At 66.1% G+C, this 57671-nt stretch carries 50 protein-coding genes (1 of these 50 running past the window's edge); 9 read left to right on the forward strand and 41 right to left on the reverse strand.

The features are described from left to right. Positions 1-267: 267 nt before the first annotated feature. Positions 268-1485: a tyrosine-type recombinase/integrase gene (locus tag ACULPM_RS06305; RefSeq protein WP_445331321.1), complete on the reverse strand. Its 1218-nt coding sequence runs from the start codon at positions 1483-1485 to the stop codon at positions 268-270. Between the two features lie 66 nt (positions 1486-1551). Next, positions 1552-2793 carry a hypothetical protein gene (locus ACULPM_RS06310; protein WP_445331322.1) on the reverse strand — a complete coding sequence of 414 codons (1242 nt, stop codon included), beginning with the start codon at positions 2791-2793 and terminating at the stop codon, positions 1552-1554. A 109-nt stretch (positions 2794-2902) separates the two neighbouring features. On the opposite strand from ACULPM_RS06310, the gene ACULPM_RS06315 reads away from it, so the two are divergent. From ACULPM_RS06315 to ACULPM_RS06325, 3 genes are read left to right on the forward strand one after another with little or no spacing between them, the layout of a single operon-like run. Beyond that, on the forward strand, positions 2903-3103 hold the full coding sequence (locus tag ACULPM_RS06315; protein ID WP_445331323.1) for a helix-turn-helix domain-containing protein: 201 nt from the start codon (positions 2903-2905) through the stop codon (positions 3101-3103). Positions 3104-3107: 4 nt separating this feature from the next. Beyond that, the gene (locus tag ACULPM_RS06320) at positions 3108-3695 is read left to right on the forward strand and encodes a hypothetical protein (protein ID WP_445331324.1); all 588 of its coding nucleotides are present in this window, start codon (positions 3108-3110) and stop codon (positions 3693-3695) included. Next, positions 3692-4363 carry a hypothetical protein gene (locus tag ACULPM_RS06325; RefSeq protein WP_445331325.1) on the forward strand — a complete coding sequence of 224 codons (672 nt, stop codon included), beginning with the start codon at positions 3692-3694 and terminating at the stop codon, positions 4361-4363. Before ACULPM_RS06320 ends, ACULPM_RS06325 begins: the two co-directional genes overlap by 4 nt. Positions 4364-4483: 120 nt before the next feature. Here ACULPM_RS06325 and ACULPM_RS06330 read toward each other — a convergent pair whose 3' ends face one another. The 4 genes from ACULPM_RS06330 to ACULPM_RS06345 form a co-directional block, all read right to left on the reverse strand. Further along, positions 4484-7369: a DEAD/DEAH box helicase gene (locus tag ACULPM_RS06330; protein WP_445331326.1), complete on the reverse strand. Its 2886-nt coding sequence runs from the start codon at positions 7367-7369 to the stop codon at positions 4484-4486. Further along, positions 7369-8394 (reverse strand): DNA methyltransferase, encoded by a 1026-nt coding sequence (locus ACULPM_RS06335; RefSeq protein ID WP_445331407.1) that lies wholly within the window; start codon positions 8392-8394, stop codon positions 7369-7371. Before ACULPM_RS06335 ends, ACULPM_RS06330 begins: the two co-directional genes overlap by 1 nt. Before the next feature lie 121 nt (positions 8395-8515). After that, positions 8516-9484: a DNA methyltransferase gene (locus tag ACULPM_RS06340; protein WP_445331327.1), complete on the reverse strand. Its 969-nt coding sequence runs from the start codon at positions 9482-9484 to the stop codon at positions 8516-8518. 320 nt (positions 9485-9804) lie between these two features. Further along, entirely contained in the window at positions 9805-11454 is a 1650-nt protein-coding gene (locus tag ACULPM_RS06345) for a hypothetical protein (protein ID WP_445331328.1), read from the reverse strand. 412 nt (positions 11455-11866) lie between these two features. Here ACULPM_RS06345 and ACULPM_RS06350 point away from each other — a divergent pair, with 412 nt between their 5' ends. Continuing rightward, positions 11867-12157: a Sec23/Sec24 zinc finger-containing protein gene (locus ACULPM_RS06350; protein WP_445331329.1), complete on the forward strand. Its 291-nt coding sequence runs from the start codon at positions 11867-11869 to the stop codon at positions 12155-12157. 59 nt (positions 12158-12216) lie between these two features. Here the strand turns inward: ACULPM_RS06350 and ACULPM_RS06355 are convergent, their stop codons facing one another. The 5 genes from ACULPM_RS06355 to ACULPM_RS06375 all read right to left on the reverse strand — a co-directional run bounded on the left by ACULPM_RS06355 (position 12217) and on the right by ACULPM_RS06375 (position 15337). Next, positions 12217-12831, reverse strand: a complete 615-nt coding sequence (locus tag ACULPM_RS06355; protein WP_445331330.1) for an SOS response-associated peptidase family protein — start codon at positions 12829-12831, stop codon at positions 12217-12219. A 20-nt stretch (positions 12832-12851) separates the two neighbouring features. After that, entirely contained in the window at positions 12852-13121 is a 270-nt protein-coding gene (locus ACULPM_RS06360) for a hypothetical protein (protein ID WP_445331331.1), read from the reverse strand. Positions 13122-13339: 218 nt separating this feature from the next. After that, positions 13340-13576 (reverse strand): hypothetical protein, encoded by a 237-nt coding sequence (locus ACULPM_RS06365; RefSeq protein WP_445331332.1) that lies wholly within the window; start codon positions 13574-13576, stop codon positions 13340-13342. A gap of 2 nt (positions 13577-13578) precedes the next feature. Beyond that, positions 13579-14658 carry a zinc ribbon domain-containing protein gene (locus ACULPM_RS06370; protein WP_445331333.1) on the reverse strand — a complete coding sequence of 360 codons (1080 nt, stop codon included), beginning with the start codon at positions 14656-14658 and terminating at the stop codon, positions 13579-13581. Between the two features lie 220 nt (positions 14659-14878). Then, positions 14879-15337, reverse strand: a complete 459-nt coding sequence (locus ACULPM_RS06375; protein ID WP_445331334.1) for a hypothetical protein — start codon at positions 15335-15337, stop codon at positions 14879-14881. Between the two features lie 370 nt (positions 15338-15707). Between ACULPM_RS06375 and ACULPM_RS06380 the strand changes: the two genes are divergently transcribed. Together ACULPM_RS06380 and ACULPM_RS06385 are read left to right on the forward strand one after the other, a co-directional pair. Next, positions 15708-16022, forward strand: coding sequence for a DUF2958 domain-containing protein (locus tag ACULPM_RS06380; protein ID WP_445331335.1), 315 nt, complete (start codon positions 15708-15710; stop codon positions 16020-16022). Positions 16023-16277: 255 nt separating this feature from the next. After that, entirely contained in the window at positions 16278-16640 is a 363-nt protein-coding gene (locus ACULPM_RS06385; RefSeq protein ID WP_445331336.1) for a hypothetical protein, read from the forward strand. Positions 16641-17185: 545 nt separating this feature from the next. Here ACULPM_RS06385 and ACULPM_RS06390 read toward each other — a convergent pair. The 12 genes from ACULPM_RS06390 to ACULPM_RS06445 all read right to left on the reverse strand — a co-directional run bounded on the left by ACULPM_RS06390 (position 17186) and on the right by ACULPM_RS06445 (position 34360). After that, the gene (locus ACULPM_RS06390; RefSeq protein WP_445331337.1) at positions 17186-17734 is read right to left on the reverse strand and encodes a hypothetical protein; all 549 of its coding nucleotides are present in this window, start codon (positions 17732-17734) and stop codon (positions 17186-17188) included. Positions 17735-17759: 25 nt separating this feature from the next. After that, positions 17760-19691 carry an AAA family ATPase gene (locus ACULPM_RS06395; protein ID WP_445331338.1) on the reverse strand — a complete coding sequence of 644 codons (1932 nt, stop codon included), beginning with the start codon at positions 19689-19691 and terminating at the stop codon, positions 17760-17762. 700 nt (positions 19692-20391) lie between these two features. Beyond that, entirely contained in the window at positions 20392-21603 is a 1212-nt protein-coding gene (locus tag ACULPM_RS06400; RefSeq protein WP_445331339.1) for a hypothetical protein, read from the reverse strand. Further along, positions 21600-23180, reverse strand: a complete 1581-nt coding sequence (locus ACULPM_RS06405) for a protein kinase domain-containing protein (protein WP_445331340.1) — start codon at positions 23178-23180, stop codon at positions 21600-21602. Before ACULPM_RS06405 ends, ACULPM_RS06400 begins: the two co-directional genes overlap by 4 nt. Then, on the reverse strand, positions 23177-23710 hold the full coding sequence (locus ACULPM_RS06410) for a 4Fe-4S single cluster domain-containing protein (RefSeq protein ID WP_445331341.1): 534 nt from the start codon (positions 23708-23710) through the stop codon (positions 23177-23179). The genes ACULPM_RS06405 and ACULPM_RS06410 overlap by 4 nt, the downstream gene beginning before the upstream one ends. After that, positions 23707-24675 (reverse strand): hypothetical protein, encoded by a 969-nt coding sequence (locus ACULPM_RS06415; protein WP_445331342.1) that lies wholly within the window; start codon positions 24673-24675, stop codon positions 23707-23709. The genes ACULPM_RS06410 and ACULPM_RS06415 overlap by 4 nt, the downstream gene beginning before the upstream one ends. Beyond that, the gene (locus ACULPM_RS06420; protein WP_445331343.1) at positions 24676-25161 is read right to left on the reverse strand and encodes a hypothetical protein; all 486 of its coding nucleotides are present in this window, start codon (positions 25159-25161) and stop codon (positions 24676-24678) included. After that, positions 25155-28598: an FtsK/SpoIIIE domain-containing protein gene (locus ACULPM_RS06425; RefSeq protein WP_445331344.1), complete on the reverse strand. Its 3444-nt coding sequence runs from the start codon at positions 28596-28598 to the stop codon at positions 25155-25157. The genes ACULPM_RS06420 and ACULPM_RS06425 overlap by 7 nt, the downstream gene beginning before the upstream one ends. Position 28599: 1 nt before the next feature. After that, complete coding sequence (locus ACULPM_RS06430; protein ID WP_445331345.1) at positions 28600-29013, reverse strand: hypothetical protein; 414 nt, start codon at positions 29011-29013, stop codon at positions 28600-28602. 3 nt (positions 29014-29016) lie between these two features. Beyond that, positions 29017-31056 carry a hypothetical protein gene (locus ACULPM_RS06435; RefSeq protein ID WP_445331346.1) on the reverse strand — a complete coding sequence of 680 codons (2040 nt, stop codon included), beginning with the start codon at positions 31054-31056 and terminating at the stop codon, positions 29017-29019. 15 nt (positions 31057-31071) lie between these two features. After that, entirely contained in the window at positions 31072-31542 is a 471-nt protein-coding gene (locus ACULPM_RS06440; protein ID WP_445331347.1) for a hypothetical protein, read from the reverse strand. Position 31543: 1 nt separating this feature from the next. Further along, positions 31544-34360, reverse strand: coding sequence for an ATP-binding protein (locus ACULPM_RS06445; RefSeq protein ID WP_445331348.1), 2817 nt, complete (start codon positions 34358-34360; stop codon positions 31544-31546). A gap of 567 nt (positions 34361-34927) precedes the next feature. Between ACULPM_RS06445 and ACULPM_RS06450 the strand changes: the two genes are divergently transcribed. The 3 genes from ACULPM_RS06450 to ACULPM_RS06460 all read left to right on the forward strand — a co-directional run bounded on the left by ACULPM_RS06450 (position 34928) and on the right by ACULPM_RS06460 (position 41575). Further along, a complete protein-coding gene (locus tag ACULPM_RS06450; RefSeq protein ID WP_445331349.1) occupies positions 34928-36769 on the forward strand; it encodes a hypothetical protein in 1842 nt (613 codons plus the stop codon). Between the two features lie 172 nt (positions 36770-36941). Next, a complete protein-coding gene (locus ACULPM_RS06455; RefSeq protein WP_445331408.1) occupies positions 36942-39980 on the forward strand; it encodes a DUF4062 domain-containing protein in 3039 nt (1012 codons plus the stop codon). 356 nt (positions 39981-40336) lie between these two features. After that, complete coding sequence (locus ACULPM_RS06460; RefSeq protein ID WP_445331350.1) at positions 40337-41575, forward strand: hypothetical protein; 1239 nt, start codon at positions 40337-40339, stop codon at positions 41573-41575. 216 nt (positions 41576-41791) lie between these two features. Here ACULPM_RS06460 and ACULPM_RS06465 read toward each other — a convergent pair whose 3' ends face one another. From ACULPM_RS06465 to ACULPM_RS06550, 18 genes are all read right to left on the reverse strand, one after another. Further along, on the reverse strand, positions 41792-42751 hold the full coding sequence (locus tag ACULPM_RS06465) for a relaxase/mobilization nuclease domain-containing protein (RefSeq protein WP_445331351.1): 960 nt from the start codon (positions 42749-42751) through the stop codon (positions 41792-41794). Between the two features lie 22 nt (positions 42752-42773). Continuing rightward, on the reverse strand, positions 42774-43730 hold the full coding sequence (locus tag ACULPM_RS06470; RefSeq protein ID WP_445331352.1) for a type IV secretory system conjugative DNA transfer family protein: 957 nt from the start codon (positions 43728-43730) through the stop codon (positions 42774-42776). A gap of 5 nt (positions 43731-43735) precedes the next feature. After that, a complete protein-coding gene (locus tag ACULPM_RS06475) occupies positions 43736-44356 on the reverse strand; it encodes a type IV secretory system conjugative DNA transfer family protein (RefSeq protein WP_445331353.1) in 621 nt (206 codons plus the stop codon). Positions 44357-44434: 78 nt separating this feature from the next. Next, positions 44435-44653, reverse strand: coding sequence for a hypothetical protein (locus tag ACULPM_RS06480; protein WP_445331354.1), 219 nt, complete (start codon positions 44651-44653; stop codon positions 44435-44437). Between the two features lie 11 nt (positions 44654-44664). After that, positions 44665-45042 (reverse strand): plasmid mobilization protein, encoded by a 378-nt coding sequence (locus ACULPM_RS06485; protein ID WP_445331355.1) that lies wholly within the window; start codon positions 45040-45042, stop codon positions 44665-44667. A gap of 1625 nt (positions 45043-46667) precedes the next feature. Beyond that, entirely contained in the window at positions 46668-47480 is an 813-nt protein-coding gene (locus ACULPM_RS06490; protein ID WP_445331356.1) for a nucleotidyl transferase AbiEii/AbiGii toxin family protein, read from the reverse strand. Continuing rightward, positions 47480-48022 (reverse strand): type IV toxin-antitoxin system AbiEi family antitoxin domain-containing protein, encoded by a 543-nt coding sequence (locus ACULPM_RS06495; RefSeq protein ID WP_445331357.1) that lies wholly within the window; start codon positions 48020-48022, stop codon positions 47480-47482. The genes ACULPM_RS06490 and ACULPM_RS06495 overlap by 1 nt, the downstream gene beginning before the upstream one ends. Before the next feature lie 615 nt (positions 48023-48637). Next, entirely contained in the window at positions 48638-49336 is a 699-nt protein-coding gene (locus ACULPM_RS06500) for a TIGR00266 family protein (RefSeq protein WP_445331358.1), read from the reverse strand. Positions 49337-49681: 345 nt separating this feature from the next. Next, positions 49682-50395, reverse strand: coding sequence for an SIS domain-containing protein (locus ACULPM_RS06505; RefSeq protein ID WP_445331359.1), 714 nt, complete (start codon positions 50393-50395; stop codon positions 49682-49684). Positions 50396-50526: 131 nt separating this feature from the next. Then, positions 50527-51693 carry an N-acetylglucosamine-6-phosphate deacetylase gene (gene nagA / locus ACULPM_RS06510; protein WP_445331360.1) on the reverse strand — a complete coding sequence of 389 codons (1167 nt, stop codon included), beginning with the start codon at positions 51691-51693 and terminating at the stop codon, positions 50527-50529. 133 nt (positions 51694-51826) lie between these two features. Beyond that, positions 51827-52993, reverse strand: coding sequence for an SIS domain-containing protein (agaS, locus tag ACULPM_RS06515; protein ID WP_445331361.1), 1167 nt, complete (start codon positions 52991-52993; stop codon positions 51827-51829). Positions 52994-53090: 97 nt separating this feature from the next. Then, positions 53091-53822, reverse strand: coding sequence for a GntR family transcriptional regulator (locus ACULPM_RS06520; protein ID WP_167929903.1), 732 nt, complete (start codon positions 53820-53822; stop codon positions 53091-53093). A 64-nt stretch (positions 53823-53886) separates the two neighbouring features. Continuing rightward, entirely contained in the window at positions 53887-54306 is a 420-nt protein-coding gene (locus ACULPM_RS06525; RefSeq protein WP_445331362.1) for a PTS sugar transporter subunit IIA, read from the reverse strand. 99 nt (positions 54307-54405) lie between these two features. Next, a complete protein-coding gene (locus tag ACULPM_RS06530; RefSeq protein WP_167929901.1) occupies positions 54406-55023 on the reverse strand; it encodes a hypothetical protein in 618 nt (205 codons plus the stop codon). A gap of 156 nt (positions 55024-55179) precedes the next feature. Further along, on the reverse strand, positions 55180-56019 hold the full coding sequence (locus ACULPM_RS06535) for a PTS system mannose/fructose/sorbose family transporter subunit IID (protein WP_167929900.1): 840 nt from the start codon (positions 56017-56019) through the stop codon (positions 55180-55182). Then, positions 56000-56908 (reverse strand): PTS mannose/fructose/sorbose/N-acetylgalactosamine transporter subunit IIC, encoded by a 909-nt coding sequence (locus ACULPM_RS06540; protein WP_167929899.1) that lies wholly within the window; start codon positions 56906-56908, stop codon positions 56000-56002. The genes ACULPM_RS06535 and ACULPM_RS06540 overlap by 20 nt, the downstream gene beginning before the upstream one ends. Positions 56909-57001: 93 nt before the next feature. Next, positions 57002-57466 (reverse strand): PTS sugar transporter subunit IIB, encoded by a 465-nt coding sequence (locus ACULPM_RS06545; RefSeq protein WP_167929898.1) that lies wholly within the window; start codon positions 57464-57466, stop codon positions 57002-57004. Between the two features lies 1 nt (position 57467). Beyond that, positions 57468-57671, reverse strand: the 3' portion of a protein-coding gene (locus ACULPM_RS06550) for a glycoside hydrolase family 35 protein (protein ID WP_445331363.1). 1602 nt of this gene lie beyond the right edge of the window; the window shows 204 of its 1806 coding nt (coding positions 1603-1806); the start codon falls outside the window, past its right edge — the gene reads right to left on this strand; it ends in the stop codon at positions 57468-57470.

Here is a 57671-nt window from a genome sequence, read left to right on the forward strand (position 1 = left end):
GAGGCCCGCGCGCGACGCCCTCTCGTCCATGCCGACCGACGACGACATCGACCTGCTCTACAGGACCTACTCGGCGGGCCCCAAGCGCGACGACGGGGGCCCGGAGTGGGGCGACCGGGTCGTGTGGGAGGAGCTCCACCACAAGGACCCGTACCCCTTCTGGCTGGACTAGGACAGGCGTTCTGCCGAGACACACATTTTGTCCTATAACCCCCCGATTTGGCCTTGGGGACAGTTCTGGGACAGTTCATCGCGCGGAATTAGAGGTCAGGCGGCGGGAGGCAGACCCGCATAGGCCTCCCCCTCGACGCAGACAGCCTCGCCCCACGTCTCCGCGGAGCCCCCGTCGTCGCCGGGAAGGAAGTGGGCGTAGAACCTGTACGTGATGGCGATGTTCTCGTGGCCGAGACGCTGCGACACGTACTGGATCGGCACCCCGTGCTTGAGCAGCAGACTCGCGTGCGTATGCCTGAGACCGTGCACCGTCACGTCGAAGCCGTGGCTCCGGCAGAAGGCGATGAAGTCGCTCGTGAGCTTCGAAGGCCGGTAGTCCTCCCCGAGGCTCCCGCAGAGCACGGGGGTGTCCTGCCGCTGTGACTCGCCGTAGTACATGAGCCGGTAGTACTGCTCCTCGGCGTGCGCCCTCAGCATCGCCACGGTCGCGTCGCTGAGGGACACCCAGCGGTCCGACGTGAAGCTCTTAGGCTCCTTGTCCTGGAGCGTCTCCCCGTTGTAGGTGTCCTCGCGGGACGCCTCCGCCAGGGCGCGGCACACGTGTATGCGCCCGCCGTCCAGGTCGACGTCTCGCCAAAGGAGCCCGCAGAGCTCGCCGCGCCTCATGCCCGTGTCGAGCGCGAGGTTCACCGCCATGGCGAAGCGGTAGTCCGGGTGCCCCCTCAGCAGCGTCTTCATGCGCACGACCTCCTCCTCGTCCAAGACCTTGATAGCCGCCCTGCTCTTGGAGGGGCCGTCGAGCATGTCGCACGGGTTGGACTCGATGTAGCCGAGCCTCACCGCGCGCTTCAGCGCCGTCTTGAGGAAGCTGAACGCCTTCTGGCAGGTCGACCCGGAGACCGGGCGGCCGTTGCGCCCGCCCTCGGCCCTCATCCAGCGGAGCTGCTCCTCCACCGTGTAGGGCCTCACGTCCGCGAGCGGCATCAGGCCGATGTTCGGCGTCCAGCGGTTGGACACGATGTCCCGGTACCCCCTGAACGTGTTGGGGGAGACCCCCTTCACGTCGTGCAGGTACGTGATGTACTGCCAGAGGTAGTCCCTGAGGACCAAGTTACCGGTTGCCGCGACCTCCCCCTTGGAGAGGAGCTCGAGCCTCCACCTGTCCAGCTCGGAGCGCACCTCGGTCTTGGTTCGGCACTCGACGTTCTTCGAGATGCGGTCGGAGGTGCCGTCGTCGCGGGTGACACACACCTTGAGGCGCCACTTCCCCTTGCCTCGCGACTCCACGCTTCCCTTGCTGACTGACCTCATGTTTCTCACCTCCCTTCCTTCGATTGATGCCCGCATGACTATCTCAAGCCCTGATGGGCGTGAGAGCTACTTGCTGCGCTGCTTCTGGTTGAACGAGACGTTGCAGCTGCGGCGGCAGAACCGCGTCTCCCGGATGTTCTTAGCGAACCCCTCCTCGCGGTATTTCTTGAAGATCCGCTGGCAGTTCTCGCAACGCCGCCATGGAGTGGGGTCAGCGTAGATGCGAAGGAACTGGTAGATGAGCGCTTCCCCAATCGATCCGGTCAACGAGAAGTCAGGGAGCCTACCTCCACCCGAGCTTCCGGAGAGGAGCCTTGCGAAGCGTCCCAGTATTCCTGCCGGCGCCTGCGGGGGCGGACTCCCCCACTCGTACTCGAAGTCGCACCTGCGGTAGGAGCTGTCCGACTCCATGAGGAAGCGAAGGGAATTGTTGGTCGCCCTCCAGAGACCGTCGGCGACAGCGTCGTCATAGGCAGCGCGGACGTTGAAGCCCATCCTCTCAGCCGAGCGCACCTCGTCGGGGAGGCCGGGGTTGCTCCTCATGACGTTCTCGAAGGTGTCGAGCCTCGAGCCCCTCACGATATCGTCGTCGACGTGGAGGAAGTAATCGGGCCCCGCTTGCGAGAGATAGCGCTTCTCCGAGAGATAGCCGAGCAGGTCGTCGGCCGTTCCCCCGTTCCTCGAGAAGTACCCGTACGCCATCGGCAGCACGGTTGCAATCTGGAGAGCCCTGATCGTCTGGGCGACCTCAGCCTCGGAGACGGCGCCGACGGCATCCCGGTCGTCGAGAACCAACTCCCTGGCTCGCTCGGAGAGCAGGCCCGGCCGACACCCGAGCTGGTCCCACGGGAGCTCCCGGTCGAGCGACTCGGGTGAGCAGAGCATCTCCACGTGGTGGGCGCGCGGGTCGAGGGCCCTCGTAGCCCGCTCCTCGTCGGAGGTGTCGATGGGCACGAACGTCCTGACGCCCGGATCGAAACGGCGGCGAAACCACTCGAGGCGGGCGGCTCCAGGATAGACGGGGGACACTGGAATTCCGTATTGTTCGCAGAACGCGAGCAGACTCGCGGTACTGGTCACATCGACTTTCTGAAGCTCGGCGTTGAACATCTCCGCTTCCGGAAGGGTCTCGACGGAGAGGTACGCGGCCCCCCCTCGCTCGACAAAGAAGAGGAACGGGGTTCCGTTGTACTCGCCACCTTCGGCAGAGATCTGATATACGGGCCACAGTCGCGGAACGGCAGGTACCCCAGCGGCAATGATGCCACTCGGCAGGAGCGTTCCGGGTGTCCAGTCAGGCATTGCCATCGTATCAATCTACCTCCTTTATTGCACTATTCTACCATAGTTGTTGCAATTCCAAAGCTCAATCGTATAATTTGCATTAAGGTGACGATTTCAGTGCAAGAGGTGTGACATGAGCCACGACGAAAACGTCCATTACGACGAGCTCCCGGACGTCCTCACTGTAGAGGAATGCAGCAGCTATCTGCACCTTCATGTCAAGACGATTCGCGCGTACATTCATGACGGAAAGTTGCGTGCCGCTCGATGCGGCAAGTATTACCGCATCAAAAAGCAGTGGATTACCGACTTTCTGAACCGCGAAAGCAGGTAAAGAAATGGCGTCGCGTTCCAGGGGAGAAGCGCCCCGGCCGTTTGGGCCGCTCATCCCAATCGACGTGTGCGTCGCACTCGCGCTCGGCCTGCAGGAGGCTATCGTCGTGCAGCAGCTCCGGTTTCTCATCCGACTCGTGGATGCTGACCCTCGTCACAAGTTCGACGGGAAAACATGGATCTGGAACACCTACGAGCAGTGGGCCGAGGACCAGATACCCTTCCTGAGTGAGAGGACTATCCGGAGGACGCTCAGGGGCCTCGAGGATAAGGGCATTGTACTTTCCAGACAGCTTCACTCTTACAATCGGACGAAGTGGTATTCGCTTGACGAGAGTGCGCTTGCAAAATACGTCGCTTCCTCTGAAGTGGCACAGCGCTTCCTGCAGAGGCGCGAGAGCGACGCAACGTTGCGCTATTCTGGCCGGATCGAAGCGTCCAATCTGACCGCATCGAGCCGCTCTGCGAAACATGTCGATACGGACACGATGGCCGCTTCAATTCATAAAGAGACAGATACATCTACTGACATCACAGCATCAAATATGGGTGGGGCACATCGAGTCTATGTAACTGCGGAGGGAGACAGATGACATCGTTCAAAGACGAACATCGATCTCGGATCACACCGCAGGAGTTGGACGAGTACTACACCCAGTATCTGAGCGACGCTCCAAGGGCTTGGCGAATCGACCACGGTTTCGAGAGCGCGCCTCAAACGGCCGCGCCCATCTTAGGCATTCCGCCCGCCTATCGTCAGGCATATCACCCTGACGAGGCCTCAGTGATCGATCTGCAGCTGGTCGATGGGATTCTCTCGGAAACCGGACCCATCGGGCTACTTATCACAGGCGGGACCGACGTCAGGAGAGGAAGGGCAGCGGCACTTCTTCTCACCCGCACTTGTGGAAGCGGCAGAACCGGGCTCTTCATAGATTATCCCGAGCTCGTTGATAGGTGCCGTTCAGCCCCACTTTACGGGCCAGATTCGCGCGCCGCGATCCTTTCCGAGCCCAAGCACGCAGGTGTCCTAGTGATTCATGCCGTCGACTCAGCCATTGCTCGGCGCCAGACCGACGAGCCCCTCTGGCAGCTCTTGCGCTTGCGGACCGCCTCGCGACTCACGTCCATTCTTACCACCCGCATGGGCTGGCGCGACATTCACGCCCATCAGAAGGATGCGCCAGAGGTGAGTGAGTATCTGGAGGCGTGCCTGATCATCCCAGGCAAGGATTCGCTGAACATCATCAGCCTCTCGTAGCCTCAAGACATGAAGAGCAGCAGAAAGGGCTCCCCCGACCGTCAGAGGAGCCCCTCGCCATTAAGCCATCCACGCTTGAGTTGACCAATCGGCTTGCCCATGCGCGCTTCGAAGCCGTCGCTACCGCATCTCTCCATACTTGAACGAGAGGTCTTCGTTTAGGAACAGTGCCTCCGCGGCAACGTCATCGAAGTTCATGATGGCATCCTGTACGTCTATCCTGAGCAGGCTCAGGGCGCGGTACTCCCCAAGCTTCGGAAAGTCGCTCACCGCCAGCACCTGCTTGAAGACGCCCGGGAACTCGCGAAGATACTCGACATAGCCCCTCAGCTTAGGGATGGTGTCGCTCAAGTGCGCGCCGTGAGGGTCGACGATGGTGGGCCATAGTCTCCCGCCCACATCGTCGCGCACGAAGAAGATGAAGTCGGGACGGAGGGACACGCGGCCGGACGGCATAGTGTAGGGGATGGAGAACACTGCCTGCGAGTTGTTCGACGGGTTGCGATAGAACGCCACCGTGTATGGCCGTCCGAGCTCCTTCCTCACGACGTACCGCTCGATGTCGTTGAGCCTGAGCGGGCACATGCCACTTTCGTCTTGCAGGATGTGCCGCGGGTAGCTAGGATAGTCGCCGTCGAGCGTGAGCTCGTTGGGCCACTCCATCCTCTTGACCCTGTTGCCTATCGTGACCTGCTCGATCTCGTCGAAGCGTTGCCGGATGCGCTCGGGTGCCACGTCGCGTCTTGGGGCCCATTTGTCGATGTACTCCTGCTGGAAGCCGGCCGCCCATGCCTCGAGGCTGCTCATGATACTGGGCACTCGGATGGCAGAGGCGAGCATGAGGTTCACCTCGCGCTCGGGTACGCCCTGCCTGAACATGCGCTTTCGGAACGCGTTCGTGAGCTCCTTGCCGCCGAAGCGAGGGTCGGCCTCGCGCGCCGCAGAAGCGATGCCCTCGTCGTCGGTGAGCACCTCCTCCGTGCTCTCCGTCACCTCGTTGTCGTGCAGCATGTCGAGCACGACGGTGTGCGTGTTCGTCATCTCGACGTCGTGCTTGACCGGCAGGTACTCGCTCGACTTGTCGTCGATCTCGAAGGCGAGCCGCTTCGAGAAGCGCTCGTTCACCTCGTCGGGCGCCTCGCGGTCCCACTTGGCGTCGACGAGCAGCGTGGCCGTGTCGAGCAGGCTCTTGAACTGGTTGCGCGCCTTCTTCGGGATGCGCCTGACCGGTATGGAGAGGAACGCGTGCTCGATCTCGGCGAACTCCTCCTTGGTGAACGACCGGTCGCGGGCGGTGAGCTCCGCCGGCGGGCGCATGGGGATAGGTTTGACCGCGGACTCGCCAGAGGGCGTCGGGGCAACCGGCTTATCGGCTGAGGGGCTCGCGGGCATGGCGTCGGCGCTTGCGGAGAGACCAGGCGCCGGGACGACGGTATCGGGCGTGTCGTGCGCCGCACCCTCATCGACGACTTCGTCGAAGATCCTCGCCTGGCCGGACTCATCGAACGGCGGCTGGTGACCCGACTCGCGCTTCTTCCACTCGGCGACCGCCCTTCGGTTCGCCTCGTAGGCGGCGAGCTCACCGTCGTAGTCCTCCTGTGTGCGGGGCCTCGCCGAGACGACGCGGACGGGCTTCACGATGACGTCCTTTACGGCGGAGCCGCCGATGTCGTCCTTCTTGCCCGTGAGGTAGTCGACCACGTCGTGCGTGGCGGCGGGGTTGAAGCGCGGCAGGTAGCATGCGACGGAGTTCAGGAAGTCGTCCGCCTCGACGCGGCGCGCGAGCGGCGTGCGCACCATGCGCCCGATGAGCTGGGCGATGTAGGTAGGCTCGGAGCGACGGCGCTCGGAGAAGATGACCTCGGCGCGCGGGCAGTCCCAGCCGTTCGAGACAGCCTCCTTGGCGAAGAGCACCCGCACGGGGGTCTCGCGCTGCACCTGCTCGGGCTGGACGTAGCGCACGATGTACCTGCCGCAGGCGAACGACTGGTGCTCACCGAAGACGTTGGCGAACGAGACGGCCGGGTTGAGGCCGGGGACGTGACCCATGATCTGGTCGCAGAGCTCCCTTATGCCGTCCTTGTCTATCTTATCGCGCACCTGGACGATGAGCAGCGGGCTCACCCCAGGCTCGTCCTCCCGCACGCAATACGCGTCCCAGCGCTCGCACGCCTCGCGGAAGCGATCGCACGCCATGGAGAGGTACTGGTGATCGACGGACTCGTCCTCCTCGGGCACCCTGAGCTCGACCGTGTCCTTCAGGAGGCCAGACTCCTGCACCTGCTGCGGAGTCACCTGCACGGGCGGCATCTGGATTCGCTCGAGGCGCCCCTGCATGGCCTGCTCGAAGCGCTGCGGGGTGGCCGAGACGCCGACGACCATGGGGACGGAGGCCCGCCCGTTGAGGCCATCGATGAGGTTGGCGTAGATGGTCTTGGAGCTGTCTCCCTTTGACCTGTTGGAGCCGAGGCCGCGGTGTGCCTCGTCTATGAAGACGTAGAGGTTGCGCTCGGGGTCTTTAATGGTCCGGTCGAGCACGTCCCAGAAGACGCGTCCCGCGTTCAGCTCTCCGCCCTTGTTGAGCAGCCCGTTCCTACCCAGCAGGTCCTTGCTGAGGAAGTAGACGTGACGACACTCGAGCTCCTCGTGCGAAGCGCAGAAGCTGTTCGTCACCGTCTCGAGATGCCTGTCGTCGCCAATCCACTGAGCGAGCCTGTCGGAGGCGTCGACGAAGCGCGACCTCGTCTGGTCGTTCAAGCTCGGCGAGTCCGAAAGCCAGATGACCACCGCATGCTCGTCGGGGAGAATGCCGAGCTCGTCGCTGCCAAAGAACAGCGCCTCTATGACGGCGGAGCACATCACGGTCTTGCCGCTGCCCGTGGGGGCGGCGAGGCACACGGAGGTGCGGCTCCCGCTGAGCGTGCGGTACATGGCCCGCATCTGCTCGAGGCGGCCTAGCAGGGAGCACGCCGCGTCAGCCTGGAAGTCCTTGAGCTCCACCCGCATCAGTTCACGGCTCCTTCCGCTGCGATCTTGAATGACCGCAGATACGATTCGTACAGACGCACGACGTCGCAGCCGGGAAGCTGCGCCGCGACGCTCGCGAAGCGGCCCTCGTCGTCGGTCACGACGTAGGCACACCTGATGCCCGGATTAGCGGAGACAGCCTCGACGAACTCGTTCGCATAGGCATAGGTGAAGAGCACGGCGTAGCTGTCCGCGACGGCGAAGCCCTTCTGCTCGTGCTCGATGACGCGCCCGCGGGCACCGGCGCGCAGCCATAGGAGCGGCGCCACCGCGTCGAACGACTCGCCGAACTCGACCATGCGCGGATTCTCGTAAGTAAGGTCGTAGAAGATTGCGTTCTCCTCGAAGCCTTCCGCCATGGGGAACTCGTCGACGAACTTGTAGTCTCCCTTGATGGGCTCACCGTTCGGCATGAGGCCGGTAATGGCCGCCTCGATGCGGGGCTTGGTGACGTACTCGCAGATGCCGAGCCGCTCCCACTCGGGGTCGCCATGGCGGTAGCCCTGCTTCGTGAGCCTCTTCTCCTCCTCGTCGGAGACCTCGTTGTTCGTCACGCAGATGCAGCGCCGGCGACCGCCGTCCTGATGATTAAGGCGCATGACAGCGTGTGCTGTGGTTCCTGAGCCGGAGAAGAAGTCGAGGACAAGGGCGTTCGTATTATTGTTCAGAATGGGAAGAAGCGTAAGTTCAACCGCATACAAGGATTTTGGAAATGAGAATTTCCGATTCCCTAGGAAACGCTTGATATATCGGCTGCCATATTCCCCGGCTGAAAACTGTGGACCGCTCCATACAGTAGTGGGGATATTCGTTTTCTTGCCCTTTGCTTGATCTATTGCTGATCCATCATCCGCCGTGCCAACTATCTCTAGCTCTCCGCTAGCAATCCTCTCCTCTTGAATATTCGCTAGGTAGAGCAGAGAGTATCGATCGTTTTTCCGATCGTACGCCCCGACCCTAGCAAATCCCTTATCCAGCTTTCTCTGCAGTGTGGGTTGAGACATATGCCATGTCGCTTCGCTCCCATCCGTTCGAATGGGCCATATTGCCCTCAGCCCTTCAACTGGAGGAACAGTTCGCCAATCTGCATCAAGCGGAAGCGTCTCACCAAGCCTGACGATGCGCCTACTCTTCTCGTCGATATAGATGGGGTAGAACAGGTTTGGCCTGTCGGTGCGGGCTGCATTTTGTCCTCCCCTCAGCAGCCACTTTATTGCTTCTATCCCCAAGCTCTACTGAGTAGAGGCCCTGATCAACCTGACAGGGTGCCGCATCTCCGAAAAACGCAAATATGGCATACTCGTCTGCACGCTTGAACTGGTTCCCTCTTGCAACACCGTTCTTGTTGATCGTAATGGTAACGGTCTGCATGGACGCAGCATTCGTGAACACTTGTTCCATGAGGAGCGTTAAGCGCGGATATTCTTTTTCGTCAATCGTACAGACGAGGACTGAATCCCGTGGATTGAGCAACTCCTTCGCCAACTTGAGGCGACGCTCCATCATGGCGAGCCACTTGGAATGACGGTACTCGTCGGTGCCGTCCACGTAGTCGTTGTTGTACTTCCAGTCCCTTGCGCCCGTGTTGTACGGCGGATCGATGTAGATGCAATCGACCTTGCCCGCGTAGCAGAAGAGCAGGCTCTCGAGCGCATGGTAGTTCTCGCCGTTGATGACGACCTGGTAGGGCTTGTCGCCGCCCCGCTCGACGCGCCCGGTCTCGTGGAGACCGGCATAGATGGGCTCGTCGTACTCGGCCACCGCAACGAGGTCCTCGAGCACGGCCTCCCGCGTCTCTCCGGGAGTCTCGACACCGGCGAGCTTCGCAACGCCAGCCGTCACTGACTCGACCCTCCAACAAACCCTGTTCTCGTCCGACTCCCTCTCGCCGCGCGGCGCCATGACCTGCACGGTGTCGCCGGCTGACACGCGCTTGCCATAGAGCCTCATGCGCTCGGGACGGTTGTGCTCGAACACGAGGCCGAACTCGCGCTGCTTCGCGAACGCGCGGATGTCGGCGGCGAGCTCGGCGTCTCCGAGCTTAATCGCCTTGTCCACGAGTCGCTGCACCTCAGCCTGCGCTGTCTCAGCCATCAGAGTCCTGCCCTTCCGTTGCTTGCGTATCCGCTTGCCATTCAGCGCGGGGCAGGGCCCAGTCGTTTCCGATGAGACGTGTCACGCGCGCGACCAATGCGAGAGGATCGCACCAATCGAACGGCTGCATTGTCTCACATCTGTGCGGCTCAACCTGATATTCGGTAACGGAGTGGCGGGGCAGGCTCGAGGACGGTGGCTTGCCAGTAAGGCGTGCATCGCAAGCTTCCGAAGGAAGGCTTGTTTCGATCACTGGCACCCCGATTCGGGAACTCCAGCGCCTGAGGCTAGGCCGAAGACGGCTTTTGGGCTCTCCCGGCCTATCGAACTTTCCGCGTCGAGAAGTTGTCGCGATGCCCTCCGCAGCCCGAAACGATTATCTTGCCCGATTGGCGGTCGTAGGCGAAGTAGACGCGTATGAAGCCGGGGTCGCTCTCCCTGGAGCCTGCCTTGATGTGTGCCTCGCAGTTCAGCTCTCGCCCCTGATAGACGTCGCGGTAGCCAGCCATGAGGCGATTGTCCTTGCGGGTCATCATGCCCGCGCTCGGAGAGAACTCGAAGTGAGACCTTCTCTCGAACTCGCCCCTGATCTCCAGGGCATCGTCGCTCTCGTATAGGCCGTGAGCGATGGTGCAGAGGTCGTGGAGGGCGTTCCACAGCACCCTCGCGTCAGTGCGGCAGTCGTCGAGCGACTTCCAGCCCTGCTCAGTGAAGTCGAGCACATCGCAGAAGGCGAAGCGGAATAGGGCCCCGATCTCGAGGGGAGACATCGGCCAGCTGCCCAGCTCGGGCCTCTCGGGGGCGTCCGCACCGCGGGCGGCGAGCGCCTGCTCGAGCGCGTTGCACTTGAGCGAGAGCGCGTGCGCCTCGGTTCTTGCCTCGTCGCGTTCCCTACGGGCCTCCTGGAGGTCATGCTCGAGCGTCAGGGCATCCTCGAGGATGTCGTCCTCTGTCTCTCGGACCCTCTCGTCGGCGCGCCTCTCGGCGGCGCGCGCGATTCTCTGCCTCCTCACGAGCTCCTGGATCGTTCCGACTCGAGCCATGTTCTCGTAGACGCTGACGTCCTGGGCGAGAGCTCGCCGAACGAGGCGGATGAAGCGATCAGGGCCAATCGACTCGATCTCTCTGTAGGTGAAGAAGCGATGCCGGCGGCCGTCGCCCTTCTCAGCGAACCTCGGCCTCTCCGCATAGACGCGCACCTGGCCGTTCTCGCATCGCAGGTCCCTGTTGTCAATCCCCTTGCCCATCTCGGCACAGAACCGCCGGTCAAGTGTGTAGAAAACGACGGCGCTCGGTCCGAGCGCAAGAGCCAGGGCCGCGGGGTCCACCGCCAATTCCGGAGCCTCTTCTGAGGGGAACCGGGGGCTCAGGTACGCGACCGGGACTGTGCGCCGAGGGTCCGAGACAAACGCCCAGAAGGAGGTGAAGTCCCCCTCGTGCAGCTCGGTCGGGGTCACGTCAACGCCCCTACCCGAAGAGGTGCAGCTGAGGTTCTGGTTCTTGAGTAGTGATTGGATGACCCCCGGGATACTCGGGGCGGGCTCGCTCTGAAGCTCGCCCAGATATCCGGGGCTGTCACCGTAAGAAAGGACGATGGAGACGGTTCCGCATGCGGTCGAGGCCGAGGAGAACCCGATTTCCGTGCACCACCGACGCGTCGCGCGCCGGCTCTCGAAAAACGTCTCGGTAATCTTGCAGCCCCAGAGGAGCTCGCCATTCTCGAGCTCGACGCGAGCGGACTCGACTCTGACCGCGCCCTTTCTGTCGCCCAGACTGCCCGAGGCGTTCTTCAGGCGGGACCAGGCCCGAAGATCTGATTCGATGCGGACGCCCCTCCGCCCCCATTTGCCGCAGATCCAGCGGCGGATGCTCATGACGAGGGACCAGAGGGCGTCGTCCTCGTCGCCCCTGGCGGCAATATCAAAGGAGGTCTCATAGAAGAGGTTGAGGTTGAGGTTGAGGTCATGCATGACGGTCCCTTCGGACGTTGTGTAAGGACAACTATACCGAACGCCGTTCCCAGCGCTGAGCCCGGAGCGGCGGACGGAACTCTAGAGACCGCACGCCCTTGGGAGCGCGTGGTCCCCTAGACGTGAATCTTGTGCCCCCTCGCAGAAGGGGCAGCCCCCTGCCCTTGTTGATTCTGGCCGCGGCCGACATGAGCCAGCAGCACACGCGTCAGACCCTCTCGCCGACCCCGTTCTCGTCAAGAACGTACTTGAGGCGGTAGTGCGCCTCCGTGCCGCAGCGGCCGCACTTGGTGAGGAGGCGCCCTTCCTTCCGGTGGCTGCCGCGCGGGCCGTGCTGTGGCCCCGTCGCGCTAATATGGAATCACCAAACGGAGGACCCTTATTGGCACATCGATTTAGGGGGCTGGCTGGAATGGGTTTGCTGGGTTCGATTCTGAGCGCCATCTCTCCCGGAGACGACGGCGGGTGCGACTGGTATTGCGACGAGTGTGACGCCTACTTGAATGATCAGCCTGGATTTACCGTAGCCGGCGGCACCTGGATCTGCGCCGAGTGCGGCTGTCCCAACGACGTCTCCGAAGACAACGTGATCGACGACGATGACGGCTATGTGGGCAGCTACCAGTATTACCAGGATGAAGAGAAGCGCCGCCGCGAAGAAGACGAGGAGCTCTGGGAACTGGGCATCGACCCCGACGACTGAATCCTTGCTCCCGCTGACGCGACTCCTCTGTCCAGCGCATTTCCCCTCCAGCGGTAGCGTCACATCGGCACCACCTCGAGAGCGACTCCGCATCGATTCTGGAGGATTGCGTAATCCGGGCCGAGCCACACGCCCGACTCGCCAGGGCCGAGCACGAGCGGCATGCGGTCGTGGATGGGTGACACGCTGGCGTTCGGCCTGGTGGTGACGATCGAGAACCGGTCGCCCTCGCGCACGGCGGCGAGCAGGAACGCCTTGGCGCCGGGGAGTCGGAACAGGTACTGCCGGCGCACGGGCCTGCCGGTCCTCTCGCTCTCGACCTTCTCGGTCATGTGCCCCTCGTAGAAGGCGCGCACGGGGACGAGGCAGCGGCCCTCCGCTATGGCCTTGGCCCACATGCCGCGCCTGCCCAGGCGCAGCTGCTCGAGGGCGGACTCTATGCGCGTGTTGAAGACGGCGTTGGGCTTGCCGTCGAGCGGGAAGCCCCACGTAAGGCGCGCGACGGCGAGGCCGCCTCCCTCGGGGACGTAGACGGGAACGAGGCTGCCCGGGCGGGCGTCGTGCAGTGGGTCCGGGCGCTCTATGTAGCGGATCGCGTGCGCGCCGGGGGTCCGGCGCGCGTCCAGCACGGCCTGCGCCTCCTCGGCCGTGAGCGGGCACATTCTAACGCACATGCCGGCCCCCCTCGCACCCGCTACATTAGCTCGACTGCTCTGGAGCACACATCTTCCCAGGGTATGACCCTTCGGATGGCGCCGCAGGCGCGCCTGCGGTCGTCGGTCCCGGCCGCCGCGTCGTACGCCCTCTCGATCTGCTCCCTCGGCACCCCTACCGCCTCCGCAATCCACAGCAGTGACGCCGCGTTCTGGAGGCGCCCGTAGCAGCGGCGCGCGCTGAGATTCGGGGAGTGTCTCGCATATGATCCTGAGCCGATCGTCTCGTTGTCGGCGAACCAGGCGACCATGTGCTGCCACTCGTCCTCCCCCCGTCTTTTCGGGTGAGTCGTGGACGTGTTCGACGTATCTGTCGGAGATGGGGTAGTGGCTGCCGCGCGTCGAAAGCATGCGCGCGAAGTCATCGCACCTGATGTCGTCGCCCTCTCTCCCCATGTCATCCTCCTTTGCCTACGAAGCGTCCATGGGCATGCGCCCGAAAGCTGGAGACGGGTACCACGAGGAAGTCCTACGCCTTCCTTAGTAGGTTGCCCAACAGCTTGATTGCCCTTGAGCCGTTCCTCCTGACCACCTCGGGCCCGCCCTTCTTTACGAACAGGGCTGCCGCGGTCCCAACCGCCGCCATCGCGGCAGTCGCCCCCTCCCCGCGCTCCCTGAGCAACGCCCTGTGATAGTCGCAAATTGGCACCTTGAAGCCTTCAGGGAGCATCTTGGCGCAGCCTGGGTACTTGCAGCGTTTGGTCATCGTCACTCCTCCTCCGCGCCCGACAGTTGCGTGCGCCGCCCCCTCGGCCCCGCTCCGAGAGCGCGCATGACGTTCTGCGCGATTCGGCAGAGCCCGTCCGTTGCCCCCTCCATGTTCTGGTCAGAGATGCTGTTGAGCCTTCTGAGGGTTTCCGTCTCGCCGAGCCTGTTCGCCCGCATGAACTCGCCGAGCTGCCCAAGCGCTGCCATGGCGGCGTCCGGCTCCTCGATGAGGGAGTACGCGGCGAACTCCGTCCGCGCCATCAGGGAGATTATCGTCAGGTCGGTAATCGCCTCTCGGGCCGCCTCGCCGGTCGCCCTCGCCTTGCCCCCTCCGGTCGCCAGGGAGAGCTCGACGGAGAAGCTCTCCTGGAGGGCGCCTCTCTGGTCGGTTGCGGAACCGGCAATGTCAAGGATGCGCTGCTCGCGGAGGCGGGCGTCGCGGATGTGTGCGGCCTGCTGGAGCTGATACCAGACGGCCTTCGCCCTCCCGATCCTGTCGCCCCTTCCCTCAAGGTGGAGCCTCTCGACCCCCCGGGCCACGTCCCTTATCTCAGACAGGAGCTCCCCCATGGAGAGCTGAAGCTGCATCGCCGCTATCGACGACGCCAGATTGTCCGGGAGCTGCTCTGCGTGGAGGCGCGCCTTCTCGTATATTCGCCCGGTCTTGACGCTTCGGAGCTGGGGGAGGAGCGCGCCGGTCTCCTTCTCGACGCTGATTACGAGCTCGCACTCGTCCATGAGCCTCTGGGCCGCCTTGGAGAAGTCGGCGGCCCAGACGGTACCCCTCTCTGCCATGGCCTGTCGGATGGCATCGTAGACGGCAGGGGCCAGCCTAGCCACCTCCCCGGCGTCGCTCAGGAGCTCACCGAGCCTCCTCTTTGTCTCGTGGGGGACGATGCTCGTGCCGTCGTCGAAGACCTCCGCACCGGGGACGAGGATTTCGACGGTCTTGGGTGTCGGCGGGAGAGAGCCGATCGGGACAAGGCCCCCGGCAGCCCCCGCGGAGAAACCGCAGTGCGGGCAGGAAGTCGCCCTGTTGGAGATTCTCGCGTGGCACTCCGGGCAGTACGTCATCGCCATGCCCTCGCTCCCTTCTGTCGCCCCGCATCAGATTATCTCTCATGGTGGCACGAAGCGGTCAGCGCGACGCGAGAGACGAGACCCTCTTACCCGTCTGCAAAGGTCGCCCAGGGATCGTTCCGAGCCGCGCCCTCGCTCAGGAGCGGGCACGATGCTGCGCGAACGGAGGGCCGCGCCGACCGCCCGGGGCCGCAGGGGCCCGCCGCCTCCGCGACGCCGGTCAGTCACCATTACCCCGGGCGTTGTTGGAGCTCCCGTTCAGCCCCAGTTGCATCCGGGCAAGAGCGAGGGCGGCGAGGCCGGCCAGCGCGCAGGTAAAGGCGCTGGCCCGTCCGAACCTGGACGGCTTCTCGCCGGAGAGGCCTTCGAACGCATCCAGGGCGGTGACCAAGAGGTCGACCGGCGACACCTCGAGACGCCGAGCCAGCTCCAGCGATGCCTCGGTCATCGTCAGCAAGGCGTCGACGACATCGTCATCATCGACGAGCGCGTCAAGGCTCGCGGGTTTGCGAACGACAACGTCATTGAATACCCAGACGGCGCAGATGACGAGCTTCAGAGCCCGCGTGACCCCATCCGGCGCCTCGCGGTCGACCTCGCTAGATAGCGCGCGCAACTTAAAGAGCTCCGCCCGAAGGTCGGCAATCCCGTTGACGCTACGATCTGTCTCCACTCCCATTATTCCTCCTCTGTCCTCCGGGTGCCCCCGCGGCACCCGTTGGAGTGATTGAAGTTGGAAAAGTGGCAATCTCTCTCCGCATAGGCAAGGCTCCATAAAACTCGTTGCCCGTCGTTCACATCCTGGGCTAGTCCCCGAAGAGGGCTGGGTCTGGCGCCTCCGCTGCGCGGCCTCAAGGGGCCCCACGAGACCCCGCACAAATCTTCACTCCGTTGCGATTGGTGGAGGTCGTCATGGACCTCCCTTGACCCCGCTTCGCTCCGGCGCGGCTCTGCAGGGAGCAAAGCCAAGGCGCCGCAGGGCAGCGCCGAGGCTTTGCCCGCGGGGCGGAGATTCTTAGGGGCCGACGTGGCCCGGAGGGGAGACGGACATGCAAGCGCTGATGACCGAGGGGCTGGCCGAGGGACTGCCGCCACTGTACGCGACCGAGGAGGAGAGCGACCCCATGGCGCTCGTCCACTACTTCTCGTGCCTCAGCGGGTGGGACTGGTACCTCACCGAGTACGATGCCGTGACAGGCGAGGCGTTCGGGCTCGTGCGCGGCTTCGAGACCGAGTGGGGCTACTTCTCTATCCATGAGATGGAGCAGTTGAACCGCTCGCGCGGCTTCAACGCCGTCGAGCGGGACGAGCACTTCGAGCCGACGCGCGCGAGCGCGCTCGAGGGGAGGCGGCAGGGATGCTGACCGTCGAGTACGAGACCGGCTGGGGCGAGCGGGCGAGGCTCGCCATCTGCTCAGACCGCTACGCCGGGGGCGGGTCCCTCACCCTGCTCGCCCTCGACGCCACCGACCCAGGGGACGAGGAGGAGTACCTCGACCCCTGGTGCCCCCTCACCGTGAACCTGCCGGGCGACCCCGTCGCCTCCGCGTGGTGCGCGGACGCCGGGCGCGTCGTCCTCGACGCGAACAACGTGCCCCCGCGCGCTCCTCGAGGCGCTCGTGCGAGCGGGCGTCATCGAGCTCTCCGGCCGCTCGGTGCGCTCCGGGTGCTGCGCCTACCCGCTCGCGGCCGTGACGTCCGGCGCCCTCGCGTGCCTCTGCGGCCACGAGGAGACCGTGCGAGAGCTCGCCCCGCTCACCGTCGTACTCGAGTGGGAGGACGGCGATGGCGGAGGCGCCGGGGAGTGGGGCCGCGCCCCGAGGGGCGAGGTGCTCGACGCGCTCGTGGCGTCCGCCTCCGCCGAGGCCGACGCGCTCGCCGCGGGAGGCTGCGAGTGGGCCGCGGTCCGCGTGGGCGCCGGAGGCGTCGAGGACGTCGACTGCGAGACCGGCGAGACGGTCCACGTGGCAGAGGGGAGGTGACCCGGAGGGGCGCTGGCCCATGCGCCGGCGCCCTCTCCTCACGCGGGGGCGCGCCGCGGCGCCCCCGAGCCCCCGCGCGCCGAGGGGAGCGTCTCCCCTCGGGACCCCGCCACCGCCGCCCCCGGCCCGCGAGCGGCTTCGCTCGATGGCTGCACGCATTCGCCATCGCTCCGCCGCGTCGCGCGCCGGGGGCTCTCGCTCCGGAGGCCCCTGCCGCTCCCGTGGGTCGCGCGCCGGGCCAGCCTCCGCTCACGAGCCCGGGAGGATCCCGGCTTGCAAGATACGGATTCGTCCTCACGCGCCGTCGTCCCTCCGGCGCGTGAGGACGAATCATCTTGCCCTCGCGGCAGCTCGGGAGGGAGGGCGCACCGCGAGATTGACTCGCTCCCGCCATGGGCCCCAAGACAGGGAACCCGCCCGACAGAGTCGTGCGCCTCGAACATCAAAGGATTATCGTGAGCGCGTAAGGAGACTTTCAGCCGCCCGCGACTCCAATCCCACAAGCACCACGACAAGGGCTCCGTCTTAATTCTCTCGCGCAACAATCATGACAGGGCACTATCAATCTCCGTCTCGATTCGACCCAACTGTGCGACGACGCTGTCTCGCTCGTCATCTAGCGCAATTCGAAGGCGGCCCGTGAGCAAATTTGCGCGATTTCGAAGAGCCTTCGCATTGGCAAGTCTCTGAACCTCCAATTCGATGAGCTCTTTATCGTGTTCAATTTCGCGAGTGAGGCGCTTTGCTTTTCCGTTGATATGTACCGTGTAGGTGAAGCAGAGCAGCGAAAGGACAAAACCCGTAGCGACGCAGACGCCCACTAGGTCGGTGGAAGGCGGGGCGCCAGCACCGGCAAACGCACTCAGCACACACCCGCTTACGTTAAGGATCCATCCCACTGGGACCCCAGCAGCTGGAATGAGGACGAGCCCGCATCCCGCCAACGAGTTGGGGACCCCCCACTCTTTTGCCCTCTTTTGCTCCGCTTCGTCAGCCTTCAACTTCTGTCGAGCCTCGCCGACTGCCGACGAACGTGCGCTCACCAGCTTCTCCGCCTTGTCCTCGACGCGCAGGCAGAGTCCATCGTCGTTCATTCCCACAGCCCCCATTTCATGCAATCTAGCCTAGCAGGCTCACCGCCCCAGCAGGAACCTCACCCGCAACGTAAGTGACCAGCTCAATTCCTGCCCCGTAATTTCCCGACATGCCGGCGAACCCTTTAATTGTGACAACATCGCCAGCTTGTACGCGAGAGCGTACAAGCATCCTGCCCAGCGGGTCAACCACGCAGCTCTGCAGCAGATTCATTATTCCGCGTCCGCCACGGTCAAGTTCGCCGCACACGACCCGCGAGAGTTCCGGAAGAAAGTCTCCCGCTATGGCCAGCCTCACTTCCCGCGTCGAGCACAGGCGGCGGGCGAAAGACTGCAGTTTGGACATCATGATTTCCTGTGCCACCTCGGGAGTGATGAAGTCGAAGACCACGAAGTTCTCTCCCACGCGGTTCAGGAACTCCGGGCGTAGTGCACGCTTGACGCGCCGCTCCACCTCGCGGTGGAAATCCTCCGCGCTGTCAAAGGTGTCCGGCCCGATCTCGTTCACGCGCAGGCCCGTCATGGGGTCTGTCTCGGACATTCCGAGGTTGGACGTGAACACGATGACCGTCTCGCCAAAGTAGACCGTCTCGCCGTGTGAGTCGGTGAGGCGGCCGTCGTCAAGGATCTGCAGGAACTTATCGAGAATCGTGCGGTGGGCCTTCTCGACCTCATCGAAAAGCAGGAGGCAGTGCGGACGCTGCCGGACAGCGCCGGTGAGCTCGCCGCCCTCGTTATAGCCCACGTAGCCCGGCGGCGCGCCAAAGAGGCGCTGATCGGAGTGGGCCTCGGAGAACTCGGACATGTCAAAACGCACCATGAGCGACTCGTCCGAGAAGATTGCCTCGGTGAGAGCCTTGGCAAGCTCGGTCTTGCCGGTGCCCGTGGGGCCCGCGAGAAAGAGCACACCGCGTGGCTTGGCCGAGCCAGCCGACGGCTCGCTGAGCGAGAGCCCCGCGCTCGCGCGATAGAGGATGTCCACGGCCTTGGAAATGGCATGGTCCTGCCCCTTGACGCGCTCGCGTAGCACCCGCTCGGCGTCCTCGATCTCCGCGGGCCCGATGTGCGACCAGTAGTCGAGCGAGGTCCCGTAGCGATAGCGGTCGACGGCGGCGCGCAGCCCCGTTGACGCCACTCCACCCAAGCGCGCGCAACCGGCGAGAAATCCGTCGAACTCGAGGCAGCTGAAGCCTTCGGTCATGTTGGCGAGCGACCCCATTGCGCGAGCGGCCTCACGCTCGGTAAGCTCGGCGGCGTCTGCGAGCACGGGTCCCGGATAGGCCTGAGAGTAGGCAAGGCGTTCCTCGCGCGTGGGCGTCGAGACGGTGACGACCTTGACGTAGGGGTTGCCCACGTAGAACCAACTCGGCACGTCGTTGGACTTATCTGCGATAAGGACGAGGACATTCGAGAGCTCCTTGCCCGTACTCGGGTCCGTGTGGCGTTGTACGTGTTTGGTGGCGACAAGCAGGCGCGCCATCGCCTCGCGCTCCTCCTCCATGAGACGGTCCGGTGCGGAGAGCGATGAGGTCACTAGGTCGAAGACGACGGCCGAGCAGCGTGAGGCGGCCGCCATCGTCTGCGCAATCAGCTCCGCCGCGGCGGGGAACGTGCATTCGCCGTCGGGGAAGATCGACCCAGCGCTGCGCGCGCACCCCTCACCGCACCCGCCCTTCTCGCCGCGTGTCCCCAGGTCTCTGGCCCAGCGGAGAAACTCGTCGACCATCCCGGGGTCGACCTCGTTGTGGAAGCCACGCACGCGGTCATAGAAGACCACCTGGGAGAAGCCCGTCGAAGTGAATAGCGAGTACAGGCAGCCGTCGAGCGTGTCCGCAAAGCAGGTGTCTCCGTCGAACTCGAGCTGCAGGTCGTGCACGTTGCCCGTGAGCAGAAACGTGGAGCGCACGCCCTCAAAGGTCTCGATATCCTGACGCCACCTCGGTTGCGCGTGGGCCATCCCGCTCACATCCTCTCGAGGCTGAAGGTCGCCCCGGCCATCTCGATTACGGCTGGCGGTTGCGCGGCGGCAGCCGCCCCTGGCTCGGAGAGCAACTCGCCGGCGACTCTCGTGCCAAACTGACTGAGATTCCTGACTTCGAGCGACCCGTCATCACGATAACGATACGCGAACTGGCGCCGGCTGAGCGTCCTCATGCTCGCAAGCGTGGGGCTCTGCACGGTGAGCCGCCCAAAGAGCCCCTCTCCCCCGTCCCGGGGGAGAGGCAGCACCTCGCAGACGTCAGCGTCGGCAAGGCGCAAACAGAGCACGTCGGAAGATAAGGGGGTGCGACCCGTGGCATCGACCGGGTCCACCGCGGCACTCGGGCACGCGACACCGCGCCCCGGCGCGACCGGCCCCGCCTGTTCGCCTTTAAGTGGTTCGCCACACGCATCGCAGTACCAGAGAGAGCTCAAGCGCTCGGGCGCACCCTCGTGGCGGTGACCGCAGCGCGGGCAGATGAGCTCCCATCGCTCAGCGGGCGCGGGCCCGACGCCACCCTCCGAAGGACTGCCCGCCGGAGCTCCGCCCGAGTGAACCCGCATGCCCTGAGGGAGCTGCGCGCCGCACGCCTCGCATGTGGAGAGCCGTGCGAGTGCCGCGCGTGGCCCCACGTGAACGTGGCCACAGACGCTGCATGCGCGCTCGAACTCCGCCATCACGCCTCACCTCCCACCGTCAGAGTGCGACCTGCCAGCGCGCCCCCGGGGCGCTCCGCGCGGCCGCGGTCGAGCTCGAGGCGCGCGAACTCGGCGCAGTAGGAGATACTTCCGGGGTCGATCTCCTCGTCCTCGCGCACGGAGGCGACGAGCCCCTCTGCCTCGAGTTCCTCGAGCAGGCGCCGGCGCTTGGTCGAGCAGAGCCGCCGCGCCGAGGCCTCCATGCGCGCGCGGCGCTCCTGGCCGGCGGTGCGGGCGTCCGCGCTCGCGACGGTCGTGAGCACGAAGCTCCCGGCGCCGTCCTCGGAAAGCGCGAGCGCGCACTCCCGCTCGCCCTCGGCGACGAGCAGCCGCCGCTCGGCGCCGTCGAGCACGATCTGACCCTGGTCCGAGAGCCCGGAGCGCTCGAGAGCGCGCGCGACCTTCTCGGCCACGACCCGGCGAGCCCTGCGCTCCGCGAGGACGCGCGTGAGACGCTCGGCCTCGGCCTGGGCGCGGGAGAAGCCCATCTGCGCCGGCCGCTCGCCGAGCGCCTGGCAGAGCGCAAGGTAGGCCGCGAGCACACCAGCGCGCTGGTCTCCCCCCTCGGAGAGATCGCGCTCGAGCCGCGCGAGGCCGCCCTCCGCGATTCGACGCGCGTCGTCGACACCGAGCGCGCTGCCCTCCAGCTCGTCCAGAGTGCGCGTCACCTCTGCCACACGGGCCCGCTCCTCGTCGGAGAGGGGGGTCAGCGCTGCCACGCGCCCGCGCGCCGACGCCAGGTAGCCCTCGAGCGTACGCTCGGGGCGCGGCTCCTGGCGCACGAGCCGCCCCGCGAAGCTGACCGGCGCGTCTCCCTCGTCTGCCGCCGGGGCCGCACCAAGGTTCGCCGCCGTCGCCGCGCGCAGGACCTCCTCGCCGTCGGCGGTCACGCCCGCTGCGGAGACCTTGCCCAGGCCGGAGTCCTCGACCGTTGCTGACGGCGCCGCCACTTCCTCGTGCGCGGCCGTCGCCCGGGCTAGGACCTGCTGTCGCAGGGCGTCCACCTCGTCCAGGCCCTCCTGGATCGCGCGCACGTAGTCCCGCTCGTAGCGCGTTAGCTCCTCCCAGCGTCCCTCGCTCACGAGGCGCTCGCGGATGTCTACCGCGCTTCTCGCCAGCTCCATGCCCGAGAGGCCCAGCCTGTGGTAGATGTCGGGCGGCATCACGTGAATCAGCGTCCGCATGCTCATCTAATCGAGTCAACCTCCCTGTAGACGTCATCAAGGCCGCGCGCAAAGAGCCAGCCGCGCAGCTCATCCCCCTCAACGAGGGCGGAGACGCGCTCGAGGCCGGCCGAGAGCGCCCAGCGTGCGAGGTCGGCCGAACTCCTCACGACGCGCCCGTCGATCACAAGGTCGTGCCGCTCCCCAGTAAAGGCGGAGAGCGCCGCGCTCGCGACGGCGGCCGGCCCGCCTGGCGCCCGCGAAATCCGTCGCGCCTCACGGACCACCTCCCCGTCGAGCCCCACGGCAGCGCAGTAGGTGGGCAGGAGGTCGCCCGTGAGGAACGAGGCTGCGGTCGAGGATGGGTCCACGGCGGCACGCACGAGCGCCACGAGGTCATCGTAGCGCTCCCCGCGCCACACGATCTGGGTGAGCCCGGGCCCGTCGAGCAGGCGCCTGAGCGTCGCGCACATGAGCAGGACCTGCGCGTCCGGCCCCTCCCGGCGCGCTCCCGCTATGGCCCGCGCGACTTCCTCGCCGCCCTCAACCGTCTCCAGGAACCGATCGAGCGAGGGGGTGCCCATCAGGTGGCGCGCCGCGCCCCAGTTGCGCTCGGCTTCTTCCAGGAGCTCGCGCGCCGAGTTCGCCACAACCACGCTTCCGTCACACCCGACGAGCTCGATGGAGCAGGGGCGGCGCACGGTGGCAGGGGAGCTCGGGGCGGGCGAGACCGGGACGCGCTCGGGGAGGAAGCGCGCGACGATCGCGTCGCCGTCCGCCGCACCGCCGAGCGGCCCGGCGAGCGCCGTGCAGAGGGAGCGAAGGTCCGCGGGGAGCGAGGCGAAGGCCGTCCCGTCCGCGAGGGAGCGCGCTGCCTCCTCCCTCCCTAGCCGCGCGACGGGTGAGACGCGCAGAAGCGAGTACGCCACGAGCAGGGCGAGAGACCCGTAGTCGTAGCCATCGCCGATCTCCGTGAGGCCGTCGCGCTCGAAGGCGCGCGGCCTGAAGCCGGCGGTCCCCCGCGCGCGCACGAGCGTTCCGGGTGGCGGCACGGAGAGCGCCACCCCGAAGTCAGCGAGCCACACCTCGGAGAGTCCATCGGAGACAAGGACGTTACCGGGCGCAAGGTCGCCGTGCACGATGCCACGCTCGCGCAGAAACGCGAGAGCGTCGGCGAGCTGCGGGAGCAGGACCTGGCGCACGAAGGCCTCGTCCGAACAGCCCGCCTCTACGACCTCCCGGAGCGTTGCGCCTCCCAAGCGCGGGAACGCCTCGAAGTGACGGCCCTGCCACGTCCCGCTCTCCCAGAGCGGGACGAGGTGGTGCCCCTCCCCCGCCTCTTGGGCGAGAAGGACACCGGGCACCGGGCGGAACCCCGGGTGGTAGAGCTTGAGCACGCCGGTCCGCGCGCCCGAGCTCGCCTCGTAGAGCTCGGCCTGCGAGCCGGACGCGAGTTCACGGCCTATGCGCCAGTCTCCTACGAACGTCCCCGGCGCGACGGGGGCTCGCGCGCCCGCGCTGACGGCCGGGTCGAGCGTCCCCTCGAGACGGGAGGGGTCTACCGTCGCCGCGTCGCGGCGCTCCCTGAGGTCAGCCGCGCTCATGCGAGCCCCGCAATGATGACGCTGTCGCCGAACACAAAGGTCTGCGCCCGGCGCTCGACGCCCTCGTAGTCAAAGCCGTCGTCGCCGCCAAGGCGCCAGACGCGCTGGTTCGAGGAGCCGCGTATGCCGTGCCCGTCGTCCAGCGCGCGCTCGTAGGGGCCATCCACCAGCACGTCTATGCCCTCGAGCGCGGCGGCTCGGCGAGGATCGGCGCGCAGCTCCTCCAGGAGGTAGCCCGTGTAGACGAGGACGTGGCCGCACGACCCCCGCAGGCCGCCCACGAGCTCGGCGAGCTCCTCGGGCTGGTCAAAGGGCTCGCCACCGGATATGGTGACGCCGTCGTAGCGCTCACGGCGCGCGCGGACCGAGGCGAGCAGCTCGCTCACGGCAACCTCGTCCGAGGGTCGGGCGTCCCTCAGCTCCGGGCTCATGCACCCGAGGCAGCGCCGCGCGCATCCGGCAACCCAGATGCCGAGGCGGTTCCCTGGCCCGAGCGTCTTCACGGGATAGCACACATAGCGGACCTTCATGACAGCCTCCCCGCCGCGAGAAGGTGGGACCTGCGGTCGAGTGCGCGCGCCAGCTCCTCGGGCGGCAGACAGAAGGCGTCTCCTCCGAGCGCGGCGCGCAGCGAGGCCACCGGCCGCGCGATGTCGAAGGGGCGTCCCACAAATGCGGAGGGAGAGAGCGAGCTCACCACGCCTGCGTCCCTCAGCTTGACCGAGTCGAGCGGGTCAGTCCCCACGACGTTTCCCCGCCCCGCCATGACCACCAGCGCTCCGCGCCCGCGCGCGACGGAGAGCATCGGGGCAACGCGGCGCAGGTCATGGGCGCGATCAAGCGCGTCGAGCGGCAGCGGGGACCAATCGAGGACAAAGCCCTCCGCGGCCGGCATCACGACCCCGCCCTCAGGGTAGCGCATGATGGTCCAGCAGTCGAGTGGGTCGGTGGCGGCAGCGCGCTCGGCGAGCCGTGCGGCAACGGCGTCGAGCTCGGCCGCGCCCTCGCCCTGCCGCAGTCGAATGCCGGCGAGGGGGGCGAGCGCCCCGACCCCGTAGAGCGCGGCGACCACGTAGCACAGCGCCGAGAGGTGCTCGAGCGCGAGGCGTGCGGACACGTCCCGCCCGTCCCCCGTCACGAGGTCCGCCGGCCCGTCGCCCTCGCCTGTCAGGACACTAGAGGAACGCACGAGCGAGGCGTCGACGTCGGCGAGCGCGTCGTCTAGGTCCGAGAAGGCCCGTGCGGCCGGGCAGGAGAAGTCGAGTGCCTCGCCGTAGGCGGTGCGCAGGCGTGCGAGCTGGCCCTCGCCCGCCGCGGTGAGCGCCCAGAGCCTCCCGGGGGCGAGCAGCGCTGCTGCGCGCGTCACGGACGCGTCGGCGCCCACCAGGGCTTGGGCCCTCTCGACACTCGGGCGGTCCAGCGGCACGCGGCGCGCGAGCGCCCGCACGAACGCGAGAGCGCGACGGCGCTCCCTCTCTTCCAAGCCCTGGCCCATCTAGCCCATCGCCCTCCTCACCTCGTCCGTCAGCCGCTCGTAGCCGGTCAGCTCCTCGATCTGGTCGAGCAGGGCGAGACCCTCGCGGTTCGACGGGTCCGCCGAGAGCGCCGACGAGAGCTCGCCGAGCGCCGAGACCGCGAGCTCGGAGGCCCCGCCCTCGTCCCCTGAGCCGGCGAGGTGCCGCGCCTCGCGCATGCGGGACGCTGCGGAGAGCACCCGAGCCTCGCTCGCGCAGGAGGGACTTGCGAGAAGAGTGGCGAGCCGCTCGTCCATGCTCGAGAGCGAGAACTCGGCTGACTCGAGCGCTGCCCTCGCCTCGTGCAGGGCCCGCGAGGCGGTCGCTCCGCGGTGCGCCGCGGTCGGTAGGGGCCGCGCGCCGAGCGCGCGGGCGCGGCGGCGCGCGGCCTCCGCCACGCGGCCGTCGCCCGTGCGGATCGCGACCACCTCATAGGCCGCGGCGCTCAGCTGCTCGGGCGTCACCATGGGCTCGGACCCTGGGCGGAGCGCGCCTCGCGGGCCCGCTCGCACTCGCTCGCGAAGCTGCCGAGCCACTCGCGCGGCTGGGCGCGTGGCAGGTCGATCGGCGCCACGTACAGGCGGCTCCCGTCCGAGCCGTCGAGCAGCGTCAGTGCCCCCGGCGTAGTGGGCGGCGCCGAGACGCCCGTGAGCGCGAGCAGCTCGTCGCCATCGCACCCGAAGGCGATGCGGACCCCGAACTGCCGCAGGCCCACGGCGCGCCCGCCGTGCCCGAGCACGCCCTCAACGTCGGAGGCGGCGGAGGTCCACACGATGGTCTGGATGCCGCGAGCCGGGCCGTCGTGGATGATGTCCTGGACCTTCTCGAGCAGCGTCGGCGCGAGCGCCCCCCCGAGCGCCTGGAGGTCGACCCCGAGCGCCCCAGAGGCCGCCGCAAGGTCGCAGATCACGAGCACGTAGCAGCCGCGCCCGTCAAAGCCCCGCTCCTTGCGCCGGCAGAGCGTCTCATGGAGCTCGTCGACCGCCCGCTCGAAGGGCGTCCGCTCAGCCCCATCCGTGAAGTCAAACACAGTCCCGGACACGCGCTCGACGTATGGCAGGACGTCGAGGTCCGCGAGCCCGATGCCGCGACCTTCCTCCCTCCGGGCCGCCCGCGCGCGGCTCCGCCGCGACTCGAAGGTCGCGAGGACCACGCGGTCGCTCCCGTAGAGTCCCCCGCTCTGGCGCCCGAGGTCATCAATGCCCAGTGACAGCGCAATGTTCACGAGCACGCGAGAGGCGGCGCCCGCGTCGGGGCTCACCAGGAGCAGGTTGCGCGCGAGCGGCACGTCGCAGGGCTCGCCGGTGAGCGTGTAGGCGTCCTCCACCCCCGGCTCCGAGAGGATGAGCCCCGGAGTCACGATCGGGCACGAGTCCTCGTGGCGGCGCGGAAGCGAGCCGGCCAGGAGCAGGTTGAAGGGGTGGCGCAGGTTGTCGCCGAGCGAGGAGTAGTAGAGGCGCGTGCTCTCCTCGGGCAGGGTCGCCCGCACGCTCGGGTCGGCATAGATTGCCTCGAGCCGCCCCAGGGTACTGTCCTCGTCGTCCTTGTCGAGCAGCGCGACTTGGATGAGCTGGTTGCCCTCGCTGGTCGACCCGCCGTGCTCGTTGAAGATGGCGGCGCCTGCCTGCGCGTTCACGAGCGCCTCGTCGCTCTTGAGCAGGCCCGTTCCGGGCTTGAGCGCAATGCGGCACTGCATGTTGTCCGCGAGCTCCATGATTGGGCCGAGGTTGCCGAAGGACTGCGACGCCAGGAAGAGGTGGATGCCGTGGCTGCGCCCCTGGCGCGTGAGGCGCGCGACGATCGCTAGGCAGCGGTCGCGGATCTCGGGCGGCGTGGAGAAATCGGAGAGAATCTCCTGCACCTCGTCAAAGACCACGATGATGCGGGGCATGAACTCGTCGGGATGCTCGCGACGCCAGTCGTCGTAGTCGTCCATGCGCAGGCTCGCGCGATAGTCCCACTCGCTCGAGACGTCCTCAAGGGCGGCGAGCGCCAGCTCGGGCTTGGTGGTCACGGTGACCGAGCGCAAGGAGGGGATGTTCCAGCGGGCGAAGGGCGCGAACTCGTCGCCCTCCTTGAAGTCGATGAGGACGAGCTGGACCTCGCTGGCGGGGTAGCCGCGCAGCACGCTCATGATCATCGTGTGGAACAGCGAGCTCTTTCCCGCGCCCGTCGTGCCGCCGATGAGGCCATGGTGGACGCTGCCGCCGGGCTGGCCAACGGTCACGCGCGCGAGCTGGTTGCCGCCCGTGAGGCCGATCGGGATCCCAACGCCCCCGATCGCGCTTTCGTGGAGCCAGGAGCTCGCGTCGTCCTTCTCGCCCGTCATCTCGTCAAACGAGTAGATCCGCCCTTTCGATTCTGCAATCTTCTCCTTCAGGGTATCGAGCACCCGCTCCTCGGCGGCGCACACCTCCTTGACCTCGCCGATCCGCACGTAGAGGCGCGTGCCCGTCCGCTCGAGCCAGTTGCCGCTGCCCGAGAGTACCATTGCGCGCCGGTCGCCAACGATGCTCTTGAAGTCGGCATTGTCCTTGAGCTTCCCGACATAGTTGGCGTTCACGGACACGATGACGATGGTTCCTAGCCTCGTCCCGCTCTGGCAGATCTTGGCGAGCTCGGAGAGCGACGTCTCGTCAAAGCCGTAGGGGAAGTCGTTCACGATGATCGCCTGGACCGCCTGGTGCGCGAAGAAGCCGTCGCGCAGCGGGTCGCTGTAGTTGCCGATGTGCTGGGCCATGCGCAGGCGCAGGCTCTGCAGGCGCGCGGTGAGTTCCTTGGCGCTCACCACGACGTCCGGCAGGATGTTCTCGTGGGCGAGGTCGACGATGCTGCGCAGGCCGGCGAAGGTCTCGCCGTTGCGCCGCGGGTCGAAGAGGGCGACGTTGAGCGTCGTCGGCGGGTAAGCGAGCAGGAGGCGCATCGTGAGCGAGCGCAGGACCATGCGGATGGTCTCCTCGTCAACCATCTTGAGCACGAGCCGCAGGCCCTCCGCGAGGTCGCACACGAGCGGCAGGCGTACGGCCAACTCCCCCGCGGGCGACGGACAGACGGCCTCGGGCAGCACGCGATCGAAGACGGTGCGTCCGCCGTAGGCGGTCTTGAGCGCGGCCGGCACGTACACTGAGCCCAAGAGGAAGAGCGGCGGGCGGCTGTAACCCGCGACGTCGCGCAACGTGGGGTTCCTCAGGTCGGACTTCATGTCCCTCTCCGCCTGGAGGGCGGCCTCGTAGGCCGCACGCGGCACGAGGCCGGCCACGGGGGCGTCGCACATGCGCGCGACACGCACCTCGTAGCCGTCATGGAGACGTTGGCACTCCTCGCGCGCGGCGTGCGCGGCCTTGTTGGCCTCCGCAAGCCGTGAGGTCTTCTCGTTCCCGGCCTCGCGCTTGCGGTTCTCGCAGCGCTTCACGGCGGCGGCCACGTCCTGCCCGAGCGTGGCCTTCGCACCCAGGAGGTAGTCCACGCGCTCTTGCGCCCGCGCCTGCCGGCGGGCGTCCCCCAGCTTGCCGGCAAGCTCGAGCGCGCCCTTCTCGGTCTCGATGCTCGTCTCGAGGCGGTGCGCCTCCTGCTCTGCCTCAGCGCGGTCGCGGCTGAGCGCTGCCTCGGCGGCACTGCATTTCTCGTCGTAGGCGCTCTTCGCGGCCGCGGCGCTCTGCCTGGCCAGCTCATCGATGCGCTCCAGGCACCTGTCGCGCAGCTCGTCGCCCTTCCTGAGGTCGTGGTCGGCCGCCTCGGCGAGCCGGTCGAGCGCGGCAAGCGCCTCGGGCGCCGTCCGCGGGCCCAGGCCGTCGCTCGCGATCACGCGAATCAGGTCGGCGCAGCTGTTCACAACGCCCGTGAGCTTGAGGTTGCTCGAGAGCGCAAGGTAGTCCTCCTGCGCCGAGCCAAAACCTCCCGCCATGCTATCCCCTCTCTCCCGCCGCGCGCTCGCAGGCTGCGAGCGCAACCTCATAGAGCGGTCGCAGCCGCTCCGTCCCCGACCTCGCCAGCGCCTCGTCCATCCCTGCCGTGCCGTCGGTCGCGACCCGCGCGACCCAGCCAAGGTAGTCAGGCAATGCCTCGTTGACGAGGGCCGCGGGCCCATCCCCCTTGGGGAGAAGGACGTCCGCCCCCACGTCCGCTCGCAGGCGCTCGCCCGCGGCGTCGATCAGGCAGGCGTCGAACACGCGGCAGTGCTCGCCCTTTTCGTCCTCCCAGGACGCGTACTGGAGCCAGAGCACCCGCCAGCGCCCCGGCCTGAGCGGCACGGGAAGGGAAGATTCGAGCGTGTCGACGGCAATCGGTCCCACCGCCTCGATGATGTCTGCAACCTCCATCGGCTATCTCCTCCTCACGGGCTCGCGAACGAGCTTCTTGACCTTCCGCGCGGGCGGGGTGCCGTCATCATCGCCGCCCGTCCCGCGCCTGGGGCGCGCCCACTCTACCGAAAGGTTCTCGGTGCTCGCCACCATGGCCTCATAGCGTTCCCTGCTGACGAAGATCCGGTTTGTCCTGAGGCCAACCCCCCTCGACCAGCCGCCGGTGTCATTGATCCAGACCCCCGTCGGGCGCCCCGAGCGATCCACCGAAACGCCCGCGACCGTAACGCTGTGGTTGCGCCGCCACGAGCTCTGCCAGCCCTTGCCGTCAGTACTCGTAAGCCTCGGCGATATCGTGGGCCCCAGCAGGTCCTGAGCCTTGAGGGCAAGGCCCACCGAGTAGCCCTCCTGGCGTAGCTCGAGAAGGTCGTCCAGACTCATCACGTCGGAGCTCTTCGAGAAGCACCCGAAGGTGCAGTTGTGAGCCTCGAGCCCATGGCGTTCGAGCATCTCGCAGCGGCGCTCTGGGGAGGTGCCGCCGTTGCACTCACGCATCTGCACCATGGGAACGTAGCTCGCTTTGTCCTGGACGATAAACTCGCAGATGCCGTGGGCCCAGCCGTACCGCGTGCCCGTCTGCTCGTTCACCATGCCCGTCACCGTGCCGATGCCGCAGCAGCCACCCGTGTCGTCGTACTCGTAGCCTTGGGGCTGGGTGAGGAAGGGGGCATAGGCCGCCTCGAAGTCCGTGGCCCCACCGATGCCCACGAACGTCGTGCGACTCTCGGGGTCAAGCTCGGATGTGACCTCAGCGCGCCTCCGGGCGACCTGCTCGCCGAGCAACGCCGCCGATTGCTCGAGGGCGGCTGTCTGGTCACGGCGAGTTCCCAGGCGCTCGAGCTCGAGGCGCTCGCTCGCGGTGAGCGCAGAGGTGGCGTGCGCGTCGCAGAAGGCGTAGTATTCCCGCTCGGCGTGCTCGCGCTGCGACCGAGCGTGTTCCGCGACATCGCGCGCCTCCGCGCCCTGCCGCTCGAGCGTGTCTGCGTAGCGCCACGCCGCCTCCGTTGCCTCGGGCGAGCCCGAGCCAAAGTTGTTTCGAGCTACGAGGTAGGCGGCCTCAATGTTCGCTCTGGGATAGGGGTTGCAGTGCTCCGGCTGATCGGGCGGGGCGGCCGAGCCCTGGAAGGCGTAGCGGTAGGGCTGGTCGAGCGAGGCGGGCGCGAGCATCCGGTCCGCCTCCTCGCGCAGTCGCCTCATCACTGCCTCAGAGCCCGGAGCGCCACCGAGCTCGTTCTCGTACTTGTCGAGCGTCCCCTGCGCGCGCTCGCGCTCGTCGAAGCCCACGAGCGGCGCCCCCTCCGGCGGGTAGAGCATCCCCTCGGGCGGGTCGGCCCAGCCGAAGCTCTCCCTAAGATCGAAACGGAACCGCTCGACGCACTCGTCGAGCGCGGAGCGGGGCGCTCCATCCGCGCGGCGCGTGCGATAGGGCACGCCTGCCGAGGAGGACGCGGGCGCGGCGTCCCCGCATCCAGCCGCAACGCCCCCTCCGCCGGCCGCACCCCCTACGCCCGCGACGAGGCTTGGCGCCGGGAGGTCGTCGCCCTCCTCGACTAGCTCGGTGCCCATGCCGAGGACCTCGAGCACGCGGTTGGCTATATGGGCGTGGGCAGCCACCGACCTGTGCGCGGCGCCGATGCGGTCGCCGCCATAGGGGGCCGCCGCCATAGCCACGCGCAGCTGGCGCGTGGCCCGGTTCTGCTCGGCGATGTAGCGCCGCATGCCGCGACCGAGCTCTTCGCGGTCCGCCTGCGCGGTCCCGAGCCTGCGACGGGCCCGCTCGAGGCTCGCGCGGGCGGCGCTCGCCGCGGCGTCGGCCTCGCGGGCCGCATCCCGCGCCCGCGTCGCCTCGCCCTTGTCGGCAGACCCCGCGCGCGAGCGGGCGGCCGCGGCCTGTCGCTGGGCGGCCGCGAGCTCGAGCTCGCGACGCGAGACGTCGCGCTGCGCTTCTTCGATCTCGCTGACGAGCCGCTCGGCCTGCTCGAGCTTTCCCTCGACTCCCATTGCCGGCCTCGCGCGCTAGAGGCGCGCCTCGTTCGCCCGGGCCGTTCCGAGGGCCTCCTCGACCTCGGCGCGCCCGCGCTCCTGCAGCTCGCGCAGGGTCTCAACGGTGCCGCGCGCGCCCTCGGCGGCCTTCTCGATGCTGCTTGCGCCGTACTCGGCGACGCCGCGCGCCTGCTCGAGGCTGCGAATGCCGTCACCCGTCTCCCGCGCCTCGCCAGCCGCCTCGGACTGCAGTCCCTCGCTCGTGCGCGACTCGGACTCGATCTCCTTGTTCACGCGGTCGTTGAAGTCGCTCGCGGACTCCGCGCGCGCGGCCGAGATCGCCTCGCTCAGGGCCTGGCGGTCCCCCTCCTCCGTGAGCCTAACGTTCTCGAGGGCCTGGGACTGGCGCTCGCGGGACTCGGCGATCTTTTCGCCGATGTCGTTGGCCTCGCGCATGGCGTCGCGGGCCTCGTCGAGCCCCTCACGAACTCGCTCGATGGGCATGTCATTCTCCCCCTTCTTCCAGTGTCATCGGATCGATGGTCGCGAGCGAGGCGCGTGCCACGCCGACATAGGTCCGCATGGCCTCGCGTAGCTCGTCGAACTCCCGCGCACCGCCCGGGTGCGCGTACGTCATGCCAAAGCGCTGCATCCCGCCGGCGGTGAGCGCGAGCATTCGCTCAGCGTAGAGCTCAGTCACGTCCGAGTACTCCCAGATCGCGCACACGGTCGCCGCGTCGACGCCCTCCTCGAACATGTCCTTGGGCGAAATCGCGCCGGAGGAGGCAAAGCGCTCCATCCGAAGCCCCGCCCAGCCGCGCGCACGCTCGTTGAAGGCGGCCTTCGCTGCGTTGAGCGCGTCCATCGCCGGCGAGAGGTCCGGGGCGAGCGGGGTCCCGTCCTCGGTCGTCGGCCACGTCCTCAGGTCGGCGTGAATCGCCTCGTCGACCTCGCGACAGAGCCGTTGGTGGGCGTCCTTGTCACCCACAGCGTCGGGCAGCTCGCGCTCGAGGCGCGCGAGCGCAGCGAACGCGCCGGAGAAGCGACGGTCGATGTCGGCAATCGCCGCGCGCATCGCGTCGGCGTCGTTGCGCGGGACCTGGAAGCGCAGGCTCCGGTACCATGGCGCGCTCTCGCCAACGAGGCGCTCCGCAAGCCGGTCCGCCTGGAGCGACGTGGCCGCGAGCTCACGTTCTTCTCGCCCGGCGACGTACTCGGGGGTGCCGGGGGTGCCAAGCCACTCGGCCATGCGGATCTCGAAGGGCCGCTGCAGGCCCTCGTAGAGGACAAGAGCGTCGCCGGGGTCGGCCGTGGCCATGCGCTCGAGCTGGACGCCGCTCGCCGCCATCATCGAGCCGAGCAGCTGGCGGTCGTCCGCGGATGTCATGCGCAGCGCGACCTTGAGACCGGTGTTCTTGAGGACCTCGGGGGCAATCGCGGTGGGCAGCTGGTCGGCGACGACGATGCCCTCGGAGTAGGCGCGCACCTCGCGGAGCATGTCCGAGAGGAAGGCCGTCGCCGCGAGCTTGGGGTCGGCATCCTCGCCCGAGACCTCCTCGGCCTTGGGCGCCACAAGGTTGTGGGCCTCCTCAATGAAAATCACGTGGCGCACGGGCTGCGGGCCCGTATAGTCCGCGTCGACCATGAGGCTCTCGCGCACGAGCAGGAGCAGGAGCAGCGTGAGGAAGTTCGCCTCGCTTCGGCCGAGCGCCTCGAGCTCCACCACGGCCGACATGTGGAGCCACTCGCCCGGTTCGAAGGTCGAGCGCGGCACGTCGAAGAGCTCGCCGAGCTCGCGGCGCAGCAGGGCGCCGATGCGCATGCGCAGGGCGGCGTTCAGGTTGCCGCGCACCTCGCCGGAGTAGGACTCTCGGTCGATCTCCACGCGCATCTGGTCGTAGAGCTCGGAGAGCGTGGGCCAGTCGCGGGGGTCTCCGGGCAGCGAGCGGTCCTTCGGGGTCCATCCGTGCTTGGCATAGATCGCCTCGACCGAGCGGTCCAGGATGAACGGCAGCGACTCGACGAGCGGGAACGACGCACCAAAGACGGCGCAGAGCCGGCCGATGTGGTGGCCCACAGTCACGCCGTGGGGAATCTGGAATGGGTTCACGCGTAGCGGGAAGGCGAGCTCCCCACCGGGGGAGAACACCCTGACCTCCTGGGAGAGGCGCGCGTTCAGAAGCGCCCGGTACTCGTGCTTGGCCGGTTCAAGGACGAGAATCGGCACGTCACAGTTCACGAGCGTCGTAGCCATGTGCAGCATGGTGTTGGTCTTGCCGGAACCAGGGACGCCGGAGACGAACGCGTGCTTACTCAGCTTCGAGAGCTCGAAGTAGGCGCGCTGGCCGAACTCGTCGGTGCCGAGTAGGAGGGCATCCGTGCCCGAGACCGGGCGGGGGGCGGTCTCCTTGCGCAGCTGGACAGCCTCACCCTCGTTGAGCGCGGGGAGGCGGAAAAGGCAGGCGGCCTCCTCGAGCGTGAAGAGGTTGCAGATGTCGCACTGGGCATAGGAGCGGGCGCGCGCGTCCACCTGTACGAAGCCGCTCTGCGGAGCTCCCGTTGCCGCGGCGCGCCGCGGAAAAACGACCTTCTCGCCGAGCTCGCTCGACAGCACATCGCCCTCCGAACGAGGGGCCACCAGTGAAAGCGCGTCGAATTCACCCTTGTAGACGGCAATATCGAGGCTGCCGGTCTCCACCGCCTCCGAGGCGGCGGCGTCGAGCAGCGCGCGCGCCACCTCTCCGTCATGGGACATGGCAACCGCATTCAGGTGGAAGAGCGGTGAGCCCTCTAGCGAACTCAGCAAGTCCTCATAGCTCTTCTCGACGAGCTCAAGAGCGTAGTCGCGCACGCCGCCGCTGCGCGAGGCCTGCTGCCAAATCTCACGGAGCGGCAGGGAGTCGCGAAGCGTCAGGGCGCGCTCGGTCGGATAGAGGTCGACACGCAGCACCGCCGGCAGGTTCAAGTTCTGCATGAGGTGCATCATCGTATAGAGGCGCGAGGACTCATTGGGTTTGTAGCTGGAAACAGTGAAGTATCCAATCGCGTTGTCCTGTGTCCGCATGAACTTTGAACCCTTCGAGAGGGCCGCGAAGTGGCTGAATCGCATCGGATGAGTAGGCAACCCACACCCATCGTCGCGCTCAAAGGGACCGATAAGGCTCACCAGCTGCCCGGGACGCATGAGCTCGGACCCGTCCCGTGCGCAGCGCGTCCTGAGGTCAAAGAGACTCGCGATTGGCGATGAGAGGACAATCTGCCGGACGTCTCCAAGGTCAACAGCACCCTCGTCGTCCTGGGCGACGACGAGGGTGACCGACATGCGCCCACCATCTGGACAGCCCGGGTCATAGGCGTAGAAGAGGTGGAGGCTCGTGTTGGGACGTCGTGCAAAGAGCCTGAGGAAGCCGGGGTGCGTCTCGAGAACTCCGCGAATCCCCCGTGCGCCCAGGGTAGAGTACTTTGCCAAGGTAAGATCGGGAGCGCTTTCAAGCCCAAACGCCAGCGCGAGCATATGCGGTCCCCCTCACAGAATCCAACAACAGCAAAGATTCTACACACAGGTTGTTTTCTGAATAGTTTCTTGAAGCGACAATTCGACAGACGGATGGCGCCCTGCGCCATCCCAGACCATTTGGCCTCCGGCGCGGAAGGAGCTACCGACCGCAAGTCATCGCTGGAGTGCGACGTCTCCGCACACGGCAAGGCCCCGGCGTGCCCGGACACAGCAGCCCCCGCTCGCGAAATATCAGGGGCCGGCCAGCCGATCTTGACGAGACGACCCACCTTCGCAATGTTTCGGGGAGGATATAGTGTACGCGGCGGCGTCGAACAATGCTGCCCACGCCCAGCGGCGCGCCCTGAGGAGCATTTCTGGCAGGGAGACGAGATGTTGCAGGCCATCATCCTGATCGAGATTGCCCTCTCAGCGGCAGCCATGCTCCTGATGACTCGGCACCATCGAAACCCCTTCCGCAACGCCTCGATCATGCTGCTCGTCTGCATTGTCATCAACGTGACCGGCAACTTCTTCGTGACCGGACCGAGCCTCGGGTCCCTCGTATCCGGGACATACAATGGAGTGCTGATGATGGTGGGGGCGGGATCGCCTGAGTTCGCCGCGGGCGGAGATGGTGATAGCTTAGTGGCAGCCGCGTTCCTCGCCGCCTTCCAGCTCGCCGGCATCTGCGCGCTTTACACCACCGTCGACCTAGCCGTTTCCGCCCTCGCGTCGCGATGGCTCGAGCGCAGCCGAGTCGCCCACAAGAGGTTTTCTAGGACTTTCCTAGTCTCTGCTATCCCCGACGGGGCTGCGGCAGCAAGGTCCTTCGTAACCAGCATCGTCAAAGCCCGGGAAAACGACCTTGTCGCCATCCGCGGCTTCGACCCCGACGATGGTTACGCCAGCCCGCCTGGTGCGACCATGGTCACATCGATGTATGACCTCGCGGCTCAAACGAGTCACGGTGAGCGATACGCAGTCAGCTTCATGGACTTTGGAGTCAGGGTCGAAAGGACACTAGGGGATCGGGGCTACGCCGACGTAAGCATCTACCGCTACGACGAGCTCGCCGCCAAAGACCTGCTCTACTCGCACGTACTGCCCGCAATCGTGGACGACGTTCAGTCAGGAGAGCTCATATGCCGCGCCAGCGGTTATCGCGTCCTCCTGATAGGAGCCGTCGATGGCCTGGCTGGGTGCATCGCGCGCCAGCTCGCAATGAACCTGCAGCTTCCCCCCGACGGGCAAAACAGGGACAGAGAGCTGCCGAGGATAGACATCTGGTCGAGCGAGAGAGACGAGAGCGAGGGGTGGTTCGAGGAGAGCTACCCGTCCCTCGGACTTGCGGCGACCATGACCTATCACCAGGGCAGCGCGCGAGGACCGGAACTTTACGCCTACGTCAAGGAGGAGAGCTTCGACTGGGTCATACTGGCTCAACCCCAAGACGAGCACAACGTCTTCGTAGCTCGCAGTATCATGCTAGGCCTGAGGAGGACGCGCCCGGAAAGGGCGACACGGGTTGCTGCGAGGTGCCGCGAGCCCTGGAAGTACGAAGACCAGGCAACGGGGCTGCTCCTATTCGGCGCCGACGACTCCCTCGCAAGCTGCAACTCTCTAATTGGCTCCAAGATGGATGACCGCGCAAAGCTGGTCAATGCGTTCTATGCTGGGATACCCGCCCAGAGTGCGATAGCGGGGCACGGGGTCTCAGACGCGGCAAACGAAGCGTGGCAGACGGTAACGACCCAGTTCGACCGCGATTCCAGCAGGGCGATGGCCGGGTTTGCTGAGGTCGAAAGGGCGTGGCTTGACGCGTGCAGAGATGGAAGGTGTCCATGCCCCGATGGGCCCGACGACTACCTCGCGAGGCTCGAGCATCATCGATGGGTCGCGTTCCATGTCGCGTCTGGCTTCTCCCCCATGAGCCTGGACACCATGAGACAAAGGTATCTTTGCGCGAGCAAGGCGTGCGCGGGAGGAGCGACCCCACCCGGCTTCGAACCGGGAAAGACGGCGCCGGGAAAGTACGCGAGAGTGGACGGCCCGGGATACGGGGACTCCCGCTACGAGCATGTCTGCATCGCGCCGTGGAGTGAGCTCCCCCGCATAAGCGCCGAATATAACAAGCTGACCGGGGAAAGCCGTGACTTTCAGCAGAGCGACCGAGACGTGATCAAGCTGCTCGACTACCTCGACGGAACCTGCCGGGACGCGAGATGGGAGTGACGACACGGTGATAGGACTGAACGAGCCACCCACAGACAGCTGGGTGAAAGCGCTTTCTTCCAAGCTCGAGGCGTCGGACTCATCCGCACCGGGCACATCGCCACTGCCCTCATCAGACAGCCGCAATAGCTATGACCTTCTCGAGAGCGAAGCACCCGTCCTCGTACGCAGAGTGTTCATCTCCTCGACGTTCCGAGACTTCCACTCCGAACGCGACCTCCTTCAAAAAAAGGTCGCTCCACGATTAAGGCTCGCGTGCGCCGCGCACGGGGAGCAGCTAGACCTCGTTGATCTCCGCTGGGGAGTCGACACCTCGTCCATGAGCGAGGAAGAGGCCTCCAAGAAGGTGGTAAAGAGGTGCTTCGACCTCATCGACAGCTGCAAGCCGTACTTCGTATGCTTCGTCGGCGAGAGGTACGGATGGATTCCCGGAGAGGCCGCCTGGAAAGGGGCCCTCGATGCGAGAAGGGCAGAGATTCTCAGCAGCGAGGCGAGGCCCTTGGGCGGCGTTTCGGAGCTGAGCGTGACCGCCGCAGAAATACTGTATGGGGTGTTCCAAATTACGCGCTGCGAGAACAAGGGTCACGTTATCGCCTGCCTTCGTGACCCGATAGACCTCGCGAAGCACGCCACCTCGGAAGATGGCTACGCGAGCGAGGGGCACTGCGACAAGCTGGAGACAATCCGGGCTTTGCTTGAACGCGAGTGCGGCGATGGGCTCATCCGGTACGAGGCGACTCTGAACGAAGGCTCGGGAGCGCTCGAAAACATGGTGACGGCCTCTGGCGAGCCGCTCGATCGCTCTCTCGAGGAGGCGATTCTCGGCGCCTTCCAAGACGACTGGAACCGGGAGGGGCAGAGGGGGGAGTTTGACCGACTGCTGGCATCGAACAGAAAGTTCGTATCCTACAGAGTGGAGGCACCTTACTCGCTCAAGCGCGACGAACTCCTAGAAAAGGCTGCGGAAGCGATCGATCTCCGGATCGATCCGGTATGCATCGTCGGAGATCGGGGCGAGGGGAAGACTCAGCTTCTCTGCGAGCTGCTCCACCGCTACTCCAGCATGCCGCGCACTAAATCGATAGGGTACTTTCCCGACGCGTCTGTGTCGGGGCGCTCTCTCTCCGCCGTATTTGACTATCTGCTCACGTGCATCAGGACGTCCCTTGGCCTCTCTCCCGTTAGCAAAGACCTCCCAAGAGAGGCGGCCGATGCCGAACCGTTTGACCACAGGACATGGTCCGCACTGATCAATGGGGCCATCAGCGAATACGGTAAGTCGTCAGGGGAGGTCGTAAGGCTGTTTGTTGCCGTGGACACCTCGGACGGCCCCGCGGGCCTTACCGACGCCGCTGCGAAGGTGTTCTCGAGCATTCACCGCTTCTCGAGACTTAAGCGCTCGGAGAACCCCTTCGTCCTCTTCCGGGCGGTAATCAGCGAAGACCGCTCGAATCTGGCCAAGGGGGGTGGCGGCTACGCCGAGTTCTCTATCGCCCCCCTAAGCCAGGGGGAGTATTTGGAGCTGGCGGAGCTCAAGCTGTGGGAAAGCCATCGGGACGTGACCCCAAGAATGCGAGCGGCGCTCGCAGGCATGGGCACGAATAAGACTCCCCTCCACGCCGTGCTCTCGACGAATCTATTGGCTCTTTTGGGCGGAAGGGATCTCTCCTCGCTCGAGAGCTCCCAGCAGATTGATCGACGCATCTCAGACGCCATAGCCGCGATGCCCGATGACGTCGCGAGGCTCGGCGTCGCACTGATTGACGGGGTCTGTTCGTCACCAGACGCGAGCTTCCTGCGGACTGCCGTCGAGGCTCTTGCGTTCCTGCCTTACGGTACGACCGTGCAGACCCTCGAGTCCATTTGCGAAAAGGCGGAGAACCGCTGGCGCACCCTTGAGTTCGAAATCATGCTCGGTTCTCTCTCCCCTCTGATAGTCAGGGGCGCAGACGGGCTCATCAAGATCACGCACGCATCATTTAGAAGGGCGCTCGAAAATCGCGTGCTTAACCATGGTGAGGAAAGCCAAAAGGACTTCTTTGCTTTGCTCGTGAATAGGATGCTGTCCACTACGGACGGGTCCCGGGCCTCCCTCGGCAACGTCTTTTACCTCTGCAGAATGCTCGACCTTCCCAACCTTGCCCTTGCGTTGTGCCACCTCGCTGTCAGCCACAGTGGCAAGGCCGGCCTTCTTCCGCCCGCCAATGTCCGTAACGCCCTAATGGATGAGCTTGTTTTGGATGAGAAAGAGTGGATCGCAGACGCCGTTCGAAGAACGTCTCGCGACGGTAGAATCTCGCCTTCGGCAGTTTCGTTTCTTCTCTGGGCCATAAACACCTGCCAAAGAACCAGGGGGTCGGACGCAGCGCTCTGCAATCTCGGATTCGAATCCATCGCCGCCTACAACCTAATGATCAAGCAGGGGGTAGACATGTCGTTCTGTGAGAAAGCCAAAAACAGGGCCTCGCACAGGACAAAGACGGCGTCCATGCGCTCTGACCCACTTAGGTGGAGCGGGATAATAGAGCCTCCAGACGTAGATAAGGTAAAAAGTGGCGCACTGCTCAGGCAGGGAGTCATGGTCTCCTACATCGGGGAGACTTACAAGTGGGCGAAATACGAGGTGGAGGGAAAAGTCGCGTACGATCTAGACATCCTCTCCGACTGGAACCCCAACGCGGCAGAGGTGCATCTCGTTGGTTTCGGGGATTCCGGACTCACTCATATCCTTGCAAACGGTTATCCCTATCGCTCGGTAAAGGGCAATGGCCAACAAGATCAGTTCATCACGCAGGCGGCGCTATGGTGGTACCTGTCAGAAAAGGGATGCGGAAGCATCGGGACGCAATTTACCGAGAGCGAGCCAGACCCCTACAATCTGAGACCATTTATTCGGGCTCTTGTGGACAGCGCCTGCGCCACGCAGGAAAATGGAAGCGAGCCATGGTTTGACTTCTGCGGAAAGCGCCTGCGTCCCTGCGTCTTCTCCACCGACCGATGGAACTCCTCGATGATCATCGTGCTGCTCGATGTCAACGAACTTCCCGATACCGATTCATTTGAGATGCCGGTCGCTAAGATTCCGCCCGAGCTTTGCAGTCGCCCAAGCGACGGCATCGTTGACGTGACGGAGCAGGAACGAGAAGGACAGGATGGCAAGGCGACCAGAACCATTTCCGGAAGAAAGATAACCAGGGATTCCATCGGGTAGATCGCGTTGAGTGAAGGCTTGTCCTTCCTGTGCGTCGCCACACGACCGCGAAGACCCGCGTCTACAAGGCAACTGAGAGAGTGCTTTCGGGGCGATAGCGCAAGGAGCCATGATGAGTATCTGGGGAAAGATCGGCATTGCCGGGGTAGGAGCCGACGACCTCGACGATGTGGCGCGTGAGTTCTTGCTCGGGTCTCGTGGCCCTGAGGCGGGGACCCCGCTCCTCCTGGAGCCTGACTCGCTGGATGACCTCGTTGCCTACCTCCTCGAGCTCGAGTCGCCACGCCGCGGCGACCGCAGCTTCGCCAGGCTCCGCAACGCGCTTCTCTCCTCGGTCACGGAGCTCGAGACCAGGGGTGGAGAGAGTCGTCGCGCTGGCAGAGCCCGCCGAAAGGCTCGTGCGAAAGAAGACCTCGGAGTTCATGGCCCAGGACCGCCGCGAACTCCTGGCCCTCGGCTCGGAGCTGGACCTCGCCTCGCAGACCCTTTCCGAGGACGGAGCGGTGCTCGCGAGCCCCTCGTCGGCAGCCGCGGCCTGGGCCCGCGCCGCAGGCGCCGTGGAGTCCTTCCTCACAAGCCCGAGGAGAGCGCGCCGCTTCGACCTCGAGGATTTCTTCATGAGCGTCGACGGCATCTACGACCTCGCCGCCTGCGTCGAGCTCCTCCGGCGCCTCCTGCTCGCGGCGGGCCGCTCGCTCAACGCCCTCGGGGCGGCGACGCTGGGGCACCACGACTTCTCGGGCGTCGGCGACGCCGTCGCCCTCTGGGAGGTGTCTGAAGGGTCGGCGGCGAGGCGACTGGCGAGCGCCCTCGCACGGCTGATGTCCAGGACGCCGGGGCTGTCGGGAGGAGGGGCGAAGGACGCCCTCCTCCCCGATTCTAGGGACGCCTACTGGATCGAGTCCTGCTCGCAGCTGGGGCAGGATGTGCTGCGCTGGGTGTACGGACGGGGCAAGGCGAGTTTGAACTTCGCAGGCATCGTCGGCGTCGCCTGGCCCGGGCCGGCTATCTACGGCTATGACGACGGGGAGGAGGAGCCGGAGATGGCCTGCGAGCTCTGCGCCGCCCTCGAGAGCGGGAGGAGACCCGAGCACCCCCTGCTCCTCGGGACGCACGAGGCGACCATCTCTCAGGATCTCGTCGTCCCCATCCCGGAGGACCTTCTCGAGGGGGCGAGGCACCTGTTCATCACTCAGGGCGCAGAGGAGCCCGGCGCCCTCTTCTGCCAGACGCCGTCCCGGCACTTCGCAAGGCTCGCCCAGCTCATTTCCAGCGAGCAGGAGCTCGTCGGCTATCCATGGGACTTCATCGAGAGCGGGGTGAGCGCCGCGCCGGGAAACGTACCCGAAAACCTCGCAAGCAGCTTCGAGGAGGAGTTCGCGCTCTGCGCCTCGGGCGAGGAGGTCCCCGTCAAGGGGGGCGGGCTCCCCCTCCGAGAGACGGTGGTGTGCGACTGGGCGAAACCGGGCGCACCGGTCGTGATCCTCGGGCTGGGCGACCGCTTCGTGGTTGCCAGCGCGGAGCGGCGCGCGACATACGAGCGGTGGTCAGACGCCGATTCGTCTGGGCTGCCGCAGGCACGCTTCCAAGAGTAGGCCTCTCGACCGACCAGAGGAGAGGATGGGCATCGCGTGTGACGGGCGAGCTACCCCCGAGTTCCGAACACCTCGACAAGCCTCTCGAACGGACCGGCGAATTCCGGGACTCTCAGATTGACCATGGCCCCTTCCTCCCGCTTCGTGTGCTAACGGAGCAAACGTGGCGCATGGGGGCGGGCGGTATGAGGCGAACTGTTCTAGTGTTGTGACGCCCTAGCCCTCCCGGCCGCCGTCCATCCCGCGCTCCGCCGCTCTCTCGATGTCCCTCGCCATGCCGAGCGCAAGGGACAGGCCCGCTCGGTCGAGCCGGACCGCAGCGCCGGTCCTCCTGTTGACGGCGCGGCCGAGGGTGGCTCCGTTGACCCTCCGGACCGGCCCCCTCCCGCTCCGGGCGAGGCTCTCGGAGCGGAAGCGGAACTGCGCGTCGCCGCGCGCCGAGAGCGTCATCACGATGCCGTCCTCCCGGAGCCTGCGCGCGAGCTCGCGGGGACGGTTCGGGCACTCGCGAAGCGCCGCCACCTCCGTCGCGCGGGCCGCGACCCGCTCGCGCACGAGGTCGTTCTCGGAGCGGTGGGTAGAGTCGCGGCGCTGCCACTCGCGCTCGGCGCGCGACGGCTGCCTGGCGTGGGCCCTGGAGTTCGCCCCGCGCTCGAGCTGGGGCAGGCCGTAGCGCTCGTCGAGCTCCCTCACGGTGGCGACGCGCGCCTTTGCGGCCCTCCTCGCGGGGCCCTCGTCGAGGCGCCTGCCCGTCTCGAGGTTTGTCCTCGAGACGCAGAGGTGCGCGGCGAACCTGTCGGTGCCGTCGGCGGCGCATCTCTCGCGGTGGAGCACGACGACAACCTCCTGGCTGGGGTACCTCGCCTCCACGTAGTCCCGCGCGTAGTCCATGCACCGCGAGGGCGTCATCGGCCCGCCGTTGCACGAGCAGGCCGCGGGGTCGAAGGCAAGTATCTGGTGCTCGGCGAGGGACGTGCGACAGCCCGCCCTCCCCGGGCGGTCGTGCCCGTATGCCCTCCTGGTCGCGTCCATCTCGCGGAACGCTCCCCGGAAGTCCTCGGCGCAGAGGTTCTGCGTCCAGTGGTCGAGGGCCTTCTCACGTTCCCAGTCGAGGTAGGATTCGAGCCTCCTGAGGTGGCGCGTGCTCTTGACGCTCGTCTGCTTGATCGCGGTCACGGGTACCTCCCTCTCCACGCCCTTACAGGGCGCTCCACTCGTCGTCTTTGTTCGCCGTCGCGGCGTCGGGCCACTCCGGGCACCACGTCTCCACCGCCGTGTCGGCGCACGACGCCCTCTCGTCGAGCCTGCGCCGGTAGTCGCGCCTCCTGGCGGCCTCGTGCTCGGGGCTCCCGAGGTCGAAGTGCCGCCCGGTCGGGGTCCTCGAGCAGTCCCCCAGCGGGGCGCGGAACGCCCCCGCGTGGGTCTTGGGCACGCCGTTCTCCGCCTGCTTGACCACGATGGCGCCGTCGCGGTCCGGGCTCATTCCCAGCCACTCCCAGGGGTGGATGACGTCGTCGGCCTGCTCGCTGTAGCTAATCGAGCTCGAGGCCCCACGCCCCCTGCTGGAGCTCGTCCCCCGCGTATGCCTCGTCGTCTTCCCCACGAGCTCGGAGAAGTAGCGGCGGTCCTCCTCCTCGCCCAGCTTGAGGGCGACCTTCACGCCGCAGTTCGCGAGGACCTTCCTCCTGCCGTCCCGCTCGCCGTACTTGTTGAGCTGCGCCACGTTCTGCACGGCGCCCGCCCAGTAGAAGCGGTAGCTGCGGCCGAGGCTCAGCAGCGCCGGGAGCCCGGGCATCCTTGGGAGGTTGCCCCACTCGTCGCCCACGACCGTCACGGGGCGCGCGAGCGCGCCGCCCTCCGCCTCCGCCCGCTCCCGCGCCGCCGCCCAAAGCTGGTCGAGCAGCACGGTGAGCACGGCGTTGTAGGGCACTCCCTCCTCGTCCATGGAATGCAGGAAGAGGGCGGTCTTCCTCGTGAGGACCCTCTCGGGGTCGATGTCGGACCCCGACGTCATCCACGCCACGGGCGCCGAGGAGTAGGCCCGCGTCGCCACCTTGAGCGTCGAGAGGACGCTCCTAAGCTCGTTGCCCCCGGACGACAGGAACTGGGACGCCCTCGAGCGCGCGGGGTGGCCCTCGGGCAGGCCCCTCAGCACCGCCTTCAGGGGCGCCGCGGGGTCGTCGCCCTCCCCTCGGTGCCGCGGCAGAGCACGGCGTCGACGGTGGCCATGTGGCGCGCGCCGTCGGGGCACCCCTCCGCGGTCGCGACGTAGAGCACGAGCGCCGATAGAAGTGACCTCGCCGAGAGCGCCCAGTGCGACGCCCCGCCGGGGCCGTCGTCGGGGACGACGACCGCCGCGAGCGAGTCCGCCGCGAGCTCGGCCTCGTGGCGCCTGCCCGCCGCGGCGAGGCGGCAGACGCGCGCGAGCGGGTTGAAGCGCTGCCCCCTCAGCGGGCTCGCGGTGTCGAGCAGCAGGACCTCGTAGCCCCTTCGCGCAAGCTCGTCGCCGCAGAGCTCGACGAGCTCGTTCTTCACGTCCGAGACGACGACGGTGTGGGGCTCCGACCCCGCGGAGCCGTCGCCGTAGGTGAGCAGGTCGAGGCTGGGGATCAGGAGGTAGCGGCTCTTCCCCGACCCCGTGGCGCCGTCGATGAGGACGAATCTGCCGGGCTCGAAGAGGTAGCGCCAGCGCGCGTAGCCGTAGACGATCCCCCTGGCCCTTGGGCTCGACCTCCCGTCCCACGTCTCCGATCCGGCGACGACCTCGCGACCCTCCCTCACCCGGGCGCTGCCGAGAGGCCCGCCGTCGGGGTCTCGCCCGGCTGCCTCCAGCCTCGAGATGGCGAGGAGGGACGCGAGTCAGCACGTCGCGAGCGTCGCCGCGGTGCCCGCGGGCGCCCCGAGGGGCCCGCCGGAGGCCCACCACGCGGCGACGGCGGGGGCGCTGAAGGACGAGAGCGCGCCCGCCAGGTCCGGTGCGGAGCCCGCGAGCAGGGACTCAACGAGGTCCGCGAGGACCGGACAGGAGATGGCGCCTAGCGCCAGTGCCGCTAAGGCAGACTTGACGAGAACGTTCACGTGATCGCCCCCTAACGGCCCCGGACGAGCGACAGGACCTCCGCCACCGCGTCCGCTGCTGCGGCCACGGCGGAGAGGGCGGAATCTATGGCCGCCGTGTGCGCCCCTCCGGCACCATACGTGTTCAGGGCCCTGGCAATCTGGTTGATGTTAGAGCCGGCACGCTTGAGGTTGACGTGGGCCTCACGGAGGGCGATGGCGTCGACCTCGATGCTCGGCGCTTCCCTATCCCTCAGCGCCGAGTGGCGCATGTAGGACGAGACGGTCATTGCCGACCTCCTCGCCCTGTGCCTGATTCGGTCCATCTCACGGCGAGTGACCCTGACCTCGATGCGAGCGTCGCGGCAGGCCCCGTCGACCCTCCTGCCTTCAGTGATCTGTGCATGCATGGCAATTCTCCTATCTCCTGTTTGGGACAGAGCCGGGGACAGTTTTGGGACAGCCGGCGCCGCCCTCGACTGCCCCCGGACTCTCTAGAATTGCCTCACGCCGCCGTTTGCCGAGGTAGAGGCTACCTCTGGTTCCCTCCTGTTCCTTGCGATGACATATCCCAAGGCACTCATAACCCGAAGGTCGTAGGTTCAAATCCTGCCCCCGCGACCATACACAGTCAGCCCGGAGGTCATGTGGCCTCCGGGCTTTTCGTTTGCACGGCCCCCAAATTAACGCGCACTCGTGCACGTCCTTCTCGCGTTTTCCCAGTTGGGGGTCAGCCGAGGCTGCACGAGTGCGCGTTAATGGGGGCCGCTGGCGCCCGCCGGCGCTCGCGCAGAGCCCGCGGCCCGACCGCGCCCATCCCGAAACCCCCACCCGAAAGCTTTCGGAACGACTCTAGGGTAGCCTCGGAGCATTTCGGAGCAGCACGGTCAGCGCCGCAGCGCGTGGGATTGAGCACCTGGGTCATAATGATGAAAAAAGTACGCTCTGTTTTCATCAACGAGAGTAGGCTATGATACCGACATCGCCAGCTGGCCTGCCACGCTCTTATTGCGACGCCCATTGCGACATTATTGCGACATGGGATGTCGTAATAGCCCCCAACTCCCGTATTTCCTAGAGCCAACGCACTCGATTACCTTCCTGTCCAGAAGCTCCTTTGCCCCCTGGACCCGCTTGGGACCCAAGCCGATCTCGTCCGAGAGCTTCGGCGCCAACCCGTCACGGCCAATGGGCCGGCCAGCCGCGGGGAGGAGGCCTTTCGTCAGACGAAGCGAGGCGCCAAATTGGCACCTCACTCATTGACCACCCCGCAGATTAAGGCACACCTTCGCCACCACGGCTCCATGGGAGGCGGTGTTTCGTGACGCTTCGCGGCATCTTGCGATACTTGTCACCCGCTCAGCAGAGGCGTCATCCCCAGAAGGATGCGTAGCGGAGATTGCGCGGGACGGAGGAGGAGTCGACGGGCTTGATGAGGCCGACGGCAGGAGTACCCCTGATTATTCCGGAAGCCTGAGACCTGTCGCCCCCAAGTCCGAACGCCCTGCGAACGTCGGAGTTCCCGATGACTGAGAATTTAACGTATGCGTGGCACGCCGCACCTATCGGGTGATGCGAAAAACTAGGACTGCTAGAGCTCGGCAAAATGGAAGGCCCGATGCAGGTTCTTTCAAGATACCTCCCGATGCCTACCATCGTATTTCAAACATGAGCAGCCACGAAGTTGAGGTCACATACCGTGGCCTCAACTTTCCACTCGATGAACATAGCTGGGTTTGTCTACACCCAGAAGGAGATGTTACGGGAGCATTCTCACTTCCCCTCCGGGCAAATCGGACAATGCCTTCCCCCGTCGCACATCGAATCTCTCCAAGCTTCGGGGCTGCCGCAAAATGTAACCAGCGGGGTTATCCAAGCAATCGCCGAAGGGGACACGCTTCGCGGAGGAGCCGCTTCGCCACCTGAATCGTGAAGATGTCGAAATCGATCATGTCCACCCTCTTCCCTATCGCCTCGGGGCGAGACGCCATTCGAGGCCTTTCGGCGACCACCGCGCTCCTGGTCTGGCTTACGCCTATCGGTTGAGGGTGGCCAGGAACCCGGGCAGCCATCGGGCGACCTCCTCGGCACTCCGGCCTATCCAGTCCCTGTGGGAGGACTTCATCCGGGCGAGGAACCGCCGGTTGGAGAGGGTCCGCTCGACGCACCTGACGACGTCCTCGATGCTCTCGTCCCACATGTCCCGGTCCTCGACGATGGCCTCGTCGATGTAGCGCGCGAGCCTCTCCCTGTCGAGGTCCCTCCTGTGTCCGATGTAGTACATGTCGTAGAGGTCGCGGAAGCGCGTGCTGCGGATGCCGTGGAGGAGCAGGGACTTGAGCTTCTCCGCAAACACCTGCTCCTTCGAGTTCGCAAGCAGGCAGACGCCCTCCTGCCGGTGCGCCACGTCGAACCACAGCTCGTCCTGCTCCATCGTGGCGCTCGCGTGGACCCCCAGGTCGAGCTTGGTGTCGAGCGTGCTGCGGCCGTCGCTGATCTTGAGGTTGACGCGCCTCCCTCTGTAGTCCTGCTGCGACAGCTCCTCTATCTCGCCGGCGACGCGGACGGTGATGCCGTCGCCGAGGTTCGAGAGGGCGGACACGAAGGAGCGGATGGAGGCGTCGGTCATCGGGTACCGCACGAAGTCGAGGTCTATGTCCTGGGTCGCGCGGCGGCTGCTCCCCGACAGCGCGCACATCAGGACCCCTCCCTTGACCGTCACACGGTCGCGCATGCTCGACGCCGCCAGCTTCGAGAGAATCACGTCCTGGCAGACGCGCGCGGTCGCGTTGAGCCGGGAGTAGCCCTCCTCGCGCTCGTAGCGCGCCCTCATCTCGTTCAGGTCCATCAGAACACCTCCTCCATGGCGCGCCCGAGGTGCGCCTCGCCGCGCGGGATCGCCTCCGCATAGTCCTGCAGCCTGTATATGTCCAGCCGCTCCGACCGCCTGCGGAACGAGGCGACCGCCTCCCGGTAGAGGTCGTAGGGCAGTTTGTTGCGCGAGCGCATGAGCTCGAGGAGCATGCGCTCGAGGTCGTACGCGGCAAGCTCTGTCCCGTCCAGGAGGACGGTCGACCTGCCGACGCCCAGCCATCCCTCGGGGATGAAGTGCTGGCGCACGGCGCCGTCGCGGATCTTGGTCCCCCCGCGCCTCGTGGCTAGGTCGATCCGGTCGGGCGGCGCGGTCACGAGGCCGTAGGCGTAGAGCGCGGTCTGCCCGGTCAGGATCGCGCCGGGATACCGCTTCGCGATCACGGCGAGTGCGTCCTCGTCCCGGCTAGTCGAGTACATCCCCCGGCCGACGGGGTGGAGCGCCCCCTCCGACACCGCCTTCCGAACGCGGTACCTGCTCCCGAGCTTCTCGAGCGCCTCCCGGTAGGTGATTACCACACCGTTCCTCCTTGAAAGCCATAAGAACCTACATCTGATGACAATTGTAGGTGATTGTGGCTTTTCAGGGAAGGGTCTCACCTCGCACCCGACTGCCAGGGCGGCCTCACATCCCCTCCGCCATCGCCGTGAGGTGGTCGCCCTCCTCGATTCGGCTGACCTGCCAATCGGCCCCATCATGCAGAGGCTGCTGTGGCGCAAGGTCGCTCCGGATGGGCCCGATAGTCGTAAGCAAGTCCTATTTACGACTAAGGGCGCGAACGGAGATTGATTTAGCACTTTTTACGACTAGAAAGGACCTGGCCGGACGTCCCATTGGGCTACGCCATCCGGCAGCCGAAACGGAGCCAATTCGAATTATCCGTCTTTCGAGCCGGCCTTGGGCTCATGACCAGAAGGCCACAGGTTCGAATCCAGCTCCCTCGATCATAAACTTGCAGCCCTGAGGTCATGTGGCCTCCGGGCTTTTCGTTCGTACGGCCCCCAAATTAACGCACACTCGTGCACGTCCTTCTCGCGTTTTCCCAGTTGGGGGTCAGCTAAGGCTGCACGAGTGCGCGTTAATGGGCCCGATGTCCGCAGGCCCAGCGTCCGCAGGCCCGACGCGACGCCCCCCTAGCTGGACGACGCAGGCAGGTACGGGTGCATCGCCTGGGCAAGGTTGGCCAGGTTGCGCGTCTGGATGTACACGCGGCCGCTGCCGCTGAAGGAGTTCACCAGGCCCTCGCCGGTGGTGAAGCCGAACATGCCGCTCGCCACCTCGATGTGGTAGTCAAGACCGGCGTCCCAGGCGACCACGTGCTCGTTGTCGACCACCAGCGGCTCGTCGGGGGTCACGTCGAGCGCCAGGAGATCCCCGAACGCCGAGACCAGCAGGCTGCCCTCGCCGTGCACCTCCATGACAAAGAGGCCGCCCGTGTTGCCGAAGAACGCCTTCGTGATGCCCTGGTTGACCATCGTGTACTCGACGGTCTCATCGCAGGCGAGAAACGCGCCGGTATTGAGGCGGTACTGGTGGGCGCCGTCTATGCCCAGCTCCACGATCTTGCCGGGGATGGGCGGCGCCACGGCGATCTCGCCGTCCGGAGAGGTGCCGGTCGCCGTGGTGACGAACATGGACTCGCCGCTGGTGATGCTGCGCCCGATGGCGCTGAAGACGCCGCCGAGGCCCTTCTTCTTGGTGTTGAGCCCACCCGTGATCTCGACCCCGCGCGAGTACACCATGCTGCCGCTCTCGGTGCGCACGGACTCGCCCGGCTCGAGCGAGATGCGGGCAATCGGGCAGTCGGAATCACCGGTCAGTACGAATCTCATAGGGGCTCCTCTCGTAGCCGTACGGCTCATCATGCTCCGAGTATAGCCGCACGATGCGAGCCGCTCGACCCCCAGCGATTGCCTCGCTGCGGAAAATGGGGTCATGGCAACCAAGGGCTCCCCGGCGTTGCGACGACGGGGGTTGTGGCAGAAAACCCACTGCCAGAACCCCCGATTCGACAACGCGCGCCAAAGAAACGCCAGATGGCGAGAAGAACGCTCTGCCACAACCCCGTCTTCGACAACGCCGCTTGCCGTCAGACTGCCACGGCCCCGGTTTTGAAGACGGCGGGCGGCGGCCCGGAAACCGGAACCGTCGCCCGCGCACGTTCTTATCGCCCGGCCCTAGTATTCCGCCAGGCGCTCCTTGAACTGGTCGAGGAGGCGCTGGTTGAACTCGGGGCCGCCGTCGACGTTGGCGCTCATAAAGAGCGGCGGCTGGACGCCGCGCTCGAGCAGGATGTCGATGGACTCCATGACGGCGCAGTCCAGAAGCAGGCAGCCCGTGTAGAGCGAGGTGCCGCCCACGCGCGTGGACAGCCCCTCCACCTCGAGCGCCGCGTCGCCGAAGGATGACTTGTTGTCCAGCACCACGTCAGCGCACTCGAAGAGCCGCTTGCCGGACTTGGCGCGCGAGGTGCCCGCGCGGGAGACGTCAACCGCCGTCACGGCGATGACCTTGACTCCCGCCTCGCGCGCGTGCGTGGCAAGCTCGATAGGCAGCGGGTTGCGCCCGGAGTTGGAGATCACGACGAGGCAGTCCTCGGGACGCAGGTCCAGCTTGAGCCAGAACTGGTCGCCCACACCATCGATCATCTCGTAGATGCCCCACGCGGGCTCGCGCACCACCTTGGTCTGGATGTAGCCGCCGGCGCGGCCGCAAATCTCGAGCGCGTTGGCGTGGCTGTGGCCGGAGCCGAAGGCGCGGATGATGCCGCCGCGCTCGATGGTGTCGGCAAAGATGACCGCCGCCTCGTGCAGGGCGTCCTCCTGGCCGTCAAAGACCTCGTCCAGGCGGCGCAGGACCTCCGCCTTGAAACGTGCTGCCGTGCTGCCCATTGCCTCTCCTCTCCTACGACCGAAATCCCTGAGCCGCTATGAAGATGCGCGCCCCCTGCGCCCTCCCGACAACAGCATCGCCGTTGGCGAGAAGAACGTGGCGCAGAGGGCGCGTTCGTTCCTTGACCCCGCTACTTGACCTCGACGCCTCCGACGAAGGTGGTGGCGAGCGTCATGTCCGCGTTGAAGACCGTGAGGTCGGCGTCGCGACCGGGCTTGATGAAGCCGAAGCGCTCCTCGATGTGGGCGGAGCGGGCGGCGACCTCGGTGGCCATGCGGATGGCCTGCTCGGCGGTCACGATCTGCCAGTCCACCATGTTCTTGACGCCCTCGGCGAGCGTGAGCACGGAGCCGGCGATCGAGCCCGTGGTGCCGTCCTCGTTGAGCAGGTAGCACAGGCCGCCCTTCATCACGACGGGCAGGCCGCCGGACACGTACTCGCCCTCGGGCATGCCGCCGCAGCCCAGGCAGTCGGTGATGAGGACCGTGTGGTCCCAGCCCTTGGCGTCCACGAGCGCCTTGATGGCGCCGGGGACGACGTGGCGCCCGTCGCAGATGATCTCCGCGTAGGTGCCGTTGGTGGTCATGGCCGCGCCAACGACGCCCGGGTCGCGGTGGTGCAGGCCGCGCTGGCCGTTGTAGGTGTGGACGAAGCAGCTTGCGCCGGCGTTGACGGCGGCGAGGACCTCGTCGTAGTGGGCGTCGGAGTGGCCGATGGAGGTGACCACGTCGCGCTCGTCGAGGGCGGCGCAGTACGCGCACGCGCCGTTCTTCTCGGCCGCGAGCGCGCTCTTGACGATGCGGCCGCCGGCCTTCTCCTGCCACATGTCAAAGGTCTCGACGCTCGGGTCGATCAGGTAGACCGGGTTCTGGGCGCCCACGTGGGCCTCGGTGAAGAACGGGCCCTCGAGGTAGATGCCGCCGATGCGCGCGCCCACGAAGTCGTCGGAGCGGCCCTCGTCGGCCTCGGCGATGGCGGCGCAGGAGTCCGCGACCTGCTCGACGGACTCGGTGAAGGTGGTGGGCAGCCAGCAGGTGGTGCCGCGACGCGCGAGCTCCACGCTCGAGGCGTTGATGCCCTCGGCGCTGCGGTCGGTGGTGGCGTGGTTGTAGAAGCCGTGGATGTGCGTGTCCACGAGGCCCGGGCCCACGATGCAGCCCGTGAGGTCGCGAATCTCGCAGTCCGGCTCGTCGGCGGACCACATGCCGAACACGCCGTCCTCGATGGTGAGGTAGCCGCCCTGCATGGTGGCGCCGGGAAGTACGAAGCGGTCAGCCTTGATAGCAAACGTGCCCATGGTTCTTCTCCTCACGATCTGGGTTCTATGCGGCGGCGCCCGCCCGCACGGTCATGCAGGCGGGCGCCCGTTAGTGACAATTTACCCTCTCGCCTCTGTCAAAGCGTGGAAAAGTGACTGTCCCCTTTGCACGCTACGCCTCGAAGGGGTGGATGGTGACGCCCTTGACGACGCGGTTGACGGTGCCGGTGGGGCTCGGCGTGTCGGGCGTGTTGCCCACGCGCACGGAGTTGAGCAGCGAGACCGTCTGCGCGACCATGATGAACGGGAGCGCGAGGTAGCCCTCGGGCAGCGCGTCGTAGCCGGCGAAGGTGAAGGACTCGCCCTCGAAGACCGGGCCGCAGTCCTGCTGGACGGCGATGGTCTTCTGCGCGATCTTGTCGCCGCCGATCTCGTTCAGGATGTCGAGGTCGTACTGGCGGGTGTACTCGTCGTTGTTCATGTAGACGAAGACCAGGGTCTTGTCGTCCACGAAGGACTTGGGCCCGTGACGGTAGCCCATGGAGCTGTCCCAGGAGGTGGCCACGAGGCCATGGGCGAGCTCGAGGATCTTGAGCTGGCTCTCCTGGGCAAGGCCCACGAAGGAGCCGGAGCCGAGGTAGGTCACGCGGTTGAAGTCGCCGGCCAGGAAGGCGGCAACCTCGTCCTCGCGGGAGACGACCTCCTCGCCCATCTTGGCGATCTGCTCGACCCACGCGGCCTTCTCGTCGAGGGAGGCGGAGTCGAAGATGAGGGTGGAGAGCAGCGTCATGCAGCTGTAGGAGCCGGTCATGGCGAAGCCCTTGTCGTTGGCGCGCGGGATGAGCAGCGTGAGGGCATGCGGGTCATCGGCGGACTCGACGGCGAGCTTGCCCTCGGGGGCGCAGGTGATGTTGAGGAAGCGGACGTTCTTCACGAACTTGCCGGCGATCTCGACGGCAGCCAGGGACTCGGGGCTGTTGCCGGAGCGCGCGAAGGAGACGAGCAGCGTGGGCTCGTCCGGGTTCAGGAAGTCGCGCGGCGCGGAGACGATGTCCGTGGTGGCGACGGGCTTGAAGTCGTAGAGCGAGACGTCGCCGGCGTGGCGCAGGTACGGTGCCACGGTGTCTCCCACGTAGTCGGAGGTGCCGGCACCGGTGAAGACGACGGACAGACGGCCCTCGCCCATGGCGCGGGCGTCGGCGAGAAACGCGGTGATGGCGTCGAGGTTGGCCTTGTAGATCTCGAGCGTGTCCCTCCACAGCTCGGGCTGCTGCGCAATCTCGGCCGTGGTGATGTCCGCGCCGAGGGCGACAAGCTCCTCCTTGCTCTTCTCGAACATTGATCGCTCCTTTCGGGTTGGCGGGGTCTTTTCTCCCGTCGGGTTAGGGAAGGCGCTGGGCGTGCAAAAGTGCCTGTCACTTTTGCACGGTTGCACGCTAGGGAAGGCGCTGGTGGTAGACCTTGTACTTGAACTGATCCGCTCGCGCGACGGAGAGCGTGTACTCGATGACCTCGTTGCTCGTGTTGTAGGTCGTGCGCACGAGGTCGAGCACGGGCGCGCCCTCCGAGATGTCGAGCAGGTGCGCGTCGGCGGGACGCGCCACGCTCGCGAAGAACTCCTCCTCGGCAACGCGGATCTTCTCGTGATAGACGTTCTCGATAATCTCGTAGAGCGGCATGCTGTCGAGAAGGGCGCGCTTGAGCGTCATGAACTTGCGTAGGGGCAGGTACGAGAGCTCGACCATCATGGGCGTGGCGTCGGCGGAGCGCAGCCGCTTGAGCTTGAACAGGCGCTCCCCCAGGCGGACGCCCATGCGCTCCGCGAGGTTCTTGTCGGCGTCAGTCTCGGAGAACTCGAGGATGGTGGTCTCGGGAACGCGGCCGAGCGAGCGCATGTGCTCGGTGAAGCTGTAGGACTGCATGAGGTTCGTGGCCTGCGTGGAGCGGTCGGCCACGAAGGTCCCCCTGCCGTGCTGGCGCACGACGAGGCCGAGTCGCTCGAGCTCGCTCAGGGCGAGACGAACCGTGGTGCGCGAGAGCCCGTAGCGCTCCGAGAGAACGCGCTCGGACGGCAGGATGTCACCCGGGCGGAACTCCTGGTCGATCTTCTCCGTGAGGATGTCGACCAGCTGGTCGTAGAGCGGCTGCTTCTTTGGTCTCGACGTCATCTGCGTTCCCGTTCGTCACGATCTGCCGCGCCCCGGGAGCCCGGGGCGCGGCGCGAGGTCACCCCTACTCGTCGTCCTCGTCATCGGAGAGGTCGAGCGCCATGTGGCAGACGCCCTCCTTGCCCACCTCGACGGCCTCGGAGACGAGCTCGTCGATCGTGGAGGTCTCGGTGCGGGACATGACGATGTCGATGAGCATGGGCAGGTTGGTGCCGGCCACGACGGAGATGTTGTCGATCTTGCTCGTGGCGATCATCGACTGGTTGAACGGGGTGCCGCCCATGAGGTCGCAGAAGACGAGCACGCCGTCGGTCTGGTCACGCATGGCCTTGATGGCGTCGTGAAGCTTGTCGGCGTACGCGCCGGCCTCCCCCTCCTCGAAGGGGACGATCTCGAAGGCCTGCTGCGGGCCCGCGATCATGTCAAGCGCGCTCTTGAGGCCGTTCGAGAAGTGGCCGTGGCCGGTGAGGATGAAACCAATCATGACAGCTCCCTTTCCCTACGTTCCTCGGTCATTCCGAGGACCCAATGTAAACTGGTTTATAACCAGTGTTCCGCTAGTGTATCGTGACCAGTGCCCGTTTTACTGATGACGCTGGGTCGTGCTCAAATTCGTAAGTTCTTCAAACTGCCGCTTGTAGCGCTTCGCATGGGTCTTGTCGCCCTTGCTGGCGTACTGCTTCCACAGAAGGAAGCAGAGCTTCCCCTTGAGCTCGGGGGCGGCGCCCGGAAGCATCTTCTCCATCTGCTCGATGTAGTCGTAGCGCTTGCCAAAGACGATGTCGTAGGTGAGCTGGCAGTCCTGGATGACGGCCTTGTCGGCCGCCTTGCAGGTCTTGAGCTGGGCGAGAAGCTCCTTGCAGCGCTCCTTGTTGCCCAGCTGGGTGAAGTAGTTGAACGCGACGGCGAGGGTCTGGGCCTGGCGCTTGGCGGAGTTTCTCATGCGGACGAGAAGCTCAATCATGCGCGTGGCCATCTCCTCGTCGTCCATGGCCTGGTAGCACAGGAAGCGAAGGTAGTACTGACGGTAGGTGGTCAGCGTCACGCGGGCGGGAATCCTGTCGAGGGCCCCGATGGCCTCCTTGTAGTGTCCCGTCTCAAAGAACCCCTGGTACTTTGCCTCGTAGTAGTGGCGGAAGCCCTCAGAGGCGAGAAAGTACACGACGACGAGTACGAGAAATGCGATAACGCCCGGTTCCACGACGAAAAAGCCTTTCTAGGTGGAACGGGCGCGCATCTCGGGAGATAGGGCGAAGAACCGACGTGGTCCCGAGCCGTGAGATGCGCGCCCGCTCGAACGAAGCAGTGCGGCCCGTGACGCCCGGAGTGACCGGGCGCCACGAGGCCAGAGGGTGCCTTAGCCCTTCGCGACGAGGTTGAGGGCGCCGAGGACAACGCCGAGCACCAGGACGATGAAGATCGCCTTGGTGGAGGTCATGCCCTTGCGGCCGAGCAGCCAGTACACGAAGCCGACGAGCGCGGCGGGGACGAGCTTGGGGCAGATGTTGTTCAGGATGTCCTGAACGTCCAGGGGAACGCCACCGATGTTGGGGTTGATCGTGAGGACGATGCCCACGTTGGTGGAGATCAGCGCGCCGACCATGAAGACGCCCATGACCGTGGCGGCGTCAGTGATGGCGTTGAGCTTGTCGGACATGGTGGTGACGAGCTTCATGCCCTGATCGTAGGCGATGTAGGTCTGCTTGCAGCGGAACCAGTCGACCACGATGCAGGAGGCAATCCAGATGAAGATGCCCAGCGGGTTGCCGGCCATGGCCATGTTGGCGGCCAGGGCGCCGAAGATCGTCGGGAGCAGCGAGCCGAAGATGGAGTCGCCGATGGAGGCGAGCGGGCCCATGAGGCCGGTCTTCAGCGAGGCGACGGTCTCGAGGCCGTCGAGGCCCTCGGTCTCCTCGATGGCGAGGTCGATGCCCGTGATGATCGTGTTGAGGAAGTTGGAGGTGTTGAAGAACGGCGAGCACTGGGTGCGGCAGGCGGTCTTCAGGGCCTCGGTGTTGTCCCCATAGATCTTGCGGAGCTGCGGAAGGATGATCCACAGGTAACCGGAGTGCTGCATACGCTCGTAGTTCCAGCCAGCCTGGAAGCCGACGAGGTTGCGGATGTTGATCTGGCGAAGGTCAGCCTTGGTGATCTTGTAGCCAGTGGTCTGTCCGACATTAGAGCTCATCGTCGTCATCTCCCTCCGCACCAGCAGAGACAGCCGCGACGGGCGCGTTCTGGTGCTGCTGGTAGTAGATGTAGGCAAGAGCGAAGCCGATGAGAGCAACGGTCAGCATCGACAGGTTCTTGTAGCCACCGCCGACGGCAACCGCGGCGTCCTCGGGCAGCAGGCCGTTGAGGGCACCAGCGATGGTAGCGGCGTCGCCGCCAACGGTCGCGATGCTCGTGAAGGCGGTGCCGAGAAGGGCGGCGATCACGAAGCCGAGGATCAGGTAGGCGATGTGCTTCTTGACCGGCAGGTAGCGAAGCAGGATGGCGAAGCCGACGGCCGGCAGCATGCCACCGGCGACGGTGAGGCCGGTGCCGAGCCAGGCGAGGTCGCCGTTGAGGGCGGTGGTGATGGCCTCAACCAGCGGCTGGCCGAAGGCGAGGGCCAGGAAGACCGGGATCATGCGGGAGAGGCACCAGGAGACAGCGCCCATCCAGTAGTGGATGTTGTAGGAGTTCCAGTTCATCTTCTCGATGTCGGCGTCGCAGGCGTGACCCCAGAAGGTGTTGGCCATACGACCGAGGATATCGGTGTAGACGAGGATGGCGGCCACGGGCACGCCGAGGGCGGCGAGGGCCTGCTCCGGGTCCATGCCAGCGCTGACGGCGAAGGCCGTTGCGATGAGGGTGCCGGAGTTGGCGTCGATGCGGGAGGCGCCGCCGAAGGTGCCGACGCCGAGGATGGTGAGCTGCATGCTACCACCGATGAAAAGACCAGTTGCCATGTCGCCCATGATGAGGCCCGTGATGAAACCGGAGAACACGGCGGAGCCGGCGCTGGAGTACCAGTGCAGCTCGTCCATGATCTGGAAGCCCGCATAGAGCGTAAGCAGAAGAATCTGCCACCACTGAATCATGGTTCTTTTCCTCCTTCTAACAACTCGAATCAAACGTACGAATCACGCTATATGGCTGCGGTGCATCTCCCCTCACCGCGTAGCGCCTAATGCCTAGGGCTTGAAGGGCTCCGGGCTGTTCTGCGGGGTGAGCTGGATGACCATGGGGATGCCCATGGCGGCGAGCTCGTTGAGGGCGTCGACGTCGTCCTGGCCGCAGTTGATGTTGCGGTTGTAGGTCTTGACGATGTTCATCGAGGTGATGTTGCCGAGGATGATCTCGTCGAACTTCACGCCGGCCTTGGCGAGCTTGAGATAGACCTCGGGCTTCTTGACGACGATGAACAGACGCTGGGCGTCGTACTTGCCGGCGAGGATGTTGGCCGCGGCCTTCTCGACGGGAAGCACCGAGAGCTTGCAGGTGGCGGGGGTGGCCATGCGCAGGACCTGCTTCTGGACGGCGTCCTCGGCCACCTGGTCATCGACGACCATGAAGCGGCTGACCTGGCGGGCGTTGGCCCAGAGGTTGCCGACCTGGCCGTGGATGAGACGGAAGTCAACACGTGCTCCAACGATCATGCTACTCAACTCCTTCTTTCTCGAGGTGGTTGATGAGGGGCTGCGAGCGTAGGGAGATGGAGTCGCCCACGGTTCCCTCGGTTTCAAACAACACGAGCTCGTTAACGCCGGCGCGCGTAATGCCGTGGGGGACATAGAGCGTCATGATGGGACCGATCTCCCAGTAGCGCCCGATGTTAACCCCGTTGACAAACGCCACGCCCTT

The organism is Thermophilibacter sp. ZX-H3, assembly GCF_052599055.1.

Coding starts and splice junctions, on each gene's coding strand:
- ACULPM_RS06390 (WP_445331337.1), bottom strand. CDS start 17,734: ATGAACGACGATGGACTCTGCCTGCGCGTCGAGGACAAGGCGGAGAAG.
- ACULPM_RS06310 (WP_445331322.1), bottom strand. CDS start 2,793: ATGGCAATGCCTGACTGGACACCCGGAACGCTCCTGCCGAGTGGCATC.
- ACULPM_RS06430 (WP_445331345.1), bottom strand. CDS start 29,013: ATGGAGGTTGCAGACATCATCGAGGCGGTGGGACCGATTGCCGTCGAC.
- ACULPM_RS06400 (WP_445331339.1), bottom strand. CDS start 21,603: ATGAGCATGCGGACGCTGATTCACGTGATGCCGCCCGACATCTACCAC.
- ACULPM_RS06360 (WP_445331331.1), bottom strand. CDS start 13,121: ATGGTCGCCTGGTTCGCCGACAACGAGACGATCGGCTCAGGATCATAT.
- ACULPM_RS06450 (WP_445331349.1), top strand. CDS start 34,928: ATGTTGCAGGCCATCATCCTGATCGAGATTGCCCTCTCAGCGGCAGCC.
- ACULPM_RS06325 (WP_445331325.1), top strand. CDS start 3,692: ATGACATCGTTCAAAGACGAACATCGATCTCGGATCACACCGCAGGAG.
- ACULPM_RS06405 (WP_445331340.1), bottom strand. CDS start 23,180: ATGAGCGCGGCTGACCTCAGGGAGCGCCGCGACGCGGCGACGGTAGAC.
- ACULPM_RS06540 (WP_167929899.1), bottom strand. CDS start 56,908: ATGATTCAGTGGTGGCAGATTCTTCTGCTTACGCTCTATGCGGGCTTC.
- ACULPM_RS06330 (WP_445331326.1), bottom strand. CDS start 7,369: ATGCGGGTGGAGCTCAAGGACTTCCAGGCTGACGCGGCGTGCTCCCTG.
- ACULPM_RS06335 (WP_445331407.1), bottom strand. CDS start 8,394: ATGTCTCAACCCACACTGCAGAGAAAGCTGGATAAGGGATTTGCTAGG.
- ACULPM_RS06345 (WP_445331328.1), bottom strand. CDS start 11,454: ATGCATGACCTCAACCTCAACCTCAACCTCTTCTATGAGACCTCCTTT.
- ACULPM_RS06425 (WP_445331344.1), bottom strand. CDS start 28,598: ATGGCGGGAGGTTTTGGCTCGGCGCAGGAGGACTACCTTGCGCTCTCG.
- ACULPM_RS06445 (WP_445331348.1), bottom strand. CDS start 34,360: ATGTCGGTCACCCTCGTCGTCGCCCAGGACGACGAGGGTGCTGTTGAC.
- ACULPM_RS06320 (WP_445331324.1), top strand. CDS start 3,108: ATGGCGTCGCGTTCCAGGGGAGAAGCGCCCCGGCCGTTTGGGCCGCTC.
- ACULPM_RS06375 (WP_445331334.1), bottom strand. CDS start 15,337: ATGGGAGTGGAGACAGATCGTAGCGTCAACGGGATTGCCGACCTTCGG.
- agaS (WP_445331361.1), bottom strand. CDS start 52,993: ATGTTCGAGAAGAGCAAGGAGGAGCTTGTCGCCCTCGGCGCGGACATC.
- ACULPM_RS06370 (WP_445331333.1), bottom strand. CDS start 14,658: ATGGCGATGACGTACTGCCCGGAGTGCCACGCGAGAATCTCCAACAGG.
- ACULPM_RS06420 (WP_445331343.1), bottom strand. CDS start 25,161: ATGGTGACGCCCGAGCAGCTGAGCGCCGCGGCCTATGAGGTGGTCGCG.
- nagA (WP_445331360.1), bottom strand. CDS start 51,693: ATGGGCACGTTTGCTATCAAGGCTGACCGCTTCGTACTTCCCGGCGCC.
- ACULPM_RS06435 (WP_445331346.1), bottom strand. CDS start 31,056: ATGGGAGTCGAGGGAAAGCTCGAGCAGGCCGAGCGGCTCGTCAGCGAG.
- ACULPM_RS06395 (WP_445331338.1), bottom strand. CDS start 19,691: ATGGCCCACGCGCAACCGAGGTGGCGTCAGGATATCGAGACCTTTGAG.
- ACULPM_RS06415 (WP_445331342.1), bottom strand. CDS start 24,675: ATGGGCCAGGGCTTGGAAGAGAGGGAGCGCCGTCGCGCTCTCGCGTTC.
- ACULPM_RS06545 (WP_167929898.1), bottom strand. CDS start 57,466: ATGATCGTTGGAGCACGTGTTGACTTCCGTCTCATCCACGGCCAGGTC.
- ACULPM_RS06500 (WP_445331358.1), bottom strand. CDS start 49,336: ATGAGATTCGTACTGACCGGTGATTCCGACTGCCCGATTGCCCGCATC.
- ACULPM_RS06380 (WP_445331335.1), top strand. CDS start 15,708: ATGCAAGCGCTGATGACCGAGGGGCTGGCCGAGGGACTGCCGCCACTG.
- ACULPM_RS06485 (WP_445331355.1), bottom strand. CDS start 45,042: ATGCATGCACAGATCACTGAAGGCAGGAGGGTCGACGGGGCCTGCCGC.
- ACULPM_RS06340 (WP_445331327.1), bottom strand. CDS start 9,484: ATGGCTGAGACAGCGCAGGCTGAGGTGCAGCGACTCGTGGACAAGGCG.
- ACULPM_RS06350 (WP_445331329.1), top strand. CDS start 11,867: ATGGGTTTGCTGGGTTCGATTCTGAGCGCCATCTCTCCCGGAGACGAC.
- ACULPM_RS06305 (WP_445331321.1), bottom strand. CDS start 1,485: ATGAGGTCAGTCAGCAAGGGAAGCGTGGAGTCGCGAGGCAAGGGGAAG.
- ACULPM_RS06520 (WP_167929903.1), bottom strand. CDS start 53,822: ATGACGTCGAGACCAAAGAAGCAGCCGCTCTACGACCAGCTGGTCGAC.
- ACULPM_RS06355 (WP_445331330.1), bottom strand. CDS start 12,831: ATGTGCGTTAGAATGTGCCCGCTCACGGCCGAGGAGGCGCAGGCCGTG.
- ACULPM_RS06440 (WP_445331347.1), bottom strand. CDS start 31,542: ATGCCCATCGAGCGAGTTCGTGAGGGGCTCGACGAGGCCCGCGACGCC.
- ACULPM_RS06525 (WP_445331362.1), bottom strand. CDS start 54,306: ATGATTGGTTTCATCCTCACCGGCCACGGCCACTTCTCGAACGGCCTC.
- ACULPM_RS06490 (WP_445331356.1), bottom strand. CDS start 47,480: ATGGACCTGAACGAGATGAGGGCGCGCTACGAGCGCGAGGAGGGCTAC.
- ACULPM_RS06535 (WP_167929900.1), bottom strand. CDS start 56,019: ATGACGACGATGAGCTCTAATGTCGGACAGACCACTGGCTACAAGATC.
- ACULPM_RS06315 (WP_445331323.1), top strand. CDS start 2,903: ATGAGCCACGACGAAAACGTCCATTACGACGAGCTCCCGGACGTCCTC.
- ACULPM_RS06505 (WP_445331359.1), bottom strand. CDS start 50,395: ATGGGCAGCACGGCAGCACGTTTCAAGGCGGAGGTCCTGCGCCGCCTG.
- ACULPM_RS06410 (WP_445331341.1), bottom strand. CDS start 23,710: ATGAAGGTCCGCTATGTGTGCTATCCCGTGAAGACGCTCGGGCCAGGG.
- ACULPM_RS06365 (WP_445331332.1), bottom strand. CDS start 13,576: ATGACCAAACGCTGCAAGTACCCAGGCTGCGCCAAGATGCTCCCTGAA.